Raw genomic sequence first — 53,301 nt, 5'->3', positions numbered from 1 at the left:
GTGCGGTCGGAGAGACTTGAACTCTCACACCTCTCGGCGCCAGAACCTAAATCTGGTGCGTCTACCAATTCCGCCACGACCGCAGCAAATCTTTATAGTTATATCGATATTGGTCATTCAATATAACGTTGTAATTCTTTAAATGAAAAATGGTGGCTACTGCGGGATTCGAACCTGCGACCCCATCATTATGAGTGATGTGCTCTAACCAACTGAGCTAAGTAGCCATTTCCAATTTTTCTGCTCTCGTTGAATCGTTGCCTTATCGCTGAGAACGGGGCGCATTATGCGTAGTTGAGCTAAACCCGTCAATAGTTTTTTTGAATAAATACGTTTTAAAGGACTGTTCGCCCTTTTTTTAAACAAAGAGACGTATTTGTGATCAAAAACCACCAACAAAAACGGATCTAAACTCTAAATTAACGGTTTTCTTTTCAATAGAAAAAGAGATAAAAAAAAGCCAACGCGAACGTTGGCTTCTTATCATTAATCAATTTGACGATAATTCGTACATTACAATTTATACGTTGAAACGGAAATGAACCACATCGCCATCTTTAACGATGTAATCTTTGCCTTCTAAGCGCCATTTACCCGCTTCTTTAGCTCCGCTCTCACCGTTAAATTCGATAAAGTTGTCATAACCGACAACTTCAGCTCGAATGAAACCTTTCTCAAAGTCAGTGTGGATCTTACCTGCAGCTTGTGGTGCTGTTGCGCCAACAGGGATAGTCCATGCGCGAACTTCTTTAACACCAGCAGTGAAATAGGTTTGCAGTGTTAGAAGTTCGTAGCCAGAACGAATTACGCGGTTAAGACCCGGTTCTTCGATTCCCATATCCGCTAGAAACTCTTCACGATCTTCGTCATCTAATTCAGAAAGCTCAGATTCAATAGCAGCGCACACTGGAACTACTACGTTGTTTTCTTTTGCTGCGAATTCACGCACAAGATCCAGGTATGGATTATTCTCAAAACCGTCTTCACTTACGTTTGCGATGTACATCGTAGGCTTAAGTGTTAGGAAGTTTAGGTAATCAATGGCGATAAGTTCTTCTTTTGTTAGTTCGATTGTACGAGCCATTCCGCCTTCAGTTAGAATTGGAAGTAGCTTTTCTAGTACAGTTATTTCGAATTTCGCATCTTTGTCACCGCCTTTTGCTTTTTTAGCATTACGCTGTAAAGCACGTTCACAGCTATCTAAATCGGCAAGAGCAAGCTCAAGGTTGATGATTTCGATGTCGTCAAGAGGTGAGATTTTACCTGCAACGTGAATGATGTTTTCATTTTCAAAACAACGTACCACGTGGCCAATTGCGTCTGTTTCACGGATGTTAGCTAGGAATTTGTTACCTAAACCTTCACCTTTTGAAGCACCAGCAACCAAACCTGCAATATCAACAAATTCCATTGTTGTTGGTAAGATGCGTTCTGGGTTTACAATTTTCGCCAGAGCGTCTAAACGAAGATCTGGAACTGGAACAACACCAGTGTTTGGTTCAATAGTACAGAACGGAAAGTTTGCCGCTTCAATACCAGCTTTAGTAAGCGCGTTGAACAGAGTTGATTTACCTACATTTGGTAGACCAACGATGCCACATTTAAAACCCATGATAATAACCTTATTCAGCTTTGAACGTATGTAAGCGATTTTGTGCTTTGGTCAGGCCATCTTTTAATAAGATGTCGAGGCTGCGTACTGATTCATCCACTACGGCCTCTATACACTCCTGCTCTTTAGCGGGAGCTTTGCCTAACACATAACCTGCAACTTTATCTTTATGCCCAGGATGGCCAATGCCGAGCCTGAGACGATAGAATTCTTTATTATTCCCTTGCTTACTGATGATGTCTTTCAGGCCATTATGACCGCCATGACCACCACCTTTTTTAAATTTTCCTACGCCGGGAGGTAAGTCTAGCTCATCATGAGCGACCATTATTTCTTCCGGCTTAATTTGGTAGAACTTCGCCAGTGCGGCAACAGATTTACCAGATAAATTCATAAAAGTGGTTGGGATCAGTAAGCGAAGATCTTCGCCATGCACCATGATGCGACCCGTTAACCCAAAGAATTTAGCTTCATTCTTCAGAGTGACGTTATGTACACGTGCTAACTCTTCTACTACCCAAGCACCCGCATTATGGCGAGTTTTGGCATACTCAGGACCAGGATTCGCTAGTCCGACGAGAAGTTTTATTTGTTGGCTCAAGGTTAGGATCTCTCAGGAATTTCAAAAAGCGCCGTATAGTAGCATAGAAAATGCTTAAGGGGCGAGAGTCACAAAACCCTCGCATATATAAAAAAACCACCTCATGTTTGAGGTGGTTTTTATATTCATTAAACCAAAGAAGGATTAATTGCTAAACATCGCAGAGATTGACTCTTCGTTGCTGATACGACGAATAGCTTCAGCTAGCATGCGAGAAAGGCTAAGTGTGGTTACTTTGCCTGTAGCTTCCATCTCTTTAGTCATTGTGATTGAGTCAGTTACGATAACTTGATCAAGCACAGAGTTGCCGATGTTGTCTGCGGCACTGCCTGAGAATACAGCGTGAGTCGCATAAGCAAATACGCGCTTCGCTCCACGTGCTTTCAGTGCTTCTGCTGCTTTACATAATGTACCGCCAGTATCAATCATGTCGTCAACGATGACACAATCGCGACCTTCAACATCACCGATAAGGTTCATTACTTCTGAAACATTTGCGCGTGGACGACGTTTGTCAACAATCGCAATATCGATATCACCTAGGGCTTTCGCAGTTGCACGAGCACGAACAACGCCACCAAGGTCAGGAGAAACCACTACTGGGTTTTCTAGACCACGGTTTGCCATGTCTTCAAGTAAAACTGGAGTACCGAAAATGTTATCAACAGGTACATCGAAGAAGCCTTGAATTTGCTCTGCGTGTAGGTCGATAGTTAGAACGCGGTCAACACCAACGTTAGAAAGGAAGTCTGCAACAACTTTTGCAGTAATTGGTACACGAGCAGAACGTACGCGACGATCTTGACGGGCATAACCAAAGTATGGGATTACAGCAGTAATACGGCCAGCTGAAGCGCGGCGCATTGCGTCAATCATTACCACCAACTCCATTAAGTTGTCGTTGGTTGGTGCACAAGTTGATTGAATGATGAATACATCGCTACCACGAACATTTTCATTAATTTGAACAGCGACTTCGCCATCAGAAAAACGTTCAACAGTAGCATCTCCTAGAGAGATGTATAGACGATCAGCAATACGTTGGGCTAGTTCAGGTGTTGCGTTACCAGCAAATAGCTTCATATCAGGCACGGTGGAAACCTCGGTTGCGTCCAGTTTTAAATAGATTGGGTTTGGGCTGATTTATATTCAGCCAGTGTCTCTTTTAAAGGTGAAGTGTTTCGACCTTTTGCAATGAATGCAGAGACAGTGTCAGGAAGTTTTTCTAGAACAGTTTCAGCGTTTTGTTTGCTATCAAACTCAGCAAATACGCAGGACCCAGTTCCTGTCAATCTCGACGGCGCGTATTGTAACAGCCAAGAAAGTTGCTTATCAACCTCTGGGTACAGCATTCGAACAATTTTTTCGCAATCGTTTTCGTATTTTTCGCTTAGAAGCGTTGTCAAGGCTCGCTTTGGCGTATTTCTAATTAATTTTTCATGCGTGAATATGTCTACCGTTGCAATGCTAACTTGGGGCTTGATCACTAAATACCATTTTTCTTCTGGTTCCGCTTTTACCAGTTTTTCGCCTACACCTTCTGCAAAAGCAGCATAGCCATGAACAAATACAGGTACATCTGCGCCCAATTTCAAACCTATCTCTGCAAGTTGTTCATCAGAAAGGTCTAAACCCCAAAGATAATTGAGGGCAACTAAGACGGTTGCAGCATTTGAAGATCCACCACCGATTCCGCCTCCCATAGGAAGGATTTTATTTAAAATAATGTCAGCCCCAAGCGAGCATGAAGCATACTCTTGTAGTGCTGTAGCGGCTTTCCAAATTAAATTATCTTGTGTCGCCACCCCTTTGATTTCTGGGGTAATGGTAATTTGAGCTGAGTTATTTGCAGTAATTAATAGGTCATCACCAAAATCGACAAATTGAAATAGGGTCTGCAATTCATGGTAACCATTGTCTCTACGACCTGTTATATAGAGAAAGAGGTTTAATTTGGCAGGGGATGGCCAAGAGGTTTGTTTGGTTATCATTCCGTAATTTTCCATTTAGACACAACAATATTGATGGTGGTATCGGCTTGCGTAAATTTTAATTTTGACGGTAAAGGACGCGGATTTACATCGGAATTTTCCGCTAAGTTAGTAGTTTCCTTGTAAGCTTGATATTCGAGTTGCCATTGACGAAGGCCCACTTTTTTATTTAAAGAGGCTAGTGTGTTGGTCTCATTTAACTGAAACTGGTCAGCTCCCGTAGGTAAGCCAAGTAACCATTGTGGCATATGATCGATTGGGATCATCAACCCTGTAAGGTTATAAACTAATTGTGTGGCACTCTCTCCAGTAAAGGTTTCGTCGTCGTAAGTGACTACTTTTGCCCCTTGAGGGGTGATCGTCAAATTGAGTGCTGTTTGCCCCAGAAATGTGGTTAATCGTAGATGGCTAAGCTTCTCTGAGTGTTTCCACTGAAAATTCAGACTTTGTCTCTGCTGTGGAGATATGTAGGCGAGTTTACCCGTAATGTTGTAACTGGTTATCTGTTTTAGCTTCGATTGATGAGATTGCCACTCAACGCTGGTGACTGTTTCTGGAATGCTGGAACACCCAAAAAGAAGAAGACTTGCAAAAAATAGGCTAAGGGCTTGGCGAAATTTGATCATGTTTGCTCACAACTTGCTCAAAAATGGGAAGAAAGCAGGGCAACTATAGCATTGAACTCACGAACTCAGTAAAACAAATCCTCCTTGCCCTTTAAATAGATCCCTCCATCAAGTAAAATTCGCCACTTATTTATGTATCTTGATCAGAGAACCTTCAATTCATGTCCTTGCTTGCTATTGGTATTAATCACAATACAGCCTCGGTAGATTTGCGAGAAAAAGTCGCATTTGGCCCCGATAAACTGACGGAAGCGTTAAAGCAGCTAGGTGCAAATGAGAATGTAAACGGAAGTGTTATCATTTCCACTTGTAATCGAACTGAAATTTATTGCGATATAAAAGCCGCAACAAAGAATAAGCTTATTGATTGGCTTTCTAACTTTCATGATATTAGTCCTGAAGAACTAAAACCAAGTTTATACATTTACGAAGAGCAAGCGGCGATTAAGCACTTGATGCGGGTATCGTGTGGATTAGACTCTTTAGTACTTGGTGAACCGCAGATCCTTGGTCAAGTTAAGCAGGCTTTTTCTGATTCGAGAGAATTAAAAGCCGTTGACGCTTCAATGGAAAAATTGTTCCAAAAATCTTTCTCTGTTGCGAAACGAGTTCGGACAGAAACTGAAATTGGCGGAAGTGCTGTTTCCGTGGCTTATGCTGCTTGTACTTTAGCGAAACAAATTTTCGAATCATTGGCTGACTCTACAGTATTACTGGTTGGTGCCGGTGAAACTATAGAACTTGTCGCGAAACATTTAGCGAGTAATGGCTGTACCAATATGATTGTTGCTAATCGTACTCGTGAACGAGCGTTAAGTTTAGCGGAAGAGTTCGGAGCAGATATTATTGGGCTACCGGATATCCCTGATTATTTACCGCGAGCCGATATTGTGATTAGTTCTACCGCGAGTCCTTTACCTATCATAGGGAAGGGGATGGTAGAAACGGCGCTCAAAGCTCGTAAGCATCAACCAATATTATTAGTAGATATTGCCGTTCCTCGTGATGTAGAAGCGCAGGTAGGGGATTTAAATGATGCCTATCTTTATACGGTTGATGATTTACAATCCATCGTTGAAAGTAATCTTGAACAGCGAAAAGTGGAAGCTATCCAAGCAGAAGCTATTGTTAGTGAAGAAAGCGCGATATTCATGACGTGGATGCGCTCGTTGCAAGCCGTCGATAGTATTCGAGATTTTCGGAAGTCGGCGAATGAGATTCGAGAAGAACTTTTAAATAAAAGTTTGCAGTCTCTTGAGGCTGGAAATGATCCACAGAAAGTATTACTAGAACTTAGTAATAAGTTAACGAACAAATTGATCCATGCTCCCACTCGCGCGTTACAAAGTGCAGCCGAGCAAGGTGAACCAGCAAAATTAACAGTCATTAGACAAAGTCTGGGTCTTGATGACCCTAGCTAAGACTCATAAGAAGTAAGAGAAGTATGAAATCCTCGATTCTAGTAAAGCTTGAAAGCCTAGTTGAACGCTATGAAGAAGTTCAGCATCTACTTGGTGACCCTGATGTTCTCGGTGACCAAAACAAATTCCGTGCTTTGTCGAAAGAGTACTCCCAGCTAGAAGAAGTGACTCAGTGCTTCCAAGCTTACCAGCAAGCACAAGAAGATCTTGTGGCAGCTGAAGAGATGGCCAATGAAGATGATGCAGAAATGCGTGAAATGGCTCAGGAAGAGATCAAAGAAGCAAAAGCGGCTATTGAAAAATTGACCGATGAACTGCAAATTTTGTTGCTACCGAAAGATCCAAACGATGAGCGTAACTGTTTCTTAGAAATCCGCGCCGGTGCGGGTGGCGATGAAGCGGGTATCTTTGCGGGTAACTTGTTCCGTATGTACTCAAAGTTTGCTGAGAAGAAAGGCTGGCGCGTAGAAGTGATGAGCTGCAACGTGTCTGAGCAGGGTGGTTACAAAGAGATGATCGCTAAAGTAAGCGGTGATGGCGTGTTCGGTACTATGAAGTTTGAATCTGGTGGTCACCGTGTTCAACGTGTACCAGAGACTGAATCTCAAGGTCGTGTACACACTTCTGCATGTACCGTTGCTGTCATGGCTGAAGTACCAGAAGCAGATTTACCAGAGATTAAATCAAGCGATCTGAAAATTGATACTTTCCGTTCTTCGGGTGCGGGTGGTCAGCACGTTAACACGACAGATTCTGCTATTCGTATTACCCACCTTCCAACGGGTACGGTTGTTGAGTGCCAAGATGAGCGTTCACAACATAAAAACAAAGCCAAAGCGATGGCTGTTCTTGCGGCTCGTATTATTCAAGCTGAAGAAGCTCGTCGTGCTGCGGTAGTCTCTGATACTCGTCGTAACCTACTTGGTTCAGGCGATCGTAGTGACCGTATTCGTACTTATAACTACCCACAAGGTCGTGTATCTGATCACCGTATCAACCTGACACTTTACCGCCTATCAGAAACGATGGAAGGCGATCTACAAAGCTTGGTTGATCCTGTAATGGCAGAGCACCAAGCCGATCAACTTGCTGCATTAGCTGATAACCATTAATTGTTGGTGACGCAGAATTAATGAACGCTAACCGCACAATCGAACATGTGCTTAAAGCTACCATTAGCCAGTTTCAAGAGAGCGGCAGTGATTCGCCCTCTCTTGATGCGGCAGTGTTACTTTGCCATGCACTCGATAAACCTCGCTCATATTTACTGACTTGGCCTGAAAAAACGCTAACCGATGAACAGTGGATTGAGTTCAATCGTATTGTTGAAAGGCGACTAAAAGGCGAGCCTGTTGCCTATATTGTCGGGGAGAGGGAGTTCTGGTCTCTGCCATTAAAAGTATCACCTTCCACTTTAATTCCCAGGCCTGATACCGAAAGATTAGTTGAAGTTGCTCTGGATAAAACCTTCAAACAGCAAGGTGCCATTCTCGATTTAGGAACCGGTACAGGGGCGATAGCATTAGCTTTAGCGTCAGAGTTACCTAATCGACAAGTCATCGGGGTCGATCTGCGACCTGAAGCGCAACAGCTTGCGACTCATAATGGGCAACAACTTAATCTTTTAAATGCGACTTTTCGCCATGGCAGTTGGTTTGAACCGATTGATAACGGCATGAAGTTTGCTTTAATTGTTTCGAACCCGCCCTACATTGAAGAAAATGATCCGCACTTAACTCAAGGTGATGTTCGCTTTGAACCCATAACAGCACTTGTTGCTGAAGATGAAGGTTTGGCTGATATTCGGTTTATATCCACCCATGCTATTGATTATATGGAAAAAGATGCATGGTTGGTTTTTGAGCATGGTTACGATCAAGGACAAGCGGTTCGACAAATAATGATCGATCTTGGCTATTGTGATGTCACAACAGAACAAGATTACGGTGGCAATGATAGAGTGACTTTAGGTCGTAATATTAAATAGCCCCTAGAGCGACAATCTTTGCCGCTGAGCAAATATTGTCATAAGAGCCAACAATAAGAGAGATAATATGTACGAAGCTCTAAAACACTTTCACCTTCTGACGATTGGTATTAGTGCCGTTTTACTTTCCGTTCGCTACTTTTTGATGATGGCGAACTCTCCAATACTTGAGCATGGTTTTCTAAAACGTTTTCCTCATATCAATGACTCTCTGCTCCTGCTCTCTGGCTTTGCACTGATTGCAATTACAGGCTTTATCCCTTTCACACCTGAAGCGCCTTGGTTAACTGAAAAATTAACCTGCGTTATGATCTATATCGCGTTGGGATTTTTTGCACTACGATTAGGCCGTAATAAATTGCTGCGTTCATTCTCATTTTTTGGTGCTCTAGGCTGGCTAGCAATGGCAGGAAAGATTGCGATGACGAAAACGCCAACTATCTTTGGGTAATAAAGTATGCTTAATTTATTTGATGAAGATTTCGATAATATGGAATTGGTTGAAGGTGCTTTAGTTTTAAATAAAGCGGTAAATCCTGAAACTCAGGTTAATTGGGCTGAAGAAGAACTAGAGCGCTTGGTTAAAGAGGCCAAAAACTGTCTGAATCATGAAGTCAGTGATAAGCAGAACTTTGAATCCTTTCTGAATATTTTCTACTCTGATTGGGGCTTTAGCGGTGATAGAGAGGCGTATTTCTCTTCCGAAAATGCGTTTATCGATAAAGTGCTTGAGCGTCGCAAGGGTGTACCTGTTAGTCTAGGTTCTTTGCTACTCTTTTTTGGGCGAAAGTTGGGTTTCCCTATCGAAGGCGTCACTTTTCCAACTCAGTTTTTAATTAAAGTCACATGGCCTGAAGAGACCCCCGTTTATCTTAATCCGTATAATGGTGAATTCGTTGCACAGCATACACTTAAAGCGTGGCTGATTGGGCATGATGGCCCATTAGCTAATTTAGAGCCTGAACATTTCAATACAGCAGACAACCCAACCGTCATTGGACGTTGGCTTGCATTGTTAAAGAGTGCTTTGTTGCGTGAAGAGCGCTATACATTAGCATTAAGGTGCACGGATCTTGCGCTAAGCTTTGTTCCAGATGACCCATATGAGATTCGCGATCGTGGATTTATTTATCAGCAGTTAGATTGCCATCAGATAGCGGTATCCGATTACCAATACTTTATTGATCAGTGCCCTGATGATCCTGCGTCTGAGTTACTAAAGACTCAAGTTAATGCATTAAGTGAAAGTTCAATTACCATTCATTAGACATGAATGTTAACTACCTAATAATTTTGAGAGAAGATAATGGAACAGAAAACAGTTCATATTGGTGATATTCCAGTAGCCAACGACAAACCATTCACCCTATTTGCGGGCATGAACGTTTTAGAATCTCGCGATCTAGCGATGCAAATCTGTGAGCACTACGTAAAAGTGACGGAAAAGCTTGGCATCCCATACGTATTTAAAGCCTCTTTTGATAAAGCGAACCGCAGCTCAGTACACTCATACCGTGGCCCGGGCCTTGATGAAGGGATGAAAATCTTCCAAGAGTTGAAAGATACTTTTGGCGTTAAAATTATCACGGATATTCACACTGAAGCGCAAGCACAAGTGGTTGCCGATGTGGTTGATGTGATCCAATTACCTGCATTTTTAGCACGACAAACCGATCTTGTTGAAGCGATGGCAAAAACAGGCGCTGTGATTAATGTGAAGAAACCGCAATTCATGAGCCCAAATCAAGTAGGTAATATTGTTGATAAGTTTGCTGAGTGTGGCAACGAAAACATTATTCTATGTGAGCGTGGTTCATGCATGGGATATGACAACTTAGTCGTTGATATGCTTGGTTTCGGCGTGATGAAAAAATCATCAAATGGTAGCCCTATCATCTTTGATGTAACTCACTCATTGCAAATGCGTGACCCATCAGGTGCTGCATCTGGTGGCCGCCGTGAGCAAACTGTTGAGCTTGCGAAAGCCGGTTTGGCGACAGGTATTGCTGGCCTCTTCATTGAAGCTCACCCTAACCCAGATAAAGCAATGTGTGATGGCCCTTCAGCGCTGCCTCTAGATAAACTAGAACCATTCTTGGCTCAAATGAAATCGCTAGATGACCTGATCAAGAGTTTTGCGGATATCGATATTAAGTAATTTAATCTGATATTGTGTGTTTAAAAGGCTGACGAGAGTTGGCCTTTTTGCTATCTGCTTAACTAGACGAGTGTAGCGAGGTGATCTTTATGCTTATTAAGCGTTTCTCCTCTCATTTTTCAACGTAATCGTCGATCTCACAGTAAAACGTTTGCCTGTGATCTTATTTAACCTTAAGTGCAAGTAACCACAGCTATTACACCGATATTATCTTTTTAGTGTGATTGATTCGACATTAATATGAAAACAAAATGTTACTTGGACTCTGTTAATTTAAACTAGTTCATGTTTTATAGGTCTTTCAAGCAGATACAGTCTATTTGTAATATTTTGTCTGTAAGCCTATTTATAAAGTAGTGGACCCCTAACCGTTCAAAAGGTATGACAATGAAGCAAAGCCTTATTCTAAAGACTGCGTTAAGCGCAGCTATTCTTGCAACTCTTGGTGGTTGTGCATCTGAACCAACACACGACTGGAATGCAGATACAACGTACAAACTAACGGTTCTTCATACTAATGATAACCACGGTCGTTTTTGGCAGAATAAATATGGCGAGTACGGCATGGCTGCTCGTAAGACGCTTATCGATGAGTTGCGCGCCGATGTACGTGCTGAAGGCGGTAGCGTGTTGCTTCTTTCTGGTGGTGATATCAACACTGGTGTACCTGAGTCAGATCTTCAAGATGCAGAACCTGATTTTAAAGGTATGACTAAAATTGGTTACGATGCGATGGCACTGGGTAACCACGAATTTGATAATCCATTAGAAGTTCTATTCAAACAGAAAGAGTGGGCTGATTTCCCAATGCTTTCTGCGAACATCTACGATAAAGAAACGGGCGAGCGTCTTTTCCAAGCTTACCAAATGTTCGACAAGCAAGGTATCAAGATTGCCGTTATCGGTTTAACGACTGAAGATACAGCGAAAATTGGTAACCCAGAATACATCGGCGGTGTTGACTTCCGTGACCCTAAAGAAGAAGCGAAAAAACTGATCGCTGAACTTGAAGAGACTGAAAAACCAGACCTAATTTTTGCTGTAACACACATGGGCCACTACGAAGATGGTCAACGTGGTGTTAACGCTCCTGGTGATGTAGCTCTAGCTCGTTACTTAGATGAAGGTTCTCTGGATATGATCGTTGGTGGTCACTCTCAAGAGCCTGTATGTATGGAAGGTCCAAACGTTGCTAAGAAAAACTTCAAGCCAGGTGACGAGTGTAAACCAGACGAGCAAAACGGTACTTACATTGTTCAAGCTCACGAGTGGGGCAAGTACGTAGGCCGTGCTGATTACGAATTCCGTAACGGCGAGCTAGAGATGGTAAGCTATGATCTTATCCCTGTTAACCTTAAGAAAAAAATTAAGGTAGACGGCAAGAAGAAACGTGTTCTTATCCAAGAAGAGATTGCACAAGACAAAGAGCTTCTTGAGTTCTTACGTCCGTTCCAAGAGCAAGGCCAAGAACAGCTAGGTATTAAGATTGCTGAGACAAATGGCAAGCTTGAAGGTGACCGTAACGTCGTTCGTTTCCAACAAACTAACCTAGGTCGTCTGATTGCAACGGCTCACATGGAACGTGCAAAAGCAGATTTCTCTGTAATGAACTCTGGTGGCGTTCGTGACTCAATTGAAGCGGGTGACGTAACATACAAAGACGTTCTAACGGTTCAACCATTTGCAAATATCCTAACTTACGTAGACATGAACGGTGCGGAAGTAATGGACTACCTAAATGTTGTAGGTACTAAGCCTATCGATTCTGGTGCATACGCTCAGTTCGCTGGTATTTCAATGACAGTTGCTGGTGGTGAAGTATCTAATGTATTCATCGGTGGTAAACAGTTACGTTTAGACGAAACTTACCGTTTCACTATCCCAAGTTACAACGCTGCTGGTGGTGATGGTTACCCTAAAATTTCAGGTCACCCAGGCTACGTAAATACTGGTTTTGTTGACGCTGAAGTATTAAAAGATTACTTAGAAGCGAACAGCCCTGTTGATGTTAATGCATATGCACCATCTGGCGAGATTGTATACAAGTAATTAAGGAATAGTAGGAGAAAGAGTTTGACTCTTAGTCTCTGATATTTTTTACTAAAAGCGGTGCTTCGGCATCGCTTTTTTGTATTTAAAATTCAAGCAATGATTTCTTGCTCTTACCCTGTGGACAGACGAATGACTCCTGCAATTAACCTCGCGAAAAAGCGAAAGGTTCCTCATATAATCCATCAGTATCAACATGATCCAAACCATAATAGTTATGGGTTAGAAGCGGCGGAAGTATTAGGCCAAGACCCAGACACGGTATTCAAGACATTGCTATTTTGTATCAATGGAGAGCCAAAAAACCTGGCGGTTGCGGTTATTCCTGTAGCACAAAAACTCAATCTAAAATTAGCAGCAAAGGCGGCTAAAGCCAAAAAGGCAGAGATGGCCGATCCGGACATTGCACAGAAAACAACAGGGTATGTTGTGGGGGGGATCAGCCCACTAGGCCAAAAAAAAGCACTGCCAACGTTTATTCATTGCAGCGCAGAAACTTTGGTTGCGATATGTGTCAGTGCGGGTAAGCGTGGGCTAGAAATTGAATTAGCACCACAAGATTTGGCAGCACTAACTCGTGGTCAATTTGCTGAGTTATGCTTATAAAGTGACTTGTAAGTGATATTCGATTGATGTCAAAGCAACTAGAGTCAAAGCAATTTGAGCCAAAGGCAATAAAAAATCGCGACGAATACGCCGCGATTTTATCAATGTCTATGAGATTAGTTTATGAGATTACTTTTTCAAGCTCAACGTACCGCTGACTCTTTTAGGTGCGGGTTTATTTGGGCGCTGCCCTGAATGGCTCGGACGTGAGTCGCGCTTCCCATTTGCATCTCGGCTTGAACGTCGGTTGTCATTACGATCATCATTTGAGTATCGACGGTTCTCTGAACGTCCGCCAGTTGAACGCCCATCACTTGAGCGGCCCTCACTTGAACGACCAGAACCGCGCTTGCTGTTTGGTGCGTGTCTGAATTCATCACTACCATGACCACTATAGATTTTATGCTTAGGTGCGTTCTCAGCCTGTTGACGCGCATCGTAAAGTTTTGCATCGGTCGCTTTTTTGATGCGATGTCCTTTGCCGTCGACTTTTGAAGCCTCTTCAGTGCCGCTAGAACCTTCACTCATAAGTAAAATTTCAGCCACTTCATCATCCGTTAAATAACGCCATTTACCGTTAGGAATGCCATCTAAAGAGATATTCATGATGCGTACACGACGAAGCTTAAATACTTCAAAACCTAGCGCTTCACACATACGGCGAATCTGGCGATTCAGGCCCTGAGTTAAAGTAATGCGGAATGAATATTGAGTCTCTTTGGTGACTTTACATTGCAGAGTGACAGTATCTAAAATTTCAACGCCAGAGCTCATTTTATCTAAAAAGTGCTGAGTGATCGGTTTATCGACACGAACCACATACTCTTTTTCATGATTGTTCCCTGCGCGTAAAATCTTGTTCACAATATCGCCATCATTGGTTAGGAAGATCAAACCGTCAGATGGTTTATCTAAGCGACCAATAGGGAATATACGTTTCCTGTGACCAATAAAATCAACAATGTTGCCAGGAACATCACGTTCAGTGGTACAAGTAATGCCTGTCGGCTTGTTGAGAGCAATATAAACAGGGGCTTCTTTTGATTTTACTGGTTTACCATCAATGCATACTTCATCGCTAGGAAGCACTTTCGTGCCCATTTCAGGGATAGTGCCATTGATAGTAACTCGACCAGCATCAATCAGTTTATCTGCTTCTCGACGAGAGCAGAAACCTGTTTCACTGATGTATTTATTGAGACGTTTAGCTTGGGATTCTTGTGACATGAGATTCTCTTAGCGTTTCACAACGATTGTTTGGGTAAGAAATTAGGACGATTAAAAAAGCAACTACCGAGATAGTTGCTTTGATGATTCGTTCAATTTTAGCACTAACTTTAAAAATCAGCACGAACTTTAAAGTCGTGATGTTTTATTGCTGGGATCAGCTCATTCGTTTTTGATGGCGCTCTCTATTTTCGAGTTTTTGTTCTGCGCTTTTTCTCAATAAAACATAAACAGCACCAAACCCACCATGAAAATGTTGTGCGCTATGAACGCACTGAACGTCTTTAATTTGTTGTAACCATGTTGAAACGTAGCTTTTCATTAATGCTGGTGGATTAGAGCGTTCGCCTTTGCCGTGTACAATGACAACGGTTCTAATGTCCATCTTTAAACATTGACGTAAAAAGCGAACAACCTCATCACGCGCATCTTTCAACGTGTAACGGTGTAAATCAAGACGAGCTTGAATAGGGTATTTTCCGAGTCTTAATTTTCGATATACCCCCTCTTGGACGCCATCTCTTTTAAATTCAATCATGTCGTCCGGTTTAAGCATGGTGGCATTATCAAGAGAGAGGTACTCAGGATCACTTTCAGTCAGCCATATCGCCGCTTCACGTTTAGCGAGTTGGGCTTCGGTGACTTGATGAACCTTGGTGTGCTCTGCAGTATCGTGAGCCATTGGGGTTACGTCACTCATCATCTGTTGAAACAGATCTAAATCTTGGTCTTGAGACATAAGTGCATCTCAGTTAGTCAGTCATAGTGAAATTATATCAATTGAAATTGAAAAAGGACCAGACGGATAGAGAAGTTTTCGAAGGCGGAAATAAAAAACCGGAGTGGGTATCATACCGACTCCGGAGCAAAGCGATTATCTATTTATTGGTGCCATTTTTAGAAAAATAAATGTGGCGATTAAATAGGGCTAAGCGAGCTAGTGAGGAGATTTGTCATGCGTAACTTTGTAGATGATGAAACCGCCGTAAAACAGCATCAGACCTAGAGCACTAAGAATTACTATCATTGAAGATAGTCCCACAGCATTACCAAATAGGAGATCAAGCCAAAAGTCCATGTTTCCTCCAAAGTTCGTAGACAGACTTTAAAGTAATGTGTTCAGAAGTTGTTCACTCTGATCTGGATCAATAATGTTGCTAAGGTTAAGGGAATGTTTCTTGTGGTGTGTTTTTAATCACACTCTAGCGTTTTTTGGTGCTTATCTGAGCGAACGAAATAAAAAATTAAAAAAACAAAGAAAAGCACTTGCGTAACTCTTAAGAATCCGTAATATACGCATCCGTTGACAGGCAAAACGCCTAGTTCAAACGAGTTTATGAAAGATAAACATCTCGGTGAATAGCGCAGCTTGGTAGCGCATCTGGTTTGGGACCAGAGGGTCGGGGGTTCGAATCCCTCTTCACCGACCACATTAAGAAAAAGGCCTTATCGAAAGATAAGGCCTTTTTCGTTTCAGACGTATGGTTTGAGATGGTAGGCAACAAGAGTGGGGTTCGCCTAGAGTTTAAATCTGGCTCTTCACCGACGGCACTAAGAAAGGTTTTATCGAAAGATAAGGCCTTTTTCGTTTCTGTCGTATAATTTTGAAGTATCGCTTCAGGTGTATAGCTTGAGATGATTAAAAGGCTAAAAGGCTAAAAGGCTAAAAGGCTCGTAGGGCTAAAACTCGCAGCCTGCGGGCGTACTTTTTGATCGTTGATGAATGGCGAATCCTTTCCGTTCTAATAACGAAATCAAGTTGCGCTCTCCCGCTAAGTGCAAAGTACCGACAACAACCAAATATCGCCCTTTTTCTTGAATGAGTTGATCGCCATCGAGCTTATCTGCCCAGTCATGGTTGCGCTGAAAAACGAATCGCTCACTTATTACGTGGTTTATTTCAGATTCTTCAGACAGCTGTTGTAGATTTTCAATATCACCAGCCTTCCAACTCTTGATTAAGCAGTGTGTAATATCCTCACCGTCATCCCACTCTTCGAGCCCGCTGGCTAATAATTCAATTCCACCATTTGGTAACTGAGTGATGAGATCGATTTGAAATTGAAGCGACTCTAAACCGATAACAGGCTTATCTGACAGTGTGGCTTGTATCATCAGGTTGTTATCGATGCCATATTCTGAAGAGTAACCAAGTTGCTTAAACTGTTTCGCCTGGATAGTCAGCGCCGTTGCCCACGGTGGGGATTGAAGTAGATGGTCGGGTGCAATTTCAAGTTGGCGTGCAATTGTTTTTAGTTTCTGTTGCTGCTTTTTAGATAGTAACTCTTCACTAGTAATAGTGGTTGATGGGTAGCGAATGCCATGATCCTTTCTCGTATCCGTTTCTACGATAAGTCCATCACTCTGCTTTAAGTATTGGAGGATAAAACTAGGAAGAGGGTAGAGAGATGCGTTGCCCACATGGACAGAGCCAAGAATGATAAGCTCTTTATCTCCTTTAGTTGCAGACCAGTAAAGAGGTTCTGCATGAGCCAAAGCTGAAATAAAGAAACTAATCCCAAGTAAAAACGTACGAACTCTAGAAGCCTTAATCACGATTTATCATCCATTCAAATCTTATTTATTATCATGATTGTCGCTAGTCCACATTCAGGTTGTCAATTCTATTCTCCTACAAAGCGAATGCTTATCAGGTTAATGCTTCTAGATTGAATCCAATAACCACTTCTTACCTGGCATTTATCGGTTCATATCTCTCTAAGTGGGCACTTCTATGATCAAAAAAAGGAGCTCAACACATCTGCTGGCTCCTTTTGGTTAATCGAAATAATTACTTCTTTGCTTCATAATGACGGTATTCGTAAACTTGCCCCTTCTCGTTGAAGGCATACACCGAGTATTCATCTCGTTTATGTCCATACTCCATACCCGGAGAGCCCATCGGCATACCTGGAACGGCAAGCCCTTTGGCATTCTTTGGTGGGTTGTCTAAAAATGCTTGTATATCTTCAGCGGGTATATGCCCTTCAAATACATAGCCGTTAATTTCAGCGGTGTGGCAAGATGCAATTTCTGGTGTGATCCCTAACTTCTGTTTTACGGGATTCATGTTTTCATGCAGTTGCTCTTTGACGTTAAAACCTGCGTCTTTCATGTGCTGAGTCCACTCTGTACAACAACCACAGTAAGGGGATTTATGGTTAAGAACATCCGTAGCTAAAGCTTGGCCAGAGACAAAAGTGAGCGCGGTTAATGCGAGAATTTTACTATTCATAAAAAAACCTTATCGATTTGTGTCGTGAGTTTGTGGTTTGAACAGACGCAAGCGATTTGCGTTACTCACCACGGTAATTGAAGATAGCGCCATCGCTGCACCTGCAACGACAGGGCTAAGTAAGAAGCCAAAAAATGGATATAAAACACCAGCGGCGATTGGAATACCTAGCGAGTTATAGACAAAGGCACCAAATAAGTTCTGTTGCATATTTCGAACGGTAGCTTTAGACAGTTCAATGGCATTTAGTACTGCGATTGGGGATGAGTTTAGTAGCGTCATTTGTGCACTCTCTATGGCGACATCACTGCCACTTCCCATGGCAATTCCGACATCAGCTTGAGCTAAAGCGGGTGCATCATTGATACCATCACCGACCATAGCGACAATTCCGGTATTACGTTGTAGCTGTTCGATATGTTGAGCTTTCTCATCAGGCAAAATTTGCGCGATAACCTGGTCAAGGCCTAATTCATCAGCAATAGCTTTTGCGACGTGTTGGCTGTCTCCGGTGAGCATTACGGTGCGAATACCAGCTTGCTTTAATTGAGTAATGGCGAGTTTCGCATCGGATTTAATTGGATCTGAAATGGCGATAATGCCGCTGAGCTGGTTATCGATAATGACGACAACGGGCGTCCATGCAGACTTTTTACATTGAGAAATAGCATGCTTTGCTTCGGAAAGATCGGCGTTGAGCGTTTCGGCATGCTGAAGTGATGCGATGATAATATCCTTGCTATCGATTGTGGCTTGGATCCCTTTCCCACGCAGGTTGCTAAATTGGCTATGTACCAAAGGTTCTAAGTGCCGATCTTGAGCATATTGGCATACCGCTTTCGCTAATGGATGCTCTGAATGACGCTCGGCAGAGTAGGCGAGGGTGAGCAAATCATTATCTTCAATGTTGAACGAAAACAGTCGTTGGACGCTAGGTTTTCCTTGAGTTAACGTTCCTGTCTTATCAAACACCACCGTATTAATCTTACTGGCAGATTGTAGAACATTAGCATCTTTAATTAATATTCCTAGTTCTGCTGCTTTACCAACGCCGACGGTCACCGAAAGTGGTGTCGCGAGACCTAAAGCGCAAGGACAAGCAATGATTAGAACGGTTGTTGCGACGACTAACATGTAGCTCGCTTTAGGATCTGGGCCGACCCAAAACCAAATAAGCGCAGAGATCACCGCAATAACAACGACGACAGGAACAAACACGGCAGATATAGAGTCAGCAAGTTTGGCAATGGCTGGTTTACTGCTTTGTGCTTGACGTACCATTTGAATAATACGGGCGAGCATGGTATCGCTGCCAACGCCTGTCGCTTCCATCAGGAGGCTGCCATCCCCATTGATAGTACCCGCAGAGAGTGCATCACCAAGAGCTTTGACGGCTGGAACCGGTTCACCTGTCAGCATTGACTCATCAAGATAAGATTCACCATCGACCACTTTTCCATCGACGGGCACCTTTTCACCGGGTCTAATTCTTAACTGCATCCCAAGTTGGATCGCTTCCACTGCAATGCTCTGTTCTGAGCCATTATTAACCAGCGTTGCTTGCTGCGGTTGCAGGTTTATCAATGCTTGTAGAGATTGAGTGGTGCGAGCTTTTGCTTTTGCTTCAATATAGTGACCAAGTGAAATTAACCCGATGATCATTGCACTGGCTTCGAAATAAACATGACGAGAGGCGATTGGGAACCAATCTGGAATGAGCACGACAAATATGGAGTAGAGCCAAGCAGCACCAGTACCGAGCGCAACCAAGGTGTCCATTGTCGCGCGTTTATGTAAGACCGACTTCCAAGCATTGATGAAAAAGTGTTTCCCTGATGTGGCGAGTAACCATAAGCAGAGTAATCCAACCATCCCCCAAATCAGTTGATCGTGAGTCGTACGGATCATCATGTTGCCGCCTAGCACTCCCCAAAGCATCAGAGGTGCACCGAGTAGCAGCGCTGTGATCGCATTTTTGCGGTATATTTTCTGTTCTTCTTGTTGTTGCTCAAGCTGTTTTTGCTGCTGGGTTTCAGGAGAATGAACAAATTCAGCGTGATAGCCAGCCGCTTCTATCGCAGCAATTAAAGGTGTTTGAATCACCTCTTGTTCGGATACCGAGAAAACTAATGCGCTCTGCTCAGCGAGATTGATCTGAACGTGTGATACCGCTTCGACAGAGAGACAAGCTTTCTCGACTGAAGAGACACAACTTGCACAAGTTAAGCCTTGCAGTAATAAATGATAACTGTGATTGGATTGGGCCTTTGCTGGTGGCGCGTCTGAATGAGGTTCTGCTATTAAATCATCACTTGCTAATGGTGTTGGCTTGATGACTTTCTCAGCGATTGATTGCTCATCGGAGACAGTTTGCTTGTCTGAGGCATCTGGCTCAAGAAGAGGAGACGCTTGGTAACCTATAGATGCGACTAAGTCGGTAATCTGCTGCGAATTCAGGTCGGTCACTAACGTTAATTCGGTTGTCGTGACAGAGAAGACACCAATATGAGGGTGCTGCTCAAGGTGTTGACTGAGCTTCTTTACACAGCGGCCACAATTTAATCCCGATAGAGAGAATTGAACCTTATTCCCAGCATGGTAACCGAGTGATTCTACAGTATTGATAATATCGGTCAGCGGAAGTGGCGTGTCTACCTGAAGCATTGTCGGGCTGATATCAATGACAGTGCTTTCAGAGTGCACTACTAATGCTCGTTTGACTTTATTCGCGCACCCCATGCAATTTAATCCATGAAGCGGAAGGGTATAGTGGTTCATGAGACAACCTTAATGGTAAGACACACGATTAAGATAAACCTTACCTTAAGGGTAAGGTCAATGTTTGATGACAAAAAAAGAGATTGGTTAGAAAAACAGTCACAATGATGATGGAGGATAAGAAATTTAAAACAGCACGATCATTGTAGATTTGCTTTAGGGTGGTAAAATGTCGCCACTTTAAATCCTTGTACTCGTAGTGAGCTAACTGAAGTCTCGCTACCCATTTATTCCTAAGGAAATCAAATGACGGTTAAAACTCGTTTTGCTCCTAGCCCTACTGGCTATCTTCACGTTGGTGGTGCACGTACTGCATTGTACTCTTGGCTTTATGCTAAAAACCAAGGCGGTGAGTTCGTTTTACGTATCGAAGACACTGACTTAGAGCGTAACTCTCAAGAAGCGGTAGATGCGATCCTTGAAGGAATGCAGTGGATGGGTTTAGAGTGGAATGAAGGTCCTTACTTCCAATCTAAGCGTTTCGACCGTTACAACGAAGTCGTAGAACAGCTACTTGCAGAAGACAAAGCATACAAATGTTACGCTTCTAAAGAGTTGCTAGACGAAATTCGTGCAGAGCAAGAAGCAAACAAAGAGATGGCTCGCTACGATGCTAACCACCCTAAAATTGTTGCAGCAAATGCAGCAGCAACGGGCGATGAGCCATGTGTTATCCGTTTCCGTAACCCTAAAGAAGGTTCGGTTGTTTTTGATGATCAGATCCGTGGCTGCATTGAAATTGCAAACAGCCAGTTAGATGATCTTATTATTCGTCGTACAGACGGTGCTCCAACGTATAACTTCGTAGTGGTTGTTGATGATTGGGATATGGGTATTACTAACGTTGTTCGTGGTGAAGATCACATCAACAACACACCACGTCAAATCAACATTTACAACGCATTAGGCGCACCAGTTCCGACTTTTGCTCACTGTGCAATGATCCTTGGCGATGATGGTGCAAAACTGTCTAAACGCCACGGTGCTGTATCTGTTATGCAATACCGTGATGAAGGTTACTTGCCAAATGCACTAAATAACTACCTTGTTCGTTTAGGCTGGTCTCACGGTGACCAAGAAATTTTCTCTCAAGAAGAGATGATTAACTTATTTACTCTTGAAGCGGTAAGCAAATCAGCTTCAGCGTTCAATACTGATAAGTTGCTTTGGTTGAACAACCACTACATCAAAACGTCTGAACCTGAGTATGTTGCAAAATACCTGCAATGGCATTTAGATAATCTCAACATCAACACTGAAAACGGTCCTGCTATTACAGATGTGATCACGTTGGTGGGTGAGCGTTGTAATACATTGGTGGAATTAGCTGAACAATCTCGTTACTTCTACGAAGATTTCTCTGAGTTTGAAGCGGGCGCAGCGAAGAAACATCTACGCGGTGTGGCGAAAGGCCCACTAGAACTTGCTTTGGCAAAAGTGGAAGCGCTAGAAGACTTCACAACAGCAAACATCAAAGATGGTGTGATTGCAGCGGTATGTGAAGAGCTAGAAATCGGCATGGGTAAAATTGGTATGCCACTTCGCGTCGCCGTAACAGGTGGCGGTCAGTCGCCTTCTGTTGATGCGGTAATGGAACTTGTTGGTAAAGAGCGCGTGATTGCTCGTATCAAGATGGCTCTAGAGTTTATTGCTGAACGTGAAGCGAACGCTCAATAAGTTTAAGCAGTAACCAAAACATAAAAAGCCTCATAACTTATCGTTGTGAGGCTTTTTTTGATTGTTAGTTGGTCTTAAATCTTGGAGCGTTTTGAATCTTAGCTAACCGTTATTTCAAATCAATACTGTGCAGTCGGCCCATAAATTCAAGAATCTTCAAGTTATCTTTGTGTGCCACAAGTAGTGCTTTTTTCGTTTGTGTATAAGCGGCAAGTTTTCCATGCTTATTGATAGAGCATACTTTGGTGCGATAGCGGTATTTCCCGTCATCACATAACTCACGCCACTTTGCGATATAGCAAGCGTCACGATGATCTGGGTCTGACAGTGTCGGACTTGGTTTGTAGACAATGCTTGGCTCTAAATTATGAGGGAGACGAGTCATCAAGTAAGGATCTTTGAGTAATTTTCCCCAAAACTTCCCCCACATCTCTTTACCAAGCTCATTGCGCAATGCAATTGCTTTCTTTAATCCTTCTTTCTCACCTATTTTGATGAAACCAACAGAGCGGTGCATCACCGTATCATCAGGCGTATGAATATGAATTTTAAACGCGGTCTTGCTCTGTGAGATAAAGCGATGACCTGTACTGGTTTCTAGATTGCTTTTCTTCATAAGGCTTTATTGTTTACAGTTTTGTTAATTGTAAGAGGTAACGTCTAAAAGTAGAAGTATCAATTGAGTATAGGAAAGAAAAATTGAGAAGGTGATACAAGTTTGAGAATCGGCGAACGTTGAGTTATTACTCTTGGTGCATAAGAGGTTTTATGATTGTAACTCAACGTCCGTTTAAATCTAAATGTGTGTTAATGCTTTTTGAATATCAACGATGTATTGATGCCACCAAAAGCAAAACTTCAATGAGTATCATGCTAGTATCTCCCTATCAGCGATATGAATGTGAAATAGAACTCATTTGTTTTACTGAGTGTAGTGAAACCTACCACGATTAACTAATGAGGATGTAAGCGATGAGCAAGTTAAATGCTGAGCAGCGAAAAGCACGAGATGATGAGCGTTTTTCACAACGAGTGAATGAGCGCAGAGAGAAAGGTGAAGATGTTGTAGCGTATGCGCTTGGCAATAAGAAAGCAGTTAAATTTTTAACTAAGTCAGAGAAGAAAAATCTAAAAGAACGCCGAGCAATGATTCAAGAAGAATTAAAAATAAAAGAGCAACAAGAGCTTGAAAGAATTGAAGCCGCGTTTACGGAAGATAATGCAGAGTAGGTTGTTCATATTCTGATAACCAGCTTTCTTGGAAAACAGCAAGAAGTTTGGGGCTGTCGTTCCAACGCTAGATTTTAAACATTGCTTATGTAGTGACAAAAAACAAAAGGGCTAAGAAGTTCACTACTTCTTAGCCCTTTCTTTATATGGCGCTCCCGACAGGATTCGAACCTGTGACCTGCCCCTTAGGAGGGGGTCGATATTAGCACTAATAAATAGTATTTATTCAATATATTCAGTGCCTTATGATTGATTTACTTATTTATAGCATTTTAAAATAGCATTTTTGCTAGTTTAGTGAAATTAATAAATACAGATATTTGATGAAAGTTTGTGCGGTTGAAAGAGTGATAGAAAATTAGGGCTTTCAAAAGTGTAATGAGTTGATATGATTGGTTTCTCAGTGTCCCCTTAGTTCAGCTGGATAGAACACGAGCCTCCTAAGCCTGAGACACAGGTTCGAATCCTGTAGGGGACACCATTCTAGATTTTCCGCATAAAAAAACCTCCATGAGGAGGCTTTCTGGTTTTATTCGTTACCTTGTTTTTTCTTTGGCTTGGGCTTGAAAGTATCAGACTTCAGATAGTATTTGATTTCTAGCTTCTGCTTTTCGGTGTGATTGAAACCATTTCTTATTTCTACTGGTTGCGCATTACTTTTGACTAATCTGTTATCTTCAGACCACCATTGCTTTCGCGTTTTCTTTTGTAGGCATTCATCTTCATAGTAGTAATATTTCTTTTTATACATGTCGCTTATTGGCCTAGCACCTTCAATTGGTATGGCGTCAGATTCGCTGTAGACAGGGACAGTTTGTTCTATAGTGTAATAAACCCCTTTCTTGTGTCTATAACCTCGCTCAAAACGCGTAGGGTATCGTTTTTCCTTTGCTAACCATTGCTTCGCAGTCTTTATGCTTTCATCGTCTTTGAGTCGCGCAGGATCTTCTCTTAGAGCCTCTAGTTTATGAGTTAGTGCATCTGTGTTATTAAAACAAGTCATTAGTTATCCTTTTTATTTTGTTGACTTGCTGTCATTAACTCATGTTTATAAAGATCATTCCATACTAGGAAATAGATATTATTGATATTTTGGTGGGTTTAATATGAATTAACCTTTAATGGTTTAATTTGTTAACTTTATTAAGCAGGTCGCTTTGCAAAGCGACCTGCTTTACCTGCTTGCTTTGCAAGCAGAATTGAACGATGTATTCTTTGGTTTGCTTGTCTGGGGTGAAGTCTTATGATTTCTTTGAAGTAAGAAGGAAATGAGGGTTATTTGATACAATGAAGAAATTTATATTTGTAGGTATAAGTAATAAGTTAGTCTTCTTTCTAACCGTTGTCAAGTCTTTTGTTCGTGTAAGCTGCTGAATTATAAAGTATAATAGATAATATTCATTTGTCAGATATGGCGTTTAGTAACTGAAAATTGTGGCTGTATGTATAAGCATAGTAACCGACTATGCTTATCGTTTTCTGCGTTCCTTGTAAACTGATAAGCGTCGGTGGGGACTTCATCCCCAAACCCCTGATAACTTTTTTCTATTGTATTAACAATACAATAGAAAAAAGTTGCATGTATACTTAAAAGAATATTGTTTGTAAACTATTATCAATAAATACATGGTGTTATAATATTAGAAATAATAAAAATAACATTATGTCATCATATCAATTTGTACACCTTGAAATTTACAATGACAACCCGTTAAAGCCTGAAAAACCTTCTATGTATAGCATCGTCAGCGAAGCGATGCGAGAGGATGGTTTCTGCCCTCATGTTTACCAACCTCAAAAACCAGAAATACTCTATGGCTTAGATCCTCGCCAACTTCCTGACATTGCTATTGAGCGCTCAAAGAAGGCTAAGGATAAGAAGGGCAGAAAAGTACGCAAAGATGCGCCCTTGCTTCTGGCAGGTGTTATCAGCATTCCTGCGGAATCAGATATAGACTTTAAGAAATTTTTGTCTCTGTCACTTACGTTTTTAAAACGCACCTATGGCCAAAATTTGGCGTCTGTCGTTCTGCACCTTGATGAAGCCCACCCACACTTACATTTCTATGCAATACCGAGTCTTAAAGACGGTGGTTTCTCCATGGCTGAAATTCACCCTGGCATTAAAGCCAGAAGTGAATGTGTGGGAAAGGGCTACTCGAAGAAAGCGAATGCATATAAACAAGCAATGAGAGGTTATCAAGACATATTCTACGCTCAAGTTGGCTCAAAATTGGGAATGACAAGGCTTGGGCCTAGGGTTCAGCGTTTGACGCGCAAACAGTGGAAAGCACAACAAGCTCAAGCTCAGGCGCTATCTGCTAAACATTTCGACTTGACTAAACGACAGAGGAAAATTAACGCAGTACAAAAGTCTGTTGAGGCCGCAAAGAACGAGATCCAACAGCGTGAAACAAAACTGACACAGATTGAAAAATCAGCGTTCTTTCAAAATAAAGAAAAAATGAAAAACGACTACCTGAGAAAACGCCTTTCTAATAGCGAGAAAGAGTTAGCACACTTTGGCGAACATGCTGAAGATCTAGAAATCAAAAATTCTGCTTTCATAAAAGAGCTTAAAATCCTAAGAAAAGACAATGAAAGCTATCAACGACAGTTTGATGCTATGGCTTACAAACTTTCTCTCAAAGATGAATTTATTCTTAAACTAAAACAACAACGTAGAGATAATAATTATGAAAAAACAAATTCTACAGATACATCAAATTGTTACAGCTATTAAAGCGCTGTCACCTGCACCTGAACGGGGTTTTATCCGCCTTGTTTGGGCGATCATTGAGCACGCTGTAAGGCAATCTCAAAGAGGAAAGATGGAAGAAGCTAACATCGTCAATGATATCCGCGAGTTCATTGACCACTTGAACGATAAATATCCGCTCGAAGCTGATGAGTTTGAAGGTTATGAAAACTACTTTAAGCCTGAAGATCGCATCCGTTAATCAAAAAATTAGCCATTCTTTGTCTGAGTGGCTAATAATTCATCATATATCCATTACTGCTTTTTGAAACGGATAGGCGACAACAATTATGATAGACGTGTCGAAGCGTATCGGGGGATTGCGCACTTCTTTTTACTAACTATAAGAATTATAAGTAATGATTGATATGAGCTATACGAACCTCGTCGAAATCGAGGAGTTTCTTACACCTTCCAATGCCCACAACTGCATCAAAAATCTCGGTAACGATAACATTCGGTTCTTACTTGATGATCTTCAGCCACGCCTAGATATTGTCTTAAAACGTCTTGACCAGAGAGGGATACAGGTCGCTTTGACGGCTCCTACGAAGGCCAATAAAAAAGCTAAGTATGTAACGTATGAACGCTTTCGACATGGTTGGGAGATTGTAGACCTTTATTATGACAAGCCGAGCAATACGGATATCCAGTTCAGGAACCTTGATAGGTTTGAACGCCAGATCTTTAGCAAGCTTTCAAAGAACGAAGAACAGCAGGAGTTTGATTTTTAGTGTGCTAGCCTAGGTTGTTGGTCATAGATATGGCCTAGGCGATGACAAAATCGCAAGGTGATCACAAGGGGACGCTGATTATCTTAACGCATTTTTGCCCTATTTCTGCTGCTTCGAAGTGGTTTGCTCGATTTAAATCAAATTTTGGTTTGACAAGGGGCATGACTTTCATTCTTTTTGACATACTGTTATCAACTACTTCAAGTAAGACGCCATCATTGAGAGCTGCTTTGTACAGGGCATTGTTGGGCATGAGAATGGCTCAATTGCTTTTGATAGATATAGTAAGGATTTTGACAGACGTGCTACAGCCCTACATAGAGCTATTAGAGTGGAGTCTTGATGAGCTAGCGCAATTCTCCCTAAATAATGAAATTTAAGAATTGTTAAACAGGACTGACACTATTCATTGATTTTAATGATGCGAGCGCTGTATCATAATTAAAAATCAAAGCTTTAAGGCATATTTTGAACGTCCAAGAAAATGGTTGGGTAAGGTACTCAAACAGTAATACTGTCATAATATTTGTCCATGGATTATTTTCTAGTAGTAAAAAATGCTGGTTCAACGATAAGAATCAGCGCTACTGGCCTGACTTAATCGCAAGCGATCCTAGATTTAATGGAATTGATATATTTCTAGCCAACTTTTATACATCAATAGACTCAAATGATTATGGAGTTCAAAATTGCTCAGACGAAGTTTGGGATCACATTAGCCAAACCGACAAACACATGAGAAGTCCAGCTCTAAGTAAAAGTAATATCATTTTCGTTACTCACAGTACTGGTGGAATAATTGCAAGGTATATTTTAGAGTCAAAATCAGACAATTTTGTTGGAAAGAAAATTGGATTGGCATTATATGCATCTCCTTCTTTTGGCTCTCGGATGGCAACTCGCTTAGGTTGGATTGCAAAACGATTCAAAAACCAACTAGCTCAAGAATTAGCTTGGGGAAGTGCATTATTAGATGATCTTGATGGTAGATTTAAAGAGTTATTGCAATCATCTAAGCTTAATATTGTCGGTTTAGAGTGCTACGAAAATAAGTCTCCTTTTCATTTGACCTTGTTAAATCATTCAAAACACCGAGTTGTATCCAAGGAGTCAGCCGCACGCTACTTTGGTAAAGCTAAACTTATAGCAGGAACAGATCATTCATCTATCGTAAAGCCAGAAAATGAAGATAGTCAATCACACAAAGCACTCTGGGGCTTTATTGAAAGAAATGACTTCTGTAAAATAAAACTAACAAGTTCATCAGCAAAAACAGATGACTCCAAGGAAGATGTCCTTTTCGATCTATATAGCCCTAATCAAGAAAACTTCTACCTACATAGAGATGTAGATCAAATAGTCTTAAATAAATTTAGATTATCAGGGCTATGGGTTTGTGGCCCATCTGGTGTTGGAAAAACTGCTATTATTCAAAGGTTGTTATTCAAAAACGGAGTTGACTTTCAATATGTTTCTTTAGGTACTTCTATAAATGAAAATATTCAACAAATGTTTACAAGTATTGCTTACGATCTAGATGAAAATGTCATAATAAATGACTCCGAACGAATATCTGTAATTTTAAATAATATCGAGTTGATAATACGAGATAAATGTAAATCTGATGGTTTTGTTTTATTCATTGAAGAAATACCAATCAGTGATCATTGTGCGTTTAAAGAATTTTCACAATGTATCTACTCTATATTGGTAAAATTAAAAGAAATTAAAAATTTCAAACTGGTATTATCTTCTATATTTGAGCCTGATTCTCTAGTTGGAACGGAGTTTGAAAAGATATCGGACAACTTTAGTATATTCTCTCTTGGTTACTGGGATAAAGAAGAGCTAATTGAATTGGACAAAATAATAAACAGACACTTGCATATTGATAACCTACCTAATGTTGATATTGAACTTATAGAAGGTTCACCTAGGAAGTTAAAAAGCCACTATCGAGAGTCATTAGACATTTTAAAGGCTAGAGCATGACTAAAACATTAATATCAGAAACAATAATCCCTAGAGAATTATATATAGAACGAGATGCAGATAGACAGATTGAACAAATAGTCAATGATATGGGGAGACCTGGATACATACTAGTATCTAGACAAATGGGTAAAACAAATTTATTAATCCATACAAAAAGAAAACTTGAAACTGAGAATGATATTTTTGCTTATATAGATCTATCTAATCGTTTTAATACAGCAAGGGAGTGTTTTAGAAGTATAATAGACACAATCATTGAATCTAATTATGAGAAATTGGAAGATATAGAAGAAGAAATAGAAAACAGAAGAAACAACAGAAAAATACCATCACATAAAGAACATGGATTTGAAATAAGAAAGATATTAAAAAAACTTTCTGGAAAAATAATTATCAACCTCGATGAGATTGATTCCCTCACTTCAGCAGATTACTCTGATAAAATATTCGCACATATTAGAAGTGTATATTTCGAACGAGTAAACTTCCCAGAGTTAAAGCGTTTAACATATATAATATCTGGTGTTGCCGAACCAAGTGAGATAATCAAAGATAAATCTATATCACCATTTAATATCGGTCAGAAAATATTCTTAAACGATTTTAGCCTTAATGAGTTTCGTTTGTTTGTCGAGAAGTCAAAATTAGAACTGAACAATATTATCATCGAGCGTATTTATTATTGGATTCAGGGGAATCCTAGAATGTCATGGGAAGTTTTATCTACTATAGAAGACAAGGTAGAAGCTGGTATAAATATTGATGTTGATTCAATTAACTCTGTAATAAAAGACCTATATCTTTCAAATTTTGATCGACCACCAATAGATCATATAAGAGTTCTTGTATCTGCTGATAAAGATTTACAAAGTGGTCTATTTTCAATGCACTATAATAAACCAGTATCCGATCACACAAGGTCTAAGTTATATTTAGCGGGCATTGCTGCTCCATCTGAAGCTAACGAACCTGTAGCATTTAAAAATAGAGTAGTTGAAGCAAGTCTATCTGAAGCCTGGTTAAGTAGTCTAAGTATAAATAGTTCTGCATCTATTGAGTCAACAGTAGACCTATTCAATAATAAAGAGTATATAGCCGCTGAAAAGCAGTTTCTGACATTAATTGAGTCAGAAATCAGCGATGAAAAGTTGGACTTTATTCGTTACAAGCTAGCTGCTTGTACGCTATTTAATGCTAAATATACTGATACTATTAAGTATTGCAAGTTATTAAAAGATGTAGAAAAAACAGATCAAAGAGAAGTTTCTTGGATGCTTGGGTTTAGTTTTTTTAAAACAAACGCTATAGAGCCAGCTATCGAAGAACTATCAACTTTAGTGAAAGGCGATGAGCTAGATTTATTGAAATATCGAGCAACAGTAGATTATTGTCTAGTTCTGTTAAAATCTAATAATAATCATACCGATGAAATAATACGACTTTGTAAATCAATAATTCAGGAATTATCTATATCAGTTGAAAACGAACCTTCAATAGATATAAAGAATTCAATTATGGAAGTATTATATATTGCAAGTATGATTCTTAAAGAACTAGATAATATAAGTTCTGAACATCATATAGATAGTGCATGTCAGTATGCTGTTGGACTGGATGTTATAGTTCCTTCTATTATGCGATATGAAAAAGATGAAGACTGTGATTTATTTTGGGACTCTATATTCAGAAAGATTAATGAGAGTGAAAAAATTCACACTTCCAATAAAAATTCCAACCCATACCTGTTGAAAGACACTCATATTAAGTTTTTTATAAACCTATCTCAAAGTCTTGATGATGACAGATTTTTAGAATATCTAAAATGTATACAAAAAATAATTGAACAATCAGAATCGATAAATATTGACTTTTTCCACAACTTAATCATGTGTCTTGTACTTGATTTACAAAGTGAGTCTAAAAAGGAAAGGTGGATATCTACGTTAAATTTTATTAAATCATTAGATAGAGAAATTATAGACCCTGAATTTGAATTTTTGTGTAATAAGTTTTCTACATATTTGGAACCACAGAATGAAGAAGCAAGATCTTTATACTTTCAAGGTATTCAAAATTATAGCTCGACACCCGAAATAATCGATGCTGAAATTTTTGAACGTGAAATAACAAGACTATATGATGAAGATAAAGATGAACAAGCAATCTCACTATCAGACTTGGTTCATAGCCTAGATGTTCTCTCATCAACCTCAACTAAGATCATTCTTATAAGAATAATGTATATTAGAATGATTCGTTCAAAAATTACTGATAAAAAGGTATCACTAGCTAAAGAACTCGATAACCTACTAGATAAAATAACCGTTGAGAACGTTGCTCATACTAGGCTTAGTATGAAAGAAATAGAAAATATACGAAAAAACGTTAAAGGTGTCATAATTAAAAACACACCTATTAAACAGGTGATTCATGAACGAAAATATAAAAGAAATGAGTTAATTTCTGTTCTATATATTGAAAATGATACTACCGAAATTGGTAAGTACAAAAAATTCATAAGCGACTTACAAAATGGCAAATGCCGTATCATTTAGTGATATTTTAAGTCGTTAGATGGGTTCTGTCGCAAATATAGTGAAAGACGCGGCAGACCTATCCTCCAGATACAATTATTCTGCAAGTGCGTAGAATCGTTCAAAGGCAGTGTCACCTTCAATGTCTATTTGATCTCGTTTCAATATCGTCTACAACTCTCGACCATGTAAACTCGTTGATGCGCTATCAACAGGTTTCCACCCGATTGTTTGTTTAATTTTTTTGCTTCACCCAGTGGTGATCTGCACCATACAGGATACTGAACTAAACGACTTTCCATACTTATAGTTATTCGTGAATTGCTAATATTCAATTTCCCGAAATACGTATCTGTTCAAAAATGAGTTTGGTCTTTTTCACTTACCTTGTGATCACTTATCATTATGATAACTCAGTGAGATCCAACCACTCTTCAACATCATCGTTTGGTTTTTTGTCATTCAGCTCACGGAGCTTAATGACAAAGCTATTCCACTGCTCAAACCGTATTTTATTGTTGTCATAGATGACCTTTCCGCTAGCAAAAGCACCAAACTTTTGTCTTACTGGTAGCGGCATATCATCGACAAAAAAGGTGACTAGCTCATTTGGTTGAGGTGGGTTGTCTTGTTTCGCTTGCTCCTCAAAAATAACAGAATCATTTTGAACACTCGATGTCACTTGGCGAACCTTCTTTTTGTCAGTCTTGACGTAAAAGTTATTTGTCGTTTCGATGCTATCACCAATCTGCTCTGCTGCAATTTGTAGTGTTGATGCTTTAGCAAGTCGTGAAGCGTAGGTGTGTCGAAATGTATAAGCGCGGGAGTTTCTATGAAGTTGAAAGTGATGCTTTATTGCTTTCCAAGGTTCTCTCGTGCATGTATCCGCGATATGTCCCGTACTTGATCCTTTGTGAGATGGAAACATATGACGATGCTTGTTTTCGAAATACTCATCAGATGCTAGATATTTCTCTACGTTTTGCCAGTAGATGTTTGAGTCGACGGTGATCGTTCGACTTTTGCCCGTTTTTAAGCTGATACTCGCAGGAATTAAGATCTCCCTGTTCTTTCTATCGAAGTTTTCGCTAAAATTTCGATAGGCTTCTGAATTGCGAACTCCGCCAACAATCATCGTTGCAAGGACAAGCTTAGAAGCCATTGAGCATTTTACAATGTCACTAAATAAGTAAGTTAAGCTCTCTTCAATAGATAGGTTTTCGAAAATCAGTATATCTTTTTGTTTATTTTGATTGTTTCTAAATCGTGAAATTTGCCCGTCTAACGGATTTGTTGCGACATAACCAGCTCGCACCCATAAGTTAAACATTGCATTGATTTGAGTAAACGACTTCCGATTTGTATCAATGCTTCTCGTCTTTTCTTCACTCTTCACTGAGTCGATTGTCGGTTGTGACCAGTGTTTTTCAAGAATGTTGAGCCAGCCTAGGTTTAGCTCTCTAATTTTAAAGAGTGATAGCGGGGTAATGTCCCGTTTGATCGCTTTTAATGTTTTATTTGAAATAGCTTTTTTTTCATTTCTTTTATTTGGGTATTCAAGCCGATCTTTTGCGTACTGATCATGTAAATATTCTTCAATTGTCCACTCTCGATAATGCGCTTTTTCAGGTTCAACAAAAGCAAGCTCCTTGGCTTGCTGTTTGAATATGGTACGAGCCATTGCCGTTGTCAGGTGGCCTGTTGGCGGTTTTATGTGAGTGTTGTTATTAGGCTCTATCCAACGCCCGAGTTTGCGCATAGCGCGTTGGTCTTGCTTTATGTAGAAAGTTTTTGATTTTTTGCCAAGCCGCAACACTAAGCTGAACTTACGAACGTGGTTTGTTAAGTCATACAGATCGATAGATTTGTCTTTTATGAAAGGCAGCTTCTGAATCAAATTATCTTGAAAGTGAAACGAGGTCTTTTTTGTTTCGTGTCGTTGGCTCGGGCTTTTTACGTAACGTTCAAGCTGAAATTCTTCTTTCAGAATGCCTTGTGATCTTGCCATCAGTTGCTTCTCTTTCTTGACCTAAAAATCATCGAATTAGAAATATAGCATTTTTTATAGCATTTTTAATAGGTGAATTAGTATTAATTGCAGTAAATGATAATTATTGTTAACTGATTGAATTTTCTATTTAAGGTGTTGTTTTTAAACTAGAAGTGGTTGAATTTTATTAATGGTTATAAATAATTGAGAGCTTTGAAAAGGCTATGGCAGCCCCTTAGGAGGGGGCCGCGCTATCCAGCTGTGCCACGGGAGCATGGTGCTTATCATACTCAATAAAATGAATAAGTTAAGCACTCGTTCTGATTTTTATAGCTGTTTGTTCATAACATCACCAATTTGGATACTTCCAGCAAGGTTGGGCTGATCGACGGCGAGCTCCGCTTCATTTTCATACACACGAGATACCGTTAGTGTAATGTCACTCTTCGATACTTTATTTCGAGGCAGGCCATGTTGATCGATAAAAGAGCCAGTGTGCCAAAGGGTGAGTTTGTCGCCTACTTGAACCCCATGTAAACGACCTAAGTCCATCGTGATGGTGTTGCCAAACACAGCCACAACTTCTGGTAAGGTGATTTTACATGACACTTCAGATTCCAAATCTAGCATGATATTTCGGCTGACTCTAAGGAGCATTTCGCCGTAGGTGGATGCCCAGAAACGAGCGCTACGAGTATCGACTTGGCTGGTTTTAGCAAAAGGCCATTTCGCTACTTCACGGTAGTTTCGGTTGTAGACTTCATTACCTGTTTTACCGTCATAAATGTGCATTTCGAGAGCAAATTGGCGGTTGATAATATCATCACGCAATAGTTTAGATTCAATTGTTGCCGTTAAATCAGTAATGACACCACCAATAATATATTGGGCACCTGTATCTTGGGCGATCATTTTTAGCATTTCAGGTCGCTTAGCATCTATTTCATAATCGGTGGTTCCGACAGATATAAAGCTTCGAGATTCCTGATCAAGCTGCCTGTTAACTACGTGGCTAAAATCGTCGCCAACTCGGTAAATTTGTCCCATAACCGCTTGTTGAGGTGACGCTACGTCAATATTTCCGACTAAGAATGTCTTCTTATATTGATTGGACTGGCAACCATTTGCCGAAGGGTAGATATCAATTCTTGCTTTTACCACCATTTGATTGCCACGAGAACGTTGAGATTCAATCAGAATGTAGCGAACTTCGTGGTTGGTGAACTGATACTCCTTTCTACTTTCTTCCAGGAATGGTCTTAGAGCACTGATACTGCCGATATTTGCCCCAGAAAAGTTGACGGCTTGATAAACAGCATCTTCCAAAGCATGGACTCTTGCCACCTCATCAGACGAAACAATAGTGGCAACACCTGTAACTTCATACCAAGAGGCATTGACACTAAAAGAGGCTAGTAGTGCTAATGTTGTTGATATTATAAGAGAAAATAGTTTTTTCATTCGATTATTACCAGTTGGGTATAAATATTGCTTTAGGTTTCTGTAGCTGATTTCGGTGCTGCTTTTCTTAATTCGACAATTTATGAAAAGCAAAGAACGTTCCAATATTGTAATTCATTAAGAGAGAGTAATGTATACAAAGAGATATTGGGCAAAGCACTAGCATTTATCTGGAGAGTAAGAGAATGAAAAAGTGGCTTATAATGGCAACTGTGATGTTATTGACGTCATGTGCCTATTCACCGATATATAATGGTAAAGAACCGTATTCGGGTAGTCAGTTCATGCTGATGGATACCCCCCGACATACTATGGATTTCTTCGTCGAGAGTATGACTGAAGAGCTAATGATATCAAACACAAGCGTGTCTGCGCGTACACCTATAGCAGTGACCTCTTTTGTTGATCTGCAAAGTATGGATGCGACAAACTGGCTTGGCAACTCAGTGTCTGAAGGCTTTATCCATCAATTGCAACGCCGCGGTTTTAAGGTCGTTGACTTTAAAGCGACAGGGTCGATTCAAGTGACCCAACAGGGTGACTTTGCTTTGAGCCGAGATTGGAAAGATCTCGCGCAAGAGCAAGATATCCAATACATTTTGACCGGAACAATGTTACGCCAAGAGGGTGGTGTTTTGGTCAATGCCCGAGTCGTGGGTATGCAAACTAGAATTGTTGTGGCTACGGCACAAGGTTTCCTTCCTGCGGACAGAATTGGCCGTGATTTAGATACACTGAATAGTATTAGAACTCAGGATGGCGTTATTATCCGCTCTGATCCAAGAATGAAGCAGCCTTATACTGTTATTCTTCGTCCATAGGTATTGGTTATGAAAAAAGTTATATCTCTAATATTTGTTTTGATCCTCGTGGGTTGTCAGCCATTGCAAACAATGCGTGAAGATGAAGTTCTTGTCGCGGTCGGTTATGCCAGCATTAGCGAGCAAAGCGGTAGAACGGAAGAAGAGAGACGAGTAAGAGCAATGAGAGCGTCAAAACTGGATGCTTACCGTGAGCTTGCTGAACAAGTCTACGGCATGCGAGTCAGTGGGCGTGCAGAGCTACAAGACCAACGCTTAGGTACAGAAGCAACATCAGGTGCCGTTGATGGTGTCATTCGAGGTGCTGAAGTGTTGAGAAGTTATCCGGTAGGCGATAGTTATGTGACTGAGCTGAAACTTGATATTCGTAAAATGGATAAGCTACGTGATTATGGTGAAGTACAACAAGTACCAGATAACCGTAGACAAACTCTGTTTTAGAAATATAAATAGATAGATGAACCAAAGTATGGTTCCAGTTTGAATCAGTCAACCAGTAGCAATATAGGCTAGTTTACGTTTTTCTCCAGAGAACCAATTAGCCATATAACGGTTATGTCCGATTTATGTGAAACTGTACAGACGGCAAAAAGCGGCTATCAAAGCCGCTTTTTTATGTTCTTATTTTAATGCTCTAGCATTGCTGATGAGCTTTTGCGTCTGGTATTTAGTTTTGAATTATTCAGCTTTGAACGATTATACTTTAGACGCTTAAGTAGTCGCTTATGCTTTAATGTTGGTGCCTAGGGTGGAAACCGAGTTTGTTTGGCCTCCTGCATTATAGGTCATACCAACTTTGCCTTGGCTTTGCTGCATCAAGTTATTCAGTTTATTGAAACTTAATTGTGCTCTTTGTAGGGCTTCACCATTCGCACTATTCGCTTGTTGACAATCATGAATAATAGATTGAATAAGAGAGACCATTTCAGCAAGTGCTGGGTCTTCTTTAAGCTCTGCAACATTGGTGTGTGATGCAATTCGTTGATCAGTCTGTCTTAGCTGACTAATTAGAGTCACTTTTTCTTTTGCGATGCGTTCAATATCAACGGATACACGGCTAGTGATCGCAATTTTTTCAAGATCAAGATGTTCAGACAGGTCCTGAGCATTCTTGAGTTGATAATTGACTAGATCAGTTAAAGTCGCCATCGTTTATTATCAGCCTCGATTAGGCTTCAAGCCCTGAAAATTCATTTTCAAATTTCATCATGTTATCAGCCAGTTTTTCTGGATCTACGCTGTAAGATCCATTAGAAATAGCTTCTTTAATTGCTGCTACCTTAGCACTATCAAAACTCGGTTGAGATGCCATTTGTTGGTGAAGTTGACCAATCGCTTTGCCTTGCTGGCTTAGCGATACTTCGTCTTGTTTACCCGTTGCTTTAGGTGCAGATTCCGAGCGACTTGATGCATTCGATTCTGCGCGTGCAGAACTACGATTTGTCGTCGTCATGGGTTGCCCGGAACGTATGTTATCAATACCTGCCATATAAGAGCCTTACTTACGAATTTAGAAACCTGTACAGTCAATATCGACGTCAGGAAGGAATACTTTAGCCTTTTTTTAGTGATTATTTAATCATCATATCTTAAATAGAATAATTTAATTGCTTTTTTATTGAACGACAACGAGTTAAATAGCAAACAAATTGCACTTTAAGCATAAAAATAAAGCTTTTAGAGATTAAAAATAGATAGTGACTTCAGCAATCCCTGTCACTTGCCCATCAATTATACGCTTAGATGTATCATTTTTCACCCGGACCTGATCACCCGTTGACCCGTCCTGAAGAGAGGTTCCTTTAGTTGTGATAGTCATTCCAGATTTGACGGCTCTTATTACCACTTTTTCATTTCGACACACAATGCAGACATCGCCACGCTCAACAACCTCTCCTGGGCGAATACTTTTTTTCAATTTTGCGCCAATAACAAGCTTAGGATCCGAAAACCCTTGGCGTCTAAAGCGGTGCAGTTCTATCATGCCCATAGTGAGATCGCTTTGGCTGATCAAGTCCCCACGAGAGAGTGATCGGGTCGCGGTGACGAGCGGAACGGAAATGGATAAACGAACAGGCACATATATTTGCCAGTTATCTGCTTCGCATTGCACAAGAACATTGATGTTACTGGTAGAATTGCTAGAATTTGAGGCACTAGTTTTGAGCGGTTGAGGGCAATCACTCGCCTTCACTCGAGAATCAATATTTGCCGCTTGTACTGATAGTTCCCCCCCTGGTGGTTGCTGAATTGTATCGAAAATGTGATTTTCAGCAGCTTTCTGGATCAATTCAATTTGTTGTTCTGTAGCCGCGTGGGAGAAAAAACTAAACAAAACGAATAAAATGCCGATAGACTTAACAAAAGTTTTATAGAAAGCTCTACACTTAGTGATGGAAAATGGATCTAAATTATTCATATAATATGCCATTCTGTTTCTCTGTTCTTCACGTAGACGATAATAGACTATCATTTTTGAGATAAAAAGTTTGAGATGGAGATGAGCTTATGACGGGTGTTCTTGATTCAGTGAATCAGCGTACGCAACTTGTTGGTCAAAACCGATTGGAACTTTTAACGTTTCGTCTAATGGGACGACAACGTTACGGTATCAATGTATTTAAAGTAAAAGAAGTACTTCAATGCCCTAAGCTTACTTCAATGCCAAACTTGCATCCGCTGGTTAAAGGCTTGGCACATATTCGCGGTCAAACTATTTCCGTGATTGACTTGAGTGCCGCAATAGGTGGTCGTCCTACAACAGATATAGATAAGTGCTTTGTTGTTATTTCTGAGTTCAACCGTACTATTCAAGGTTTCCTTGTGAGTTCTGTCGAGCGAATTATTAATATGCACTGGGAATCTATCTTGCCACCGCCAGACGGAGCGGGCAAAGCCAATTACCTAACCGCTGTGACAAATATTGATAATGAGTTGGTAGAAATTTTAGATGTAGAAAAAATCTTAATGGAGATTTCACCTGCTGATGAGACGATGGATACCGACCTTGTTGAAGAGATTGCTCAAGTTGAACAAGAAAAAGTTCGCCGAATCTTAATTGCCGATGACTCAACGGTTGCTCGTAAACAAGTGCAAAGAGCGATTGAAGGGATAGGGTTTGAAGTTATATCGGTTAAAGATGGTAAAGAAGCTTATGAAAAGCTGATTGAAATGGCTGAAGAAGGTAGTATATACGAGCAAATATCGTTAGTTATCTCGGATATAGAAATGCCAGAAATGGACGGCTACACGCTAACGGCAGAGATTAGACGAAATCCGCATTTAAAAGATTTATACGTCATACTTCACTCTTCACTTAGTGGCGTATTTAACCAAGCAATGGTTGAAAGGGTGGGTGCAAACTCATTTATAGCGAAATTTAACCCGGATGAGCTTGGTACAGCAGTGAAAACTGCATTAACTAATTAAAAGAGACATTAATGACTGCAATAACTATAAGTGATCAAGAATATCGTGATTTTAGTCGTTTTTTAGAATCCCAGTGCGGTATTGTGCTTGGAGATAGCAAGCAATACCTAGTTAGAAGCCGTTTAAGTCCATTGGTGACTAAGTTTAAACTCGACTCTCTTTCTACTCTTCTAAGGGATGTTGTTAGCGGAAGAAATCGTGAATTGCGAGTTGCCGCTGTTGATGCGATGACGACAAATGAAACACTTTGGTTTCGTGATACTTATCCGTTTGCTGTTTTAGCTGACAAGTTATTACCGGAAATGGCAGCAAATAAACGCCCAATTAAGATTTGGTCTGCGGCGAGCTCTTCGGGCCAAGAACCTTACTCGATGGGGATGACGATCTTAGAGACTCAAGCTCGCAAGCCGGGAATGATACCTAATGTGTCGATTACTGCCACTGACATCTCTGCAAGCATGCTTGATATGTGTCGTGCGGGTGTTTATGACAATCTAGCTTTAGGTCGTGGTTTATCTCCAGAACGTCGCCGTACCTTTTTTGAGGACGCTGGTGATGGTCGAATGAAAATCAAAGACAATGTGAAGCGTCTGGTTAACTTTCGTCCTCAAAACTTGATGGACAGTTATGCATTAATTGGTAAATTTGACATTATCTTCTGCCGTAATGTTCTTATTTACTTCTCACCAGAGATGAAGTCGCAAGTACTTAACCAGATGGCAAATAGCCTTAATCCTGGTGGTTACCTGCTTTTAGGTGCTTCAGAGTCTTTGACTGGTTTAACAGATAAGTTTGAAATGGTTCGATGCAACCCTGGCATTATTTATAAACTGAAGTAGTCGACTCTGGCGTACACAATAAGAGGCCTAGCACTGTTGCTAGGCTTTTTTTTCGTCTGGACAAATTCATCCCTTCTATACTCAAGCAATGCCTTTTTTCAATGATGATTACTAAAGTGGGCTCACATCTTAATTAAAGTCAAGATGGCTCATTTATTGCTAGATATTTATCAGTAGTGAAGATGAAATGTAGATTAGTAGTATTGATTTAAAAGTTGGTACGTTAATTGCTTTTATTTAACTATACGGTCAGTTCTTTAAGTTGAGGTAAACATGGCTATTTCTTTTGACAAAGCATTAGGTATCCACCAATACACGGTTGGTGTACGTGAGCGCAACGCTGAGGTTATATCAACCAATATCGCGCAAGCAAACACACCTGGCTTTAAAGCAAAAGGAATGGACTTTCAGAAAGCATTGCAAGCGGCAAGTTCAGGGGCAAGCATTGGTCTTAGCGAAACTGACGGTCGGCATATTTCTGCCTCTACAACAGTGACTGGGGAAAAACTGTATCGAGTTCCTACTCAGCCTGATACTGGAGATGGCAACACAGTCGATGTTGATTTAGAGCGTAACTTGTTTATGCAAAATCAAATTAGACACCAAGCCTCTCTTGACTTCTTAGGAAGTAAATTCAAGAACTTAACTAAAGCACTTAAAGGGGAATAATTAGATGAGCTTATTTAATGTATTCAATGTAACAGGTTCAGCCATGAGTGCGGAATCAGTTCGTCTTAATACAACCTCTAGTAACTTAGCGAACGCGGACAGCGTAAGTAGTTCTGTTAAAGACACTTACAAAGCTCGCCACGCGGTGTTTGGTGCGGAATTAAGTAAAGCGCGTTATAACCGTGACCATAACGTGCCAGTGAAAGTATTAGGTATTGTAGAAAGTGATAAACCACTCAATGCAGAATATAACCCGGATCACCCATTAGCGAATGACGAAGGTTTTATTTACAAACCGAACGTTAACGTGATGGAAGAAATGGCAAACATGATATCAGCTTCTCGTGCGTACCAAACGAACGTACAAGTAGCGGATTCAAGTAAACAGATGCTGCTGCGTACGCTGCAGATGGGTCAATAAGGTTCAGGGGGTAGCGTATGGCCGGAATAAATAATATTGGTCAACAAAGCGGCTTGTCCTATGTTGATCAGCTAAAAAGCCTTCAAGAGAATACCAAGAAGCCAGATGAGACAACGGGGAAACAAGATCTTAAACAAGAAGATTTTCTATCTCTGCTCACCAAGCAACTTGCTCAACAAGATCCTTTTAAGCCGGTTAGCAATGACCAAATGATTGCGCAAATGGCTTCATTTGCGACGGTTGATGGCATTGGAAAAATGAATACACAGTTTGAAAGCTTGAATTCATCAATGACATCTAACCAAGCACTACAGGCGTCTTCATTAGTAGGGCGTGATGTACTTGTTCCAGGTGCTGCGGGTATTAAGCAGGCAGAAGGCGGAATGGCGGCGATGGTTAAACTCCCTCAAGCAGTGGACAATTTATTTGTACGCGTTGAGAACGAGATGGGCCAATTAATTCGTACGTTAGACGTTGGAGCTAAGACTGCTGGCGATACTCGTGTTGAATGGGACGGAAAAGATGAAAACGGTAATCCATTGCCAGCTGGCAAATATAACGTGAAAGCGGCAGGTTTGTTAGATGGGGAGAGTGCTGAATTCGGCGTATCAACGTATGCGAACGTGAACAGTGTTCTTCTTGGTAAAGGTGATGGTAACGTACTGCTCAATCTGGCTGGATTTCCTTCGCCAGTTCGACTTGCTGAAGTACTAGAAGTTGGCAAAGCGTAACGCTTTATAGAGTTATAACGCTAGCTAGATTAGGAGATTTTTGGAATGTCATATATTTCGTTAAGCGGTTTATCCGCAGCTCAGTTAGATCTGAACACAACCAGTAACAACATTGCCAACGCAAACTCATTCGGCTTTAAAGAGTCTCGTGCGGAGTTCGGCGATGTTTATTCGAATTCACTGTTTACGAATTCTAAAACAGTCACGGGCGGTGGTGCTCAAGCGAACAAAGTAGCTCAACAATTCCATGAAGGTTCAAGTATTTATACGAATAACCCAATGGACTTACGAATCAGCGGTACAGGTTTCTTTGCAGTAGCAAAAGAGCGACTAGAACCAACGACGAATGAGCTTACTCGTAATGGCGCTTTCCACCTAAATAAAGATAACTACATGGTTACCTCTAATGAAGAGTATCTTTTAGGCTATACCGTAAACCCTGATACTGATGAAGTGACGTCTTACGAGCCGAAACCATTAAACATTCCTGCAGAATTTGGTAAGCCAAAGCAAACTGAGAATATTGATGTAGGTGTTAACTTACCTGCAAATGGCGATTTGAAAGATCCGGCAGCATTTGATTTCAATGACCCTGATTCTTACAACCGTTCTACATCTTCAACGATTTACGACTCTATGGGTCAATCGTACAAGATGACGACGTATTACCTTAAAGATCAAACTCAGCCAAATACTTGGAACTCTTACTACACAGTAACGGACGACCTAGGCGAGAAACCAGTCAACATTACTGGCGGTGATGCTACTAATGCTACGGGGCATATTGGCCACACAATGAAGTTCAATAATGATGGTACTTTAGCCTCATTAAATAGTGGACTTCCTATGGTGTCTGAAGCGCTCGGAGCTGGTGCAAACCCTATTAATTTGAATGGTGCTGATGTTACTCAAACTCTTAATTTCGGTTTAGATCAAGCGACCCAATTTGCCGCTCCATTTGAAGTCACCAAGTTTGATGAAGATGGTGCAACAACGGGTTTCTTGAGCAAAATTGACTTTGATGAACGTGGTAGCATTTTAGGGACTTACTCAAATGGTGAATCTGTCACATTAGGCCGTGTTGGTTTAGTGCGAGTGCCAAATGAGCAAGGTCTTGATAAAAAAGGTGGAACCCAGTGGGATTCAACTCAACTTTCAGGTGCTAAAATCTGGGGTGAATCAAACAAAGGTTCGTACGGTAGCGTGAGTAGCGGCACATTGGAGCAATCCAATATCGATATGACTCAAGAGCTTGTTGACCTGATTTCAGCTCAGCGTAACTTCCAAGCAAACTCTCGTTCGCTTGAAGTGCATAACCAACTGCAGCAAAATATCCTACAAATCCGTTAATTCTAGTGTTAACAATCATTGGTACAATATCAAACTGGGTGGCAAACTCAGTTTGATATTCTTTGCCTCTTTACGGCAATACTCTCTTCAATATTTTCCTTTCAAACAACGCGCTCCTTTAATTAACTGAATTAAAAGGTTTTTTTATATTGGCATATAAATTGCTTTTCAATAGTCAGACGATGATTTTTTGGAGCAAATTATGGATCGCGCACTGTTTCTTGCCATGAGTGGCGCTAAGCAAAACATGCAAGCATTGCAGCTTAGAGCAAACAACTTAGCTAACGTAAGTACCCCGGGTTTTCGAGCGGATTTAGCTCAAGCTCGTTCAATGCAAGCGTATGGTGAAGGTTTGCCGACTCGTGTATTTAGCATGACAGAACGCCCTGGACATAATTTCTCCCAAGGAAGCGTGATAACGACTGGCCGAGACCTTGATGTAACTATTGAAGGTGAAGGCTGGATTTCCGTTATAGATAAGACGGGAAAAGAGGGCTTAACTCGTAACGGTAATTTAAAAATTGATCAAAACGGTCTGTTACTTAATGGTAATGGTCACCTTGTTTTAGGTGATACAGGCGCTCCGATATCTCTTCCGATTCCATTGAGTAAAGTTGAAATTGGACGCGATGGCACTATTTCCGTTCTTCCACAAGGCGCTCCAGCTACTGAGATGGAACAAATTGATCGCATCAAATTGACTCGTTCAAACCCACAAACATTGTTTAAAGACTCAAATGGTTTATTCCGTTTGAAAGATCCAAATCTGGCGTACGAAGCTGATGCTGGTGTTCACATTCTAACCGGTGCGATTGAAGGTAGTAATGTAAACGCAGTAGGCGAAATGACCAGTCTAATTGACCTTCAACGTCAATTTGAAATGCAAGTCAAAATGATGAGCACAGCAGAAGAGATGGACAAGTCGTCCGATTCACTGCTTCGTATGAGCTAATAGATTTAAGGGGATTGTCATGCATCCAGCATTATGGGTAAGTAAAACAGGTTTAGATGCTCAACAAACGAATATCTCAACCATTTCAAATAACTTGGCGAATGCCTCGACCATTGGCTTTAAAAAGAGCCGCCCAGTGTTTGAAGATTTGTTCTATCAAAATATTAACCAACCTGGTGGTCAGTCATCACAAAATACCGAGCTTCCTAGCGGTTTAATGCTTGGTGCTGGTGCGAAAGTCGTGGCGACGCAAAAAGTGCACACTCACGGTAATGCCCAAACGACCACCAACAGTTTGGATATGATGATTGAAGGTGATGGCTTTTTCCAAATCAACATGCCTGATGGCAACATCGGTTATAGCCGAAATGGTCAATTCACGTTGAACTCTGAAGGGATCATTGTGACTTCAGGTTCTGGCTACTCTCTTGAACCAGAAATCACCATTCCTGAAGATGCGATCTCAATTACTGTTGGTAACGATGGTGAAGTGTCCGTGCGAGTTCGTGGCCAGCAGGATAACCAAGTGGTCGGTCAAATTACCACAGTAGATTTCGTTAACCCTGGTGGTTTAGAACCTTTAGGACAAAACCTTTATTTACCGACTGGTGCGAGTGGTGATCCACAAGAAGGCGTTCCGGGGTTAGACGGTTTAGGTTCAGTTCGTCAATCAATGCTTGAAACATCAAACGTTAATGTAACGGAAGAGTTGGTTAATATGATTGAAGCGCAACGAGTTTATGAAATGAACTCTAAAGTTATATCGTCCGTCGATAAAATGATGAGCTTCGTGAACCAGCAGTTGTAATGACTCGTATCCGATAAAGACATTAAAGATTAACTAACCAGAGAATATCGCTATGAAACGTCTACTATGCTTAGCTTTTATTGCCTCTTTAAGTGGCTGTACTATGTTGGAACCTGTAGAAACAACAGAAGTACAACAAGGAACAACAGTAGTCGATGCAGTAGAAGGCGATAAGTCAGAAGACGAGAGCTCTGGGATTGTTGATACACTGCGTGGAAGAACCGACCCTGTCGCTGGTGATCCGGCTTGGGCTCCAATTCACCCGAAACAAAAAGCAGAGCACTACGCGGCGGCAACAGGCTCGCTGTTCAATGCCGACCAAGTGAGTAATTTATATGATGATTCGAAGCCTCATGGTTTAGGAGATATCATTACCGTTACTCTAGATGAAAGCACCAAAGCGGCAAAAAGTTCCGATGCTGATTTATCAAAAGCGAATGACTCATCAATGGATCCGATCTTTGTTGGGGGGAATGAATTAAAAATCCAAGATTATAACTTCTCTTACGAACTCTCGAATGATAACTCCTACAAAGGCAGTGCAGCCGCAAACCAAAGCAATAGCTTGAGTGGCTCAATTACAGTGGAAGTTATTGAAGTATTGGCCAATGGTAACTTGGTGATCCGCGGTGAAAAATGGCTCACACTGAATACAGGTGACGAGTACATTCGCTTGAGCGGCACGATCCGACCGGATGATGTCGCCTTCGATAACACCATCGCATCTAACCGAATTTCTAATGCTCGAATTCAATATTCAGGCACCGGAACTCAACAAGATATGCAAGAGCCAGGATTCTTGGCACGATTCTTCAATGTAGCTTTATAATCACAAAATTACAGTCGAAGTATTGGCGTAGTTTTGTCAGCTAGATATTAAGGTATTTGAAGATGAAGAAACTCACCCTATTACTACTCGGCATGATATTTTGTGTCACAAGTGCTCAAGCGGCACGAATCAAAGACGTTTCAAAAATTGCTGGTGTCCGTAGTAACCAGTTGGTGGGTTACGGTTTAGTTTCAGGTTTACCGGGCACGGGTGAGTCAACTCCCTTTACCGATCAAAGCTTTAACGCCATGTTGCAAAATTTTGGGATTCAACTACCGCCAGGTACTAAACCTAAAACAAAAAACATTGCAGCGGTAATGGTGACGGCTGAAATGCCAGCCTTTTCGAAACAGGGTCAACAAGTCGATATCACTGTCTCTTCCATTGGATCGGCAAAAAGCCTGCGTGGCGGTACATTACTGCAAACATTCCTAAAAGGTCTTGATGGGCAGGTTTATGCCGTTGCACAAGGCAATCTAGTGGTCAGTGGTTTTAGTGCTACTGGCGCTGATGGTTCAAAAATTGTCGGAAACAACCCAACAGTCGGCCTTATCTCTGGCGGTGCTACCGTTGAACGAGAAATTCCATCGCCTTTTGGTCGTGGCGATTACATTACCTTTAATCTTCTTGAGTCCGATTTCACAACGGCACAACGCATGGCTGACGCAGTCAATAACTTCTTAGGTCCGCAAATGGCATCGGCTGTGGATTCAACTTCGGTTCGAGTTCGTGCTCCTCGTGAGATTAGCCAGCGCGTTGCCTTCCTTTCTGCTGTTGAAAATATTGAATTCAACCCTGCAGATGGCGCAGCAAAAATCATTGTAAACTCTCGAACGGGTACAATTGTGGTCGGTAAGCATGTTCGCCTTAAAGCCGCGGCGGTAACACATGGTGGAATGACCGTTGCGATTAAAGAAAACTTGAACGTGAGCCAGCCAAATGGATTTTCTGGTGGACAAACGGTTGTTGTGCCTGATTCCGATATCGAAGTCACAGAAGAACAAGGGAAAATGTTTAAATTTGAACCTGGCTTAACTCTTGATGATCTTGTTCGAGCGGTAAACGAAGTGGGTGCAGCTCCTTCCGATTTAATGGCTATCCTTCAGGCGCTGAAACAAGCTGGCGCGATTGAAGGTCAGTTAATCATTATCTAACCAACAGAGGTTTTCCTATGATCAAGAATCCTACCGATGTTGGCTTTGTGCATGATATTTCAAGCCTAGACCGTTTACGTCAACAAGCTGTAAATGGAGAAGAGGGCGATGAGAAAGCCGCATTAACCGCCGCCGCAAAACAGTTTGAATCTATTTTCACGTCGATGTTGTTTAAATCAATGCGTGATGCTAACTCAAGTTTTAAGTCTGACATGATGAACAGCCAGAATGAGGATTTTTATCGTCAAATGTTAGATGATCAAATGTCGACAGAATTGAGCTCCTCTGGATCGCTTGGTCTTGCTGATATGATTGTTGCGCAGCTCAGCCAAGGTCAGAGTTCTGAAGCGGATAAAACCGAAGTTCGTATGCGTAATGAAGCGTTTGATACTTCCTTACGTTTGCCAGTTAATGAAGAAAAAGCACGCTTGATCGCGGATCGAGTCCTTAAAAAGCAACAAGTCAGTCAAGTAGAACCGACGTCATTTGAATCTCCACAATCCTTTGTGCAATCTATGCGTCCATACGCTGAAAAAGCGGCAAAAACTCTTGGTGTCGAGCCTTCATTATTACTTGCTCAGGCGGCACTTGAAACGGGCTGGGGGCAAAAAGTCGTTCAAAATTCGGTGGATAACAGTAACAATCTATTCAACATTAAAGCTGATAGAAGCTGGAAAGGTGACAAAATTGCCACTCAAACATTGGAGTTTCATGATAATACGCCAGTTAAAGAGAGTGCTTCATTCCGTTCTTACTCTTCATATCAAGAAAGCTTTAATGATTACGTTCGCTTCTTGAATGATAACCCGAGATACAAAACGGCACTTCAAGTCGGAAATGGTGATGAACTTTCCAGCTTAAACGGTCAAGGTGAAAATGGTGATAACTCTGAAGTATTCATCAGAGGCATTCATCAGGCTGGGTATGCAACAGACCCTCAATATGCAGATAAAGTGTTGCGTGTTAAAGCGAAAATCGACCAAATGAATTAAGATAAATCAATCAGAATAAAGGCTTATAATGACATAAGCCTTTTTTATTATTCCCTTCAAAACGCCCTCCTAAATATCTGGTACATATCTTGCTTTATATCCCTTAAGCATCGGCAATTGCTGATTTTTGTTTGAGTTTTTTGGGGGCTTTATGGCATCGGATCTTCTGAATGTAGGTACTCAGAGCGTACTTACCGCTCAGAGACAGTTGAATACCACTGGTCATAACATTTCTAACGTAAATACAGAGGGTTACAGTCGTCAGTCTGTAGTTCAAGCTGTAAATGCACCGCGCCAGTACGGTGGGGAAACCTATGGAATGGGTGTGCATGTGGAAAATGTTCGCCGCTCTTGGGATCAATTTGCCGTTAAAGAACTCAATATCGCAACAACCAATGCCGCGAAAGCTGAAGATGTAGAGTCTAATTTAGATATGCTCTCTAGCATGCTCTCTTCTGTCGCGTCTAAAAAAATTCCAGAAACATTAAATGACTGGTTTGATTCGATCAAAACGCTTGCAGATAGCCCTAATAATGTTGGTGCAAGGAAAGTAGTACTTGAGAAAGCCGACCTAATCAGCCAAAACTTGAATAATTTCCATGAAACCGTTCGCCAGCAATCTGAAGCCGTAAATAAAAAACTAGACATGGGTATCGAAAGAATTAATCAACTCGCGGTTGAAATTCGAGATGTCCAACGTTTGATGATGCGCACCCCTGGACCACATAATGATCTACGAGATCAGCATGAAACGCTCATTAAAGAGTTATCCGAATATACCAAAGTGAGCGTGACACCACGAGCTAATGCCGAAGGCTATAACGTTCATATTGGCGGCGGACATACATTAGTATCAGGCTCGGAATCCAGTCAATTAAAGATGGTTGGTGGCTACCCAGATGTCCACCAACGACGTTTAGCTGTGGTAGAAGGCAAAGCGGTCAAAGTAATTGATAGCCGATCGATTGATGGAAAACTTGGTTCGATGCTGGATATGCGTGATAACCAAATTCCAAATATCATGGATGAACTTGGTCGACTGGCCACTGCTTTATCTTATGAAGTGAATGGATTGCAAGCACAAGGCTTAGATATGAACGGGAATGTAGGTGGTTTGATCTACACCGACATTAACTCGGAAATCGTCGCGAGTTCGCGTGTTGTGACTAAAGGTGATTCAGAAGCCGATATTGCGGTGTTTATTGCCAATACCAGTGAACTAAAAGGCGGAGAATACGGATTACGCTACGATGGCAGTAATTATGTAGTGACAAAACCAACCGGTGAAAGTGTCACTGTTCAGGTTGATGACTCTGGCTCATTTTATTTAGATGGGATGAGAGTTGAGGTTCGTAATGCACCTGAAGAAGGTGAACGAATTTTACTGCGCCCAACGCGATCTGGTGCGGCTCAAATGCAGCTGGAAACGAACGATCCAAACGCAATTGCAGCACAAAGCTATGAAGCGTCGACCACCTTTGCACAAGGGACGGCTACGTTCAATATTTTAGCCGCTGGTGATCTTCGAGAGTTTGAAGTTATCGTTTCACCGAAGGGCGATCAATTTGCGGTGATTGATACGAAAGGTAAAGTTCTTTTAGATCCGCAACCTTATCCACCAAATACACCTATTACTGTTATGGGTACTACATTTGAATTATCAGGCGGCGCGATTGCCGATGATAAATTTACGGCAAACCTTGTCCCTTCTGAAGGGGATAACGGCAACTTACGTAAAATGCAGAACATTCAAACGGACAAAAAGTTAAATGGCAATGAAGCGACGGTTTTAGATGTTTACCACAACTTGAACACCGATGTGGGGCTGAAAATGTCCACCGCTACACGGCTAAATGAGATCGCGACGTTAGAAAAAGAGTCCGCGTCGGAACGTCTTGCTTCAATATCTGGGGTTAACCTCGATGAAGAAGCTGCCAATATGATGAAGTTTCAACAAGCTTATATGGCGTCGTCAAGAATCATGCAAGCGGCAAATGACACTTTCAATACCATTTTGGCCTTGAGATAGGGGGATCGTGAATGTTGAATCGAATTTCTAGCTTTCATAATTACCAATCCGTTCAAAATGATTTTCGTCGTCAAGAGAATAAGGTTTTCCATAACCAAGCTCAGCTAGCGTCAGGAAAAAAATTACTTTCGCCAAGTGATGACCCACTTGCGACGCACTATTTACAAAATATTAACCAGCAGTCAGAGCAACTCAAGCAGTACTTGGATGCCATTGTTTTGGTTCGTAACCGTTTAGAACATCATGAAGTGGTGATTGCGAATACCGAAGAGTTTACAGATGAAGCGAAACGAACCGTTATGGAGATGATTAACGGTGCGTTATCCCCTGAAGATCGGCAAGCAAAGGCACGCGAAATCGAAGAATTAGCTTCAAATTTTTTGAACCTAGCCAATACACAAGATGAGTCTGGTAACTATACACTGGCGGGGACAAAGCCTAAGAATCAACCGTTTTTCCGAGATAATGATGGAACGGTAACGTACTCCGGTGACGATTATCAAAGAAAAATGCGTATCTCTAACAGTCTAGAAATGGCCATGAATGATCCAGGTAGCAAGTTATTCATGGAAATTGAAAATCCATTTGGTGATTTTGAACCACAATACGAGCTACAAAATGGTTCGCACTTACTGTTAGATAAAGCAGTCAACAGCAACTTTGGTGATACCTCGGTCTATAAGGTCACATTTGTCGATATGAACACCGGAAAATTTGGCTATCAGCTTGAGAAAGACGGCAGTGTCGTAAAAGCAGACGAATTTGACCCGGGTAAAGGCATTGATTACGAAGGCGTCAATATACGTGTTCGAGGCCAGATAACCAAAGGTGATGCCATTTCACTGGAGCCAAGATCAACGTTCAGTGTTTTTGATAGCTTTAAAGATGCGATGGAGTTGTCCAAATCTTCAGTTTCCGATACTTCGGCTACCGCAAAGCTGCATCAAGTGACAGAAGAGTTCCATGCCGCATTTATTCATTTAAATAAAGCAAGAACGGATGCTGGTGCTCGTTTGAATACACTTGATATTCAAGAGCAGCAGCATGAAGACTTTAATTTAACGTTAGCAAAATCCAAAAGTAAGTTTGAAGATCTTGATTACTCTAAAGCAGTCATTGAATTTAACGAGAATTCAAGAGCTTTGCAGGCATCTCAGCAAGCTTTCGGAAAAACAAAAGATCTTACGTTGTTTAATTACATTTAAGTTATCGATAACCAGAGATGATGCGTCTTGCCGATCTGTGGCTAGAAGTGAGTTGACCTTATTTTTGATGGTGCCTTATGAGCTATGCCTTAAGTGCAAAAAAATGAGATTGAACATTGAAGGAATGAGTTTGCCGCAAGATGATTGACGGTAAATGAGCTGTCTATAAAGGCGGCAATAGAACGAGAAAGGTGAATGGAGTTCAAGCGAAAGAAAAGAACATTCACTTAGCTGGTTTCTTTTGTAAGTAATTGTATTTAAGTGTTTATTTTATTTTCAAATAAATAAATAAAAACTTGGCACACAAATCGCATATATTAAATCAGTACGAATTACACAATTTTAAACCTATTGATGTATCAATAGATTTAGCGAGAATTTTTACGGTCAGTGCTTTTCCAAATGAGAGTAAAGCTGGCCGCTTCGCATCAAGCTTGCGAACTCAAAAGGAGAGCAACTAATGGCTGTAACAGTAAGCACAAACGTACCGGCGATGACGGCACAACGTTACCTCAATAAGGCGAATGATGAGCTAAGCGTTTCAATGGAACGCCTATCTTCAGGCCATAAGATTAACAGCGCAAAAGATGATGCGGCTGGTCTACAGATTTCGAATCGTCTAACTGCGCAATCTCGTGGTTTAGATGTAGCAATGCGTAACGCGAACGATGGTATATCTATCGCTCAAACGGCTGAAGGGGCGATGAACGAATCGACCAATGTACTTCAACGTATGCGTGACCTAGCCCTACAATCTGCGAATGGTACTAACTCAGACGCTGAACGTCAGGCGATTAACGAAGAATCTCAAGATCTTCAAGATGAGTTGAACCGTATAGCAGAGACAACCTCTTTTGGTGGTAGACGTCTGCTGAATGGTTCGTTCGGTGACGCTTCTTTCCAAATCGGTTCGAATGCGGGTGAAGCAATGATCATGGCGCTGACCAGTATCCGTGCAGATGATAGCCGAATGGGTGGTAGCACTTTCTTTGCTGAAAACGGTAAAGACAAAGATTGGGGTGTGGCTCCCGATAAAAAAGATATAAAATTTGAGTTTATTACCAAAGAAGGCGAAGAGATTTCAATTAACATTGACGCAAAAGCGGGTGATGATATTGAAGAACTTGCGACTTCGATTAACGGCCAAACGGCAATGGTCAATGCTTCAGTTAGTGATGAAGGTAAACTGCAGATATTCGTCGCAGAACCGAATTTACAAGGCGATATGTCGATTTCTGGTAGTTTAGCATCGGACTTAGGCTTAAGTTCTGAAGGTGTACATACAACCGTGCAAGATATCGATATGCGTACAGTGGCTGGCTCGCAAAATGCTGTGAGTATTGTGGATGCAGCACTTAAGTATGTTGACTCACAACGTTCAGACCTCGGTGCGAAACAGAACCGTTTAAGCCATAGTATTAGTAACTTAGCGAACGTTCAAGAGAACGTAGATGCTTCTAACAGCCGTATTAAAGATACCGATTTTGCGAAAGAAACAACGCAAATGACGAAAGCACAAATTCTGCAACAGGCAGGGACGTCAATCCTTGCTCAAGCAAAACAGTTGCCAAACTCTGCAATGTCACTATTGCAGTAGCTATAAGGAATCCTTATCAGCAATGTTCAGACGTGAGCGCGCTAATAGGGATAACTTGGCAAAGTATGCTTACTATTGGATGAAGAACTCTCTCACTTTGTTCTCCATTTTTACAGTAAACATACACTCGGTCAGCCAGTAATGTGTTCATTTCTCTTGATCTCCACATAGGCTCTGGTTACCAACCGGCCCCGGTTCTCTCAAAGGAAAAGGGGCTTTTCTCTATCTGCTACTTAATAAAAACCTGCTACTTAATAAAGTCTGTTACTTAATAAAAATTTGCTACTTGATAAAACCTGTAATTGAGTAAATATTTTATTCAGCAACGCTGCCTGCAAATGAGTGAAACCACCCCCAAAAACTCATAATCTGACGACTACTATCTTTGTCATCCTCTCCGAAATATCAAAAAATCACCGTCCTTCACGGCTATGTCTTTCCTTTGCTACCGATTTTCTTTAGATTTTAATTTTATTAAGTTATTGATTTTAAATATAAATAAAATTTATTGATGATTTTTATTAATTTTCTTCTAAAGCATTTTGAATTAGCGCCGTTATTAAAAGTAACTTTGAGAGAACTACTTGGTTTTTCGAGACGTCGAAAACCGCTACAACGAAAAATCAATTGGAGAAATCACCATGGCAGTGAATGTAAATACTAACGTATCAGCGATGACAGCACAGCGTCACCTTAATAACTCGACAAGTGCTCAGCAAACCTCAATGGAACGCCTATCATCAGGCTTCAAAATTAACAGTGCGAAAGACGACGCAGCGGGTCTACAAATTTCGAACCGTTTAAA

At 41.0% G+C, this 53,301-nt stretch carries 48 protein-coding genes, 4 tRNA genes and 2 pseudogenes; 34 read left to right on the top strand and 20 right to left on the bottom strand.

Translation table 11 applies throughout. The annotated features are described in order from the left end of the window. Nucleotide 1 precedes the first annotated feature (1 nt). From F0249_RS17820 to lolB, 7 genes are all read right to left on the bottom strand, one after another. Nucleotides 2–83 (bottom strand) — tRNA-Leu (locus F0249_RS17820). Nucleotides 84–150: 67 nt separating this feature from the next. Then, nucleotides 151–227, bottom strand: a tRNA-Met gene (locus F0249_RS17815). 293 nt (nucleotides 228–520) lie between these two features. After that, entirely contained in the window at nucleotides 521–1,612 is a 1,092-nt protein-coding gene (gene ychF, locus F0249_RS17810) for a redox-regulated ATPase YchF (protein ID WP_113795374.1), read from the bottom strand. Nucleotides 1,613–1,622: 10 nt separating this feature from the next. Continuing rightward, nucleotides 1,623–2,213: an aminoacyl-tRNA hydrolase gene (pth, locus tag F0249_RS17805; RefSeq protein WP_017054209.1), complete on the bottom strand. Its 591-nt coding sequence runs from the start codon at nucleotides 2,211–2,213 to the stop codon at nucleotides 1,623–1,625. Between the two features lie 144 nt (nucleotides 2,214–2,357). Continuing rightward, on the bottom strand, nucleotides 2,358–3,305 hold the full coding sequence (locus F0249_RS17800) for a ribose-phosphate pyrophosphokinase (RefSeq protein ID WP_017054210.1): 948 nt from the start codon (nucleotides 3,303–3,305) through the stop codon (nucleotides 2,358–2,360). A gap of 26 nt (nucleotides 3,306–3,331) precedes the next feature. Next, nucleotides 3,332–4,204 (bottom strand): 4-(cytidine 5'-diphospho)-2-C-methyl-D-erythritol kinase, encoded by an 873-nt coding sequence (gene ispE, locus F0249_RS17795; protein ID WP_171757371.1) that lies wholly within the window; start codon nucleotides 4,202–4,204, stop codon nucleotides 3,332–3,334. Then, nucleotides 4,201–4,830 carry a lipoprotein insertase outer membrane protein LolB gene (gene lolB, locus F0249_RS17790; protein WP_171757370.1) on the bottom strand — a complete coding sequence of 210 codons (630 nt, stop codon included), beginning with the start codon at nucleotides 4,828–4,830 and terminating at the stop codon, nucleotides 4,201–4,203. Before lolB ends, ispE begins: the two co-directional genes overlap by 4 nt. A gap of 161 nt (nucleotides 4,831–4,991) precedes the next feature. Between lolB and hemA the strand changes: the two genes are divergently transcribed. From hemA to ybaK, 8 genes are all read left to right on the top strand, one after another. After that, on the top strand, nucleotides 4,992–6,251 hold the full coding sequence (gene hemA / locus F0249_RS17785) for a glutamyl-tRNA reductase (RefSeq protein ID WP_017054213.1): 1,260 nt from the start codon (nucleotides 4,992–4,994) through the stop codon (nucleotides 6,249–6,251). Nucleotides 6,252–6,274: 23 nt separating this feature from the next. Continuing rightward, nucleotides 6,275–7,363, top strand: a complete 1,089-nt coding sequence (gene prfA / locus F0249_RS17780) for a peptide chain release factor 1 (protein WP_017054214.1) — start codon at nucleotides 6,275–6,277, stop codon at nucleotides 7,361–7,363. 20 nt (nucleotides 7,364–7,383) lie between these two features. Further along, nucleotides 7,384–8,238: a peptide chain release factor N(5)-glutamine methyltransferase gene (gene prmC, locus F0249_RS17775; RefSeq protein WP_171757369.1), complete on the top strand. Its 855-nt coding sequence runs from the start codon at nucleotides 7,384–7,386 to the stop codon at nucleotides 8,236–8,238. A 67-nt stretch (nucleotides 8,239–8,305) separates the two neighbouring features. Beyond that, nucleotides 8,306–8,689 (top strand): SirB2 family protein, encoded by a 384-nt coding sequence (locus tag F0249_RS17770; RefSeq protein ID WP_017054216.1) that lies wholly within the window; start codon nucleotides 8,306–8,308, stop codon nucleotides 8,687–8,689. A gap of 6 nt (nucleotides 8,690–8,695) precedes the next feature. Beyond that, the gene (locus F0249_RS17765; protein ID WP_171757368.1) at nucleotides 8,696–9,505 is read left to right on the top strand and encodes a SirB1 family protein; all 810 of its coding nucleotides are present in this window, start codon (nucleotides 8,696–8,698) and stop codon (nucleotides 9,503–9,505) included. 39 nt (nucleotides 9,506–9,544) lie between these two features. After that, complete coding sequence (gene kdsA / locus F0249_RS17760; RefSeq protein ID WP_017054218.1) at nucleotides 9,545–10,396, top strand: 3-deoxy-8-phosphooctulonate synthase; 852 nt, start codon at nucleotides 9,545–9,547, stop codon at nucleotides 10,394–10,396. Nucleotides 10,397–10,783: 387 nt separating this feature from the next. Beyond that, nucleotides 10,784–12,445 (top strand): bifunctional UDP-sugar hydrolase/5'-nucleotidase UshA, encoded by a 1,662-nt coding sequence (gene ushA, locus F0249_RS17755; RefSeq protein ID WP_171757367.1) that lies wholly within the window; start codon nucleotides 10,784–10,786, stop codon nucleotides 12,443–12,445. 132 nt (nucleotides 12,446–12,577) lie between these two features. After that, nucleotides 12,578–13,051, top strand: a complete 474-nt coding sequence (ybaK, locus tag F0249_RS17750; RefSeq protein WP_017054220.1) for a Cys-tRNA(Pro) deacylase — start codon at nucleotides 12,578–12,580, stop codon at nucleotides 13,049–13,051. Nucleotides 13,052–13,180: 129 nt separating this feature from the next. Here the strand turns inward: ybaK and rluF are convergent, their stop codons facing one another. From rluF to F0249_RS17735, 3 genes are all read right to left on the bottom strand, one after another. Next, nucleotides 13,181–14,278, bottom strand: a complete 1,098-nt coding sequence (gene rluF / locus F0249_RS17745) for a 23S rRNA pseudouridine(2604) synthase RluF (RefSeq protein ID WP_171757366.1) — start codon at nucleotides 14,276–14,278, stop codon at nucleotides 13,181–13,183. Between the two features lie 157 nt (nucleotides 14,279–14,435). Then, nucleotides 14,436–15,017 carry a DNA endonuclease SmrA gene (gene smrA / locus F0249_RS17740; protein ID WP_113795367.1) on the bottom strand — a complete coding sequence of 194 codons (582 nt, stop codon included), beginning with the start codon at nucleotides 15,015–15,017 and terminating at the stop codon, nucleotides 14,436–14,438. Between the two features lie 198 nt (nucleotides 15,018–15,215). Next, the gene (locus F0249_RS17735; RefSeq protein WP_017054223.1) at nucleotides 15,216–15,356 is read right to left on the bottom strand and encodes a DUF3149 domain-containing protein; all 141 of its coding nucleotides are present in this window, start codon (nucleotides 15,354–15,356) and stop codon (nucleotides 15,216–15,218) included. A gap of 275 nt (nucleotides 15,357–15,631) precedes the next feature. On the opposite strand from F0249_RS17735, the gene F0249_RS17730 reads away from it, so the two are divergent. Continuing rightward, nucleotides 15,632–15,708 (top strand) — tRNA-Pro (locus F0249_RS17730). A gap of 250 nt (nucleotides 15,709–15,958) precedes the next feature. On the opposite strand, the gene F0249_RS17725 is transcribed toward F0249_RS17730, so the two are convergent. The 3 genes and pseudogenes from F0249_RS17725 to F0249_RS17715 form a co-directional block, all read right to left on the bottom strand. Continuing rightward, the gene (locus F0249_RS17725; protein WP_171757372.1) at nucleotides 15,959–16,831 is read right to left on the bottom strand and encodes a TraB/GumN family protein; all 873 of its coding nucleotides are present in this window, start codon (nucleotides 16,829–16,831) and stop codon (nucleotides 15,959–15,961) included. Between the two features lie 238 nt (nucleotides 16,832–17,069). Beyond that, nucleotides 17,070–17,513 carry a DUF411 domain-containing protein gene (locus F0249_RS17720; RefSeq protein WP_017053319.1) on the bottom strand — a complete coding sequence of 148 codons (444 nt, stop codon included), beginning with the start codon at nucleotides 17,511–17,513 and terminating at the stop codon, nucleotides 17,070–17,072. Between the two features lie 9 nt (nucleotides 17,514–17,522). Beyond that, nucleotides 17,523–20,326, bottom strand: a pseudogene (locus tag F0249_RS17715) (copper-translocating P-type ATPase). 211 nt (nucleotides 20,327–20,537) lie between these two features. Between F0249_RS17715 and gltX the strand changes: the two are divergent. Then, entirely contained in the window at nucleotides 20,538–21,968 is a 1,431-nt protein-coding gene (gene gltX, locus F0249_RS17710; RefSeq protein ID WP_171757364.1) for a glutamate--tRNA ligase, read from the top strand. A gap of 109 nt (nucleotides 21,969–22,077) precedes the next feature. On the opposite strand, the gene F0249_RS17705 is transcribed toward gltX, so the two are convergent. After that, a complete protein-coding gene (locus tag F0249_RS17705; protein ID WP_171757363.1) occupies nucleotides 22,078–22,584 on the bottom strand; it encodes a Fe3+-citrate ABC transporter substrate-binding protein in 507 nt (168 codons plus the stop codon). 356 nt (nucleotides 22,585–22,940) lie between these two features. Here F0249_RS17705 and F0249_RS17700 point away from each other — a divergent pair, with 356 nt between their 5' ends. After that, nucleotides 22,941–23,198 carry a DNA polymerase III subunit epsilon gene (locus F0249_RS17700; RefSeq protein ID WP_113795363.1) on the top strand — a complete coding sequence of 86 codons (258 nt, stop codon included), beginning with the start codon at nucleotides 22,941–22,943 and terminating at the stop codon, nucleotides 23,196–23,198. 405 nt (nucleotides 23,199–23,603) lie between these two features. Further along, a tRNA-Arg gene (locus tag F0249_RS17695) sits at nucleotides 23,604–23,679 on the top strand. Between the two features lie 48 nt (nucleotides 23,680–23,727). Here F0249_RS17695 and F0249_RS17690 read toward each other — a convergent pair. Beyond that, entirely contained in the window at nucleotides 23,728–24,201 is a 474-nt protein-coding gene (locus tag F0249_RS17690; RefSeq protein WP_171757362.1) for a hypothetical protein, read from the bottom strand. Nucleotides 24,202–24,861: 660 nt separating this feature from the next. Between F0249_RS17690 and F0249_RS17685 the strand changes: the two genes are divergently transcribed. The 5 genes from F0249_RS17685 (at nucleotide 24,862) to F0249_RS17665 (ending at nucleotide 31,240) form a co-directional block, all read left to right on the top strand. Next, on the top strand, nucleotides 24,862–25,941 hold the full coding sequence (locus F0249_RS17685) for a plasmid recombination protein (RefSeq protein WP_171757361.1): 1,080 nt from the start codon (nucleotides 24,862–24,864) through the stop codon (nucleotides 25,939–25,941). After that, nucleotides 25,895–26,158 (top strand): hypothetical protein, encoded by a 264-nt coding sequence (locus F0249_RS17680; protein WP_171757360.1) that lies wholly within the window; start codon nucleotides 25,895–25,897, stop codon nucleotides 26,156–26,158. The genes F0249_RS17685 and F0249_RS17680 overlap by 47 nt, the downstream gene beginning before the upstream one ends. A 157-nt stretch (nucleotides 26,159–26,315) precedes the next feature. Continuing rightward, the gene (locus F0249_RS17675) at nucleotides 26,316–26,690 is read left to right on the top strand and encodes a hypothetical protein (protein ID WP_171757359.1); all 375 of its coding nucleotides are present in this window, start codon (nucleotides 26,316–26,318) and stop codon (nucleotides 26,688–26,690) included. 468 nt (nucleotides 26,691–27,158) lie between these two features. Continuing rightward, complete coding sequence (locus F0249_RS17670) at nucleotides 27,159–28,682, top strand: ATP-binding protein (protein ID WP_171757358.1); 1,524 nt, start codon at nucleotides 27,159–27,161, stop codon at nucleotides 28,680–28,682. Beyond that, a complete protein-coding gene (locus tag F0249_RS17665; protein WP_171757357.1) occupies nucleotides 28,679–31,240 on the top strand; it encodes an AAA-like domain-containing protein in 2,562 nt (853 codons plus the stop codon). The genes F0249_RS17670 and F0249_RS17665 overlap by 4 nt, the downstream gene beginning before the upstream one ends. 382 nt (nucleotides 31,241–31,622) lie before the next feature. On the opposite strand, the gene F0249_RS17660 is transcribed toward F0249_RS17665, so the two are convergent. Together F0249_RS17660 and F0249_RS17655 are read right to left on the bottom strand one after the other, a co-directional pair. Next, complete coding sequence (locus F0249_RS17660) at nucleotides 31,623–33,227, bottom strand: tyrosine-type recombinase/integrase (protein WP_171757356.1); 1,605 nt, start codon at nucleotides 33,225–33,227, stop codon at nucleotides 31,623–31,625. 309 nt (nucleotides 33,228–33,536) lie between these two features. Next, entirely contained in the window at nucleotides 33,537–34,670 is a 1,134-nt protein-coding gene (locus tag F0249_RS17655) for a flagellar assembly protein FlgT (protein WP_171757355.1), read from the bottom strand. Nucleotides 34,671–34,855: 185 nt separating this feature from the next. Here F0249_RS17655 and F0249_RS17650 point away from each other — a divergent pair, with 185 nt between their 5' ends. Both F0249_RS17650 and flgP read left to right on the top strand, forming a co-directional pair. Further along, a complete protein-coding gene (locus tag F0249_RS17650; protein ID WP_029203444.1) occupies nucleotides 34,856–35,491 on the top strand; it encodes a FlgO family outer membrane protein in 636 nt (211 codons plus the stop codon). A gap of 9 nt (nucleotides 35,492–35,500) precedes the next feature. After that, nucleotides 35,501–35,932 carry a flagellar assembly lipoprotein FlgP gene (gene flgP / locus F0249_RS17645; RefSeq protein WP_171757354.1) on the top strand — a complete coding sequence of 144 codons (432 nt, stop codon included), beginning with the start codon at nucleotides 35,501–35,503 and terminating at the stop codon, nucleotides 35,930–35,932. Nucleotides 35,933–36,214: 282 nt separating this feature from the next. Here the strand turns inward: flgP and F0249_RS17640 are convergent, their stop codons facing one another. The 3 genes from F0249_RS17640 to flgA form a co-directional block, all read right to left on the bottom strand. Further along, entirely contained in the window at nucleotides 36,215–36,640 is a 426-nt protein-coding gene (locus tag F0249_RS17640; protein ID WP_171757353.1) for a flagella synthesis protein FlgN, read from the bottom strand. A 19-nt stretch (nucleotides 36,641–36,659) separates the two neighbouring features. Beyond that, on the bottom strand, nucleotides 36,660–36,980 hold the full coding sequence (gene flgM, locus F0249_RS17635) for a flagellar biosynthesis anti-sigma factor FlgM (protein WP_017053310.1): 321 nt from the start codon (nucleotides 36,978–36,980) through the stop codon (nucleotides 36,660–36,662). A gap of 195 nt (nucleotides 36,981–37,175) precedes the next feature. After that, nucleotides 37,176–37,922 (bottom strand): flagellar basal body P-ring formation chaperone FlgA, encoded by a 747-nt coding sequence (gene flgA / locus F0249_RS17630; RefSeq protein WP_171757352.1) that lies wholly within the window; start codon nucleotides 37,920–37,922, stop codon nucleotides 37,176–37,178. Nucleotides 37,923–37,999: 77 nt separating this feature from the next. On the opposite strand from flgA, the gene F0249_RS17625 reads away from it, so the two are divergent. From F0249_RS17625 to F0249_RS17555, 15 genes and pseudogenes are all read left to right on the top strand, one after another. Beyond that, the gene (locus tag F0249_RS17625) at nucleotides 38,000–38,920 is read left to right on the top strand and encodes a chemotaxis protein CheV (protein ID WP_113795361.1); all 921 of its coding nucleotides are present in this window, start codon (nucleotides 38,000–38,002) and stop codon (nucleotides 38,918–38,920) included. Between the two features lie 11 nt (nucleotides 38,921–38,931). Continuing rightward, on the top strand, nucleotides 38,932–39,759 hold the full coding sequence (locus F0249_RS17620; RefSeq protein ID WP_017053307.1) for a protein-glutamate O-methyltransferase: 828 nt from the start codon (nucleotides 38,932–38,934) through the stop codon (nucleotides 39,757–39,759). 273 nt (nucleotides 39,760–40,032) lie between these two features. Then, nucleotides 40,033–40,428, top strand: a complete 396-nt coding sequence (gene flgB / locus F0249_RS17615; protein WP_017053306.1) for a flagellar basal body rod protein FlgB — start codon at nucleotides 40,033–40,035, stop codon at nucleotides 40,426–40,428. Nucleotides 40,429–40,432: 4 nt separating this feature from the next. Continuing rightward, complete coding sequence (gene flgC / locus F0249_RS17610) at nucleotides 40,433–40,849, top strand: flagellar basal body rod protein FlgC (protein ID WP_017053305.1); 417 nt, start codon at nucleotides 40,433–40,435, stop codon at nucleotides 40,847–40,849. 17 nt (nucleotides 40,850–40,866) lie between these two features. Then, complete coding sequence (gene flgD, locus F0249_RS17605; RefSeq protein WP_017053304.1) at nucleotides 40,867–41,580, top strand: flagellar hook assembly protein FlgD; 714 nt, start codon at nucleotides 40,867–40,869, stop codon at nucleotides 41,578–41,580. 45 nt (nucleotides 41,581–41,625) lie between these two features. After that, nucleotides 41,626–42,930, top strand: a complete 1,305-nt coding sequence (flgE, locus tag F0249_RS17600) for a flagellar hook protein FlgE (protein WP_113795360.1) — start codon at nucleotides 41,626–41,628, stop codon at nucleotides 42,928–42,930. Nucleotides 42,931–43,132: 202 nt separating this feature from the next. Then, complete coding sequence (flgF, locus tag F0249_RS17595; protein WP_171757351.1) at nucleotides 43,133–43,882, top strand: flagellar basal-body rod protein FlgF; 750 nt, start codon at nucleotides 43,133–43,135, stop codon at nucleotides 43,880–43,882. 19 nt (nucleotides 43,883–43,901) lie between these two features. After that, nucleotides 43,902–44,690 (top strand): flagellar basal-body rod protein FlgG, encoded by a 789-nt coding sequence (gene flgG, locus F0249_RS17590; protein ID WP_017053301.1) that lies wholly within the window; start codon nucleotides 43,902–43,904, stop codon nucleotides 44,688–44,690. A 52-nt stretch (nucleotides 44,691–44,742) separates the two neighbouring features. Next, a complete protein-coding gene (flgH, locus tag F0249_RS17585) occupies nucleotides 44,743–45,519 on the top strand; it encodes a flagellar basal body L-ring protein FlgH (RefSeq protein ID WP_136994402.1) in 777 nt (258 codons plus the stop codon). A gap of 62 nt (nucleotides 45,520–45,581) precedes the next feature. Further along, entirely contained in the window at nucleotides 45,582–46,673 is a 1,092-nt protein-coding gene (locus F0249_RS17580) for a flagellar basal body P-ring protein FlgI (protein ID WP_017053299.1), read from the top strand. A 17-nt stretch (nucleotides 46,674–46,690) separates the two neighbouring features. Continuing rightward, a complete protein-coding gene (gene flgJ, locus F0249_RS17575) occupies nucleotides 46,691–47,665 on the top strand; it encodes a flagellar assembly peptidoglycan hydrolase FlgJ (protein ID WP_171757350.1) in 975 nt (324 codons plus the stop codon). Nucleotides 47,666–47,816: 151 nt separating this feature from the next. Then, the gene (flgK, locus tag F0249_RS17570) at nucleotides 47,817–49,694 is read left to right on the top strand and encodes a flagellar hook-associated protein FlgK (protein WP_113795356.1); all 1,878 of its coding nucleotides are present in this window, start codon (nucleotides 47,817–47,819) and stop codon (nucleotides 49,692–49,694) included. A gap of 11 nt (nucleotides 49,695–49,705) precedes the next feature. Further along, nucleotides 49,706–50,899, top strand: coding sequence for a flagellar hook-associated protein FlgL (gene flgL, locus F0249_RS17565; protein WP_113795355.1), 1,194 nt, complete (start codon nucleotides 49,706–49,708; stop codon nucleotides 50,897–50,899). Between the two features lie 460 nt (nucleotides 50,900–51,359). Further along, nucleotides 51,360–52,496 (top strand): flagellin, encoded by a 1,137-nt coding sequence (locus tag F0249_RS17560; RefSeq protein ID WP_171757349.1) that lies wholly within the window; start codon nucleotides 51,360–51,362, stop codon nucleotides 52,494–52,496. A 641-nt stretch (nucleotides 52,497–53,137) separates the two neighbouring features. Further along, a pseudogene (locus F0249_RS17555) lies at nucleotides 53,138–53,301 on the top strand (flagellin); the annotation flags it as partial.

This window comes from Vibrio sp. 03-59-1 (genome assembly GCF_013114135.1).
GTDB lineage: Bacteria > Pseudomonadota > Gammaproteobacteria > Enterobacterales > Vibrionaceae > Vibrio > Vibrio cortegadensis.
The sequence above is the reverse complement of the archived record's forward strand: the minus strand, read 5'-3'. Positions and strand labels throughout refer to the sequence as shown.

Bases quoted from the DNA above. Each gene is read 5' to 3' on its own strand.
- F0249_RS17580 (WP_017053299.1), top strand. From the start codon at position 45,582: ATGAAGAAACTCACCCTATTACTACTCGGCATGATATTTTGTGTCACA.
- F0249_RS17560 (WP_171757349.1), top strand. From the start codon at position 51,360: ATGGCTGTAACAGTAAGCACAAACGTACCGGCGATGACGGCACAACGT.
- F0249_RS17620 (WP_017053307.1), top strand. From the start codon at position 38,932: ATGACTGCAATAACTATAAGTGATCAAGAATATCGTGATTTTAGTCGT.
- F0249_RS17650 (WP_029203444.1), top strand. From the start codon at position 34,856: ATGAAAAAGTGGCTTATAATGGCAACTGTGATGTTATTGACGTCATGT.
- ispE (WP_171757371.1), bottom strand. From the start codon at position 4,204: ATGATAACCAAACAAACCTCTTGGCCATCCCCTGCCAAATTAAACCTC.
- flgD (WP_017053304.1), top strand. From the start codon at position 40,867: ATGGCCGGAATAAATAATATTGGTCAACAAAGCGGCTTGTCCTATGTT.
- flgH (WP_136994402.1), top strand. From the start codon at position 44,743: ATGAAACGTCTACTATGCTTAGCTTTTATTGCCTCTTTAAGTGGCTGT.
- hemA (WP_017054213.1), top strand. From the start codon at position 4,992: ATGTCCTTGCTTGCTATTGGTATTAATCACAATACAGCCTCGGTAGAT.
- ybaK (WP_017054220.1), top strand. From the start codon at position 12,578: ATGACTCCTGCAATTAACCTCGCGAAAAAGCGAAAGGTTCCTCATATA.
- F0249_RS17675 (WP_171757359.1), top strand. From the start codon at position 26,316: ATGATTGATATGAGCTATACGAACCTCGTCGAAATCGAGGAGTTTCTT.
- F0249_RS17660 (WP_171757356.1), bottom strand. From the start codon at position 33,227: ATGGCAAGATCACAAGGCATTCTGAAAGAAGAATTTCAGCTTGAACGT.
- ychF (WP_113795374.1), bottom strand. From the start codon at position 1,612: ATGGGTTTTAAATGTGGCATCGTTGGTCTACCAAATGTAGGTAAATCA.
- F0249_RS17700 (WP_113795363.1), top strand. From the start codon at position 22,941: ATGAGCAAGTTAAATGCTGAGCAGCGAAAAGCACGAGATGATGAGCGT.
- flgL (WP_113795355.1), top strand. From the start codon at position 49,706: ATGTTGAATCGAATTTCTAGCTTTCATAATTACCAATCCGTTCAAAAT.
- F0249_RS17690 (WP_171757362.1), bottom strand. From the start codon at position 24,201: ATGACTTGTTTTAATAACACAGATGCACTAACTCATAAACTAGAGGCT.
- flgA (WP_171757352.1), bottom strand. From the start codon at position 37,922: ATGGCATATTATATGAATAATTTAGATCCATTTTCCATCACTAAGTGT.
- gltX (WP_171757364.1), top strand. From the start codon at position 20,538: ATGACGGTTAAAACTCGTTTTGCTCCTAGCCCTACTGGCTATCTTCAC.
- rluF (WP_171757366.1), bottom strand. From the start codon at position 14,278: ATGTCACAAGAATCCCAAGCTAAACGTCTCAATAAATACATCAGTGAA.
- F0249_RS17720 (WP_017053319.1), bottom strand. From the start codon at position 17,513: ATGAATAGTAAAATTCTCGCATTAACCGCGCTCACTTTTGTCTCTGGC.
- lolB (WP_171757370.1), bottom strand. From the start codon at position 4,830: ATGATCAAATTTCGCCAAGCCCTTAGCCTATTTTTTGCAAGTCTTCTT.
- F0249_RS17735 (WP_017054223.1), bottom strand. From the start codon at position 15,356: ATGGACTTTTGGCTTGATCTCCTATTTGGTAATGCTGTGGGACTATCT.
- prmC (WP_171757369.1), top strand. From the start codon at position 7,384: ATGAACGCTAACCGCACAATCGAACATGTGCTTAAAGCTACCATTAGC.
- flgC (WP_017053305.1), top strand. From the start codon at position 40,433: ATGAGCTTATTTAATGTATTCAATGTAACAGGTTCAGCCATGAGTGCG.
- flgK (WP_113795356.1), top strand. From the start codon at position 47,817: ATGGCATCGGATCTTCTGAATGTAGGTACTCAGAGCGTACTTACCGCT.
- F0249_RS17685 (WP_171757361.1), top strand. From the start codon at position 24,862: ATGTCATCATATCAATTTGTACACCTTGAAATTTACAATGACAACCCG.
- flgB (WP_017053306.1), top strand. From the start codon at position 40,033: ATGGCTATTTCTTTTGACAAAGCATTAGGTATCCACCAATACACGGTT.
- F0249_RS17770 (WP_017054216.1), top strand. From the start codon at position 8,306: ATGTACGAAGCTCTAAAACACTTTCACCTTCTGACGATTGGTATTAGT.
- F0249_RS17665 (WP_171757357.1), top strand. From the start codon at position 28,679: ATGACTAAAACATTAATATCAGAAACAATAATCCCTAGAGAATTATAT.
- F0249_RS17640 (WP_171757353.1), bottom strand. From the start codon at position 36,640: ATGGCGACTTTAACTGATCTAGTCAATTATCAACTCAAGAATGCTCAG.
- flgF (WP_171757351.1), top strand. From the start codon at position 43,133: ATGGATCGCGCACTGTTTCTTGCCATGAGTGGCGCTAAGCAAAACATG.
- prfA (WP_017054214.1), top strand. From the start codon at position 6,275: ATGAAATCCTCGATTCTAGTAAAGCTTGAAAGCCTAGTTGAACGCTAT.
- F0249_RS17625 (WP_113795361.1), top strand. From the start codon at position 38,000: ATGACGGGTGTTCTTGATTCAGTGAATCAGCGTACGCAACTTGTTGGT.
- flgE (WP_113795360.1), top strand. From the start codon at position 41,626: ATGTCATATATTTCGTTAAGCGGTTTATCCGCAGCTCAGTTAGATCTG.
- F0249_RS17765 (WP_171757368.1), top strand. From the start codon at position 8,696: ATGCTTAATTTATTTGATGAAGATTTCGATAATATGGAATTGGTTGAA.
- F0249_RS17680 (WP_171757360.1), top strand. From the start codon at position 25,895: ATGAAAAAACAAATTCTACAGATACATCAAATTGTTACAGCTATTAAA.
- F0249_RS17705 (WP_171757363.1), bottom strand. From the start codon at position 22,584: ATGAAGAAAAGCAATCTAGAAACCAGTACAGGTCATCGCTTTATCTCA.
- smrA (WP_113795367.1), bottom strand. From the start codon at position 15,017: ATGTCTCAAGACCAAGATTTAGATCTGTTTCAACAGATGATGAGTGAC.
- flgG (WP_017053301.1), top strand. From the start codon at position 43,902: ATGCATCCAGCATTATGGGTAAGTAAAACAGGTTTAGATGCTCAACAA.
- flgM (WP_017053310.1), bottom strand. From the start codon at position 36,980: ATGGCAGGTATTGATAACATACGTTCCGGGCAACCCATGACGACGACA.
- flgP (WP_171757354.1), top strand. From the start codon at position 35,501: ATGAAAAAAGTTATATCTCTAATATTTGTTTTGATCCTCGTGGGTTGT.
- kdsA (WP_017054218.1), top strand. From the start codon at position 9,545: ATGGAACAGAAAACAGTTCATATTGGTGATATTCCAGTAGCCAACGAC.
- ushA (WP_171757367.1), top strand. From the start codon at position 10,784: ATGAAGCAAAGCCTTATTCTAAAGACTGCGTTAAGCGCAGCTATTCTT.
- F0249_RS17655 (WP_171757355.1), bottom strand. From the start codon at position 34,670: ATGAAAAAACTATTTTCTCTTATAATATCAACAACATTAGCACTACTA.
- flgJ (WP_171757350.1), top strand. From the start codon at position 46,691: ATGATCAAGAATCCTACCGATGTTGGCTTTGTGCATGATATTTCAAGC.